Origin of the sequence: Streptomyces sp. NPDC048584 (genome assembly GCF_043199595.1) — a bacterium.
GTDB lineage: Bacteria > Actinomycetota > Actinomycetes > Streptomycetales > Streptomycetaceae > Streptomyces > Streptomyces edwardsiae.
Window position 1 is genome coordinate 1 of sequence record NZ_JBICWF010000012.1, and the last position, 57671, is coordinate 57671.

42 protein-coding genes and 4 pseudogenes (1 of these 46 running past the window's edge) are annotated in these 57671 nt (G+C 71.7%); 15 read left to right on the plus strand and 31 right to left on the minus strand.

All coding sequences use genetic code 11. The features are described from left to right. Window positions 1-259: 259 nt before the first annotated feature. Both ACGFR9_RS24950 and dapA read right to left on the minus strand, forming a co-directional pair. On the minus strand, window positions 260-1945 hold the full coding sequence (locus tag ACGFR9_RS24950) for a ribonuclease J (RefSeq protein WP_030216934.1): 1686 nt from the start codon (window positions 1943-1945) through the stop codon (window positions 260-262). Between the two features lie 150 nt (window positions 1946-2095). Continuing rightward, the gene (dapA, locus tag ACGFR9_RS24955; RefSeq protein ID WP_393212323.1) at window positions 2096-2998 is read right to left on the minus strand and encodes a 4-hydroxy-tetrahydrodipicolinate synthase; all 903 of its coding nucleotides are present in this window, start codon (window positions 2996-2998) and stop codon (window positions 2096-2098) included. Between the two features lie 371 nt (window positions 2999-3369). Here dapA and ACGFR9_RS24960 point away from each other — a divergent pair, with 371 nt between their 5' ends. Both ACGFR9_RS24960 and ACGFR9_RS24965 read left to right on the plus strand, forming a co-directional pair. Beyond that, on the plus strand, window positions 3370-3609 hold the full coding sequence (locus ACGFR9_RS24960) for a hypothetical protein (RefSeq protein WP_393212325.1): 240 nt from the start codon (window positions 3370-3372) through the stop codon (window positions 3607-3609). A gap of 115 nt (window positions 3610-3724) precedes the next feature. Beyond that, a complete protein-coding gene (locus ACGFR9_RS24965; protein ID WP_393212327.1) occupies window positions 3725-4282 on the plus strand; it encodes a hypothetical protein in 558 nt (185 codons plus the stop codon). A gap of 18 nt (window positions 4283-4300) precedes the next feature. On the opposite strand, the gene ACGFR9_RS24970 is transcribed toward ACGFR9_RS24965, so the two are convergent. The 6 genes and pseudogenes from ACGFR9_RS24970 to ACGFR9_RS24995 all read right to left on the minus strand — a co-directional run. Beyond that, on the minus strand, window positions 4301-4744 hold the full coding sequence (locus tag ACGFR9_RS24970; protein ID WP_393212329.1) for a hypothetical protein: 444 nt from the start codon (window positions 4742-4744) through the stop codon (window positions 4301-4303). A 16-nt stretch (window positions 4745-4760) separates the two neighbouring features. Continuing rightward, window positions 4761-5513, minus strand: coding sequence for a 4-hydroxy-tetrahydrodipicolinate reductase (gene dapB / locus ACGFR9_RS24975; RefSeq protein ID WP_393212331.1), 753 nt, complete (start codon window positions 5511-5513; stop codon window positions 4761-4763). A 26-nt stretch (window positions 5514-5539) separates the two neighbouring features. Further along, window positions 5540-6919, minus strand: a complete 1380-nt coding sequence (locus ACGFR9_RS24980) for a M16 family metallopeptidase (RefSeq protein ID WP_393212333.1) — start codon at window positions 6917-6919, stop codon at window positions 5540-5542. Continuing rightward, window positions 6916-9132: a polyribonucleotide nucleotidyltransferase gene (locus ACGFR9_RS24985; protein ID WP_311709848.1), complete on the minus strand. Its 2217-nt coding sequence runs from the start codon at window positions 9130-9132 to the stop codon at window positions 6916-6918. The genes ACGFR9_RS24980 and ACGFR9_RS24985 overlap by 4 nt, the downstream gene beginning before the upstream one ends. Before the next feature lie 290 nt (window positions 9133-9422). Further along, window positions 9423-9710, minus strand: coding sequence for a 30S ribosomal protein S15 (rpsO, locus tag ACGFR9_RS24990; RefSeq protein ID WP_030216899.1), 288 nt, complete (start codon window positions 9708-9710; stop codon window positions 9423-9425). A gap of 181 nt (window positions 9711-9891) precedes the next feature. After that, a pseudogene (locus ACGFR9_RS24995) lies at window positions 9892-10166 on the minus strand (type VII secretion integral membrane protein EccD); the annotation flags it as partial. A gap of 840 nt (window positions 10167-11006) precedes the next feature. On the opposite strand from ACGFR9_RS24995, the gene ACGFR9_RS25000 reads away from it, so the two are divergent. The 4 genes and pseudogenes from ACGFR9_RS25000 to ACGFR9_RS25015 all read left to right on the plus strand — a co-directional run. Further along, window positions 11007-11318: a DUF397 domain-containing protein gene (locus tag ACGFR9_RS25000; RefSeq protein WP_393212335.1), complete on the plus strand. Its 312-nt coding sequence runs from the start codon at window positions 11007-11009 to the stop codon at window positions 11316-11318. A 25-nt stretch (window positions 11319-11343) separates the two neighbouring features. After that, the gene (locus ACGFR9_RS25005) at window positions 11344-11499 is read left to right on the plus strand and encodes a hypothetical protein (protein ID WP_393212337.1); all 156 of its coding nucleotides are present in this window, start codon (window positions 11344-11346) and stop codon (window positions 11497-11499) included. A gap of 60 nt (window positions 11500-11559) precedes the next feature. Further along, window positions 11560-12100, plus strand: a pseudogene (locus ACGFR9_RS25010) (hypothetical protein). 336 nt (window positions 12101-12436) lie between these two features. Further along, window positions 12437-12547 (plus strand): annotated as a pseudogene (locus tag ACGFR9_RS25015) (hypothetical protein); the annotation flags it as partial. A gap of 23 nt (window positions 12548-12570) precedes the next feature. Here the strand turns inward: ACGFR9_RS25015 and ACGFR9_RS25020 are convergent. After that, on the minus strand, window positions 12571-12861 hold the full coding sequence (locus ACGFR9_RS25020) for a hypothetical protein (RefSeq protein WP_393212687.1): 291 nt from the start codon (window positions 12859-12861) through the stop codon (window positions 12571-12573). A gap of 64 nt (window positions 12862-12925) precedes the next feature. Here ACGFR9_RS25020 and ACGFR9_RS25025 point away from each other — a divergent pair, with 64 nt between their 5' ends. From ACGFR9_RS25025 to ACGFR9_RS25040, 4 genes and pseudogenes are all read left to right on the plus strand, one after another. Continuing rightward, window positions 12926-15808 carry an AAA family ATPase gene (locus tag ACGFR9_RS25025; protein WP_393212667.1) on the plus strand — a complete coding sequence of 961 codons (2883 nt, stop codon included), beginning with the start codon at window positions 12926-12928 and terminating at the stop codon, window positions 15806-15808. A gap of 262 nt (window positions 15809-16070) precedes the next feature. Next, a complete protein-coding gene (locus tag ACGFR9_RS25030; RefSeq protein ID WP_393212339.1) occupies window positions 16071-17918 on the plus strand; it encodes an ABC transporter substrate-binding protein in 1848 nt (615 codons plus the stop codon). Window positions 17919-17932: 14 nt separating this feature from the next. Continuing rightward, window positions 17933-19078, plus strand: a pseudogene (locus tag ACGFR9_RS25035) (oligopeptide/dipeptide ABC transporter ATP-binding protein); the annotation flags it as partial. Window positions 19079-19432: 354 nt separating this feature from the next. Continuing rightward, on the plus strand, window positions 19433-20422 hold the full coding sequence (locus tag ACGFR9_RS25040) for an ABC transporter ATP-binding protein (RefSeq protein WP_393212669.1): 990 nt from the start codon (window positions 19433-19435) through the stop codon (window positions 20420-20422). Between the two features lie 4 nt (window positions 20423-20426). Here ACGFR9_RS25040 and ACGFR9_RS25045 read toward each other — a convergent pair whose 3' ends face one another. The 9 genes from ACGFR9_RS25045 to rimP form a co-directional block, all read right to left on the minus strand. Further along, window positions 20427-21380, minus strand: coding sequence for a bifunctional riboflavin kinase/FAD synthetase (locus tag ACGFR9_RS25045; protein WP_393212341.1), 954 nt, complete (start codon window positions 21378-21380; stop codon window positions 20427-20429). A gap of 143 nt (window positions 21381-21523) precedes the next feature. Further along, window positions 21524-25429 carry a trypsin-like peptidase domain-containing protein gene (locus ACGFR9_RS25050; protein WP_393212343.1) on the minus strand — a complete coding sequence of 1302 codons (3906 nt, stop codon included), beginning with the start codon at window positions 25427-25429 and terminating at the stop codon, window positions 21524-21526. A 249-nt stretch (window positions 25430-25678) separates the two neighbouring features. Next, complete coding sequence (gene truB / locus ACGFR9_RS25055) at window positions 25679-26584, minus strand: tRNA pseudouridine(55) synthase TruB (protein WP_393212345.1); 906 nt, start codon at window positions 26582-26584, stop codon at window positions 25679-25681. Next, on the minus strand, window positions 26581-27030 hold the full coding sequence (rbfA, locus tag ACGFR9_RS25060) for a 30S ribosome-binding factor RbfA (protein WP_393212347.1): 450 nt from the start codon (window positions 27028-27030) through the stop codon (window positions 26581-26583). The genes truB and rbfA overlap by 4 nt, the downstream gene beginning before the upstream one ends. 49 nt (window positions 27031-27079) lie before the next feature. Then, window positions 27080-27373 (minus strand): DUF503 domain-containing protein, encoded by a 294-nt coding sequence (locus ACGFR9_RS25065; protein WP_030216812.1) that lies wholly within the window; start codon window positions 27371-27373, stop codon window positions 27080-27082. A 213-nt stretch (window positions 27374-27586) separates the two neighbouring features. Then, the gene (gene infB / locus ACGFR9_RS25070; RefSeq protein ID WP_393212349.1) at window positions 27587-30670 is read right to left on the minus strand and encodes a translation initiation factor IF-2; all 3084 of its coding nucleotides are present in this window, start codon (window positions 30668-30670) and stop codon (window positions 27587-27589) included. A gap of 185 nt (window positions 30671-30855) precedes the next feature. Beyond that, a complete protein-coding gene (locus tag ACGFR9_RS25075) occupies window positions 30856-31137 on the minus strand; it encodes a YlxR family protein (protein ID WP_393212351.1) in 282 nt (93 codons plus the stop codon). Between the two features lie 102 nt (window positions 31138-31239). Next, window positions 31240-32226: a transcription termination factor NusA gene (gene nusA, locus ACGFR9_RS25080; protein WP_311644275.1), complete on the minus strand. Its 987-nt coding sequence runs from the start codon at window positions 32224-32226 to the stop codon at window positions 31240-31242. A 2-nt stretch (window positions 32227-32228) separates the two neighbouring features. Beyond that, window positions 32229-32729, minus strand: a complete 501-nt coding sequence (gene rimP / locus ACGFR9_RS25085; RefSeq protein ID WP_393212352.1) for a ribosome maturation factor RimP — start codon at window positions 32727-32729, stop codon at window positions 32229-32231. A 204-nt stretch (window positions 32730-32933) separates the two neighbouring features. On the opposite strand from rimP, the gene ACGFR9_RS25090 reads away from it, so the two are divergent. The 3 genes from ACGFR9_RS25090 to ACGFR9_RS25100 are packed head-to-tail and all read left to right on the plus strand — an operon-like array spanning window position 32934 to window position 34885. Further along, on the plus strand, window positions 32934-33461 hold the full coding sequence (locus ACGFR9_RS25090) for a hypothetical protein (RefSeq protein ID WP_393212354.1): 528 nt from the start codon (window positions 32934-32936) through the stop codon (window positions 33459-33461). Beyond that, on the plus strand, window positions 33458-33937 hold the full coding sequence (locus ACGFR9_RS25095) for a ferritin-like domain-containing protein (RefSeq protein ID WP_393212356.1): 480 nt from the start codon (window positions 33458-33460) through the stop codon (window positions 33935-33937). Before ACGFR9_RS25090 ends, ACGFR9_RS25095 begins: the two co-directional genes overlap by 4 nt. A 45-nt stretch (window positions 33938-33982) precedes the next feature. Beyond that, window positions 33983-34885 (plus strand): aminoglycoside phosphotransferase family protein, encoded by a 903-nt coding sequence (locus ACGFR9_RS25100; protein WP_393212358.1) that lies wholly within the window; start codon window positions 33983-33985, stop codon window positions 34883-34885. Between the two features lie 308 nt (window positions 34886-35193). On the opposite strand, the gene ACGFR9_RS25105 is transcribed toward ACGFR9_RS25100, so the two are convergent. The 7 genes from ACGFR9_RS25105 to ACGFR9_RS25135 all read right to left on the minus strand — a co-directional run bounded on the left by ACGFR9_RS25105 (window position 35194) and on the right by ACGFR9_RS25135 (window position 44629). Beyond that, entirely contained in the window at window positions 35194-36894 is a 1701-nt protein-coding gene (locus ACGFR9_RS25105) for a proline--tRNA ligase (RefSeq protein WP_393212360.1), read from the minus strand. A gap of 73 nt (window positions 36895-36967) precedes the next feature. Then, a complete protein-coding gene (locus ACGFR9_RS25110) occupies window positions 36968-37555 on the minus strand; it encodes a GNAT family N-acetyltransferase (protein WP_393212362.1) in 588 nt (195 codons plus the stop codon). A 27-nt stretch (window positions 37556-37582) separates the two neighbouring features. After that, complete coding sequence (locus tag ACGFR9_RS25115; RefSeq protein WP_030216777.1) at window positions 37583-38431, minus strand: GNAT family N-acetyltransferase; 849 nt, start codon at window positions 38429-38431, stop codon at window positions 37583-37585. Window positions 38432-38536: 105 nt separating this feature from the next. Beyond that, window positions 38537-39694, minus strand: coding sequence for a flavodoxin-dependent (E)-4-hydroxy-3-methylbut-2-enyl-diphosphate synthase (gene ispG, locus ACGFR9_RS25120; RefSeq protein WP_311644281.1), 1158 nt, complete (start codon window positions 39692-39694; stop codon window positions 38537-38539). Window positions 39695-39880: 186 nt separating this feature from the next. After that, window positions 39881-41173, minus strand: coding sequence for a M50 family metallopeptidase (locus tag ACGFR9_RS25125; RefSeq protein ID WP_393212671.1), 1293 nt, complete (start codon window positions 41171-41173; stop codon window positions 39881-39883). 8 nt (window positions 41174-41181) lie between these two features. Beyond that, the gene (gene dxr / locus ACGFR9_RS25130) at window positions 41182-42444 is read right to left on the minus strand and encodes a 1-deoxy-D-xylulose-5-phosphate reductoisomerase (protein WP_311644282.1); all 1263 of its coding nucleotides are present in this window, start codon (window positions 42442-42444) and stop codon (window positions 41182-41184) included. Window positions 42445-42679: 235 nt separating this feature from the next. Next, a complete protein-coding gene (locus ACGFR9_RS25135; protein WP_393212365.1) occupies window positions 42680-44629 on the minus strand; it encodes an acyl-CoA dehydrogenase family protein in 1950 nt (649 codons plus the stop codon). Between the two features lie 329 nt (window positions 44630-44958). Between ACGFR9_RS25135 and ACGFR9_RS25140 the strand changes: the two genes are divergently transcribed. Next, window positions 44959-45969: a LacI family DNA-binding transcriptional regulator gene (locus ACGFR9_RS25140; RefSeq protein ID WP_393212367.1), complete on the plus strand. Its 1011-nt coding sequence runs from the start codon at window positions 44959-44961 to the stop codon at window positions 45967-45969. 52 nt (window positions 45970-46021) lie between these two features. On the opposite strand, the gene ACGFR9_RS25145 is transcribed toward ACGFR9_RS25140, so the two are convergent. The 6 genes from ACGFR9_RS25145 to ACGFR9_RS25170 form a co-directional block, all read right to left on the minus strand. Further along, window positions 46022-46735: a hypothetical protein gene (locus ACGFR9_RS25145; RefSeq protein ID WP_393212369.1), complete on the minus strand. Its 714-nt coding sequence runs from the start codon at window positions 46733-46735 to the stop codon at window positions 46022-46024. A gap of 35 nt (window positions 46736-46770) precedes the next feature. Then, window positions 46771-48987: a glycoside hydrolase N-terminal domain-containing protein gene (locus tag ACGFR9_RS25150; RefSeq protein ID WP_393212371.1), complete on the minus strand. Its 2217-nt coding sequence runs from the start codon at window positions 48985-48987 to the stop codon at window positions 46771-46773. After that, window positions 48984-50954 carry a beta-galactosidase gene (locus ACGFR9_RS25155; RefSeq protein WP_393212373.1) on the minus strand — a complete coding sequence of 657 codons (1971 nt, stop codon included), beginning with the start codon at window positions 50952-50954 and terminating at the stop codon, window positions 48984-48986. Before ACGFR9_RS25155 ends, ACGFR9_RS25150 begins: the two co-directional genes overlap by 4 nt. 142 nt (window positions 50955-51096) lie before the next feature. Next, a complete protein-coding gene (locus ACGFR9_RS25160; RefSeq protein ID WP_393212375.1) occupies window positions 51097-52032 on the minus strand; it encodes a carbohydrate ABC transporter permease in 936 nt (311 codons plus the stop codon). Further along, window positions 52029-53063 carry an ABC transporter permease gene (locus ACGFR9_RS25165; RefSeq protein ID WP_393212377.1) on the minus strand — a complete coding sequence of 345 codons (1035 nt, stop codon included), beginning with the start codon at window positions 53061-53063 and terminating at the stop codon, window positions 52029-52031. The genes ACGFR9_RS25160 and ACGFR9_RS25165 overlap by 4 nt, the downstream gene beginning before the upstream one ends. A gap of 27 nt (window positions 53064-53090) precedes the next feature. Next, window positions 53091-54785: an extracellular solute-binding protein gene (locus tag ACGFR9_RS25170; protein ID WP_393212379.1), complete on the minus strand. Its 1695-nt coding sequence runs from the start codon at window positions 54783-54785 to the stop codon at window positions 53091-53093. 358 nt (window positions 54786-55143) lie between these two features. Here ACGFR9_RS25170 and ACGFR9_RS25175 point away from each other — a divergent pair, with 358 nt between their 5' ends. Then, window positions 55144-57671 carry the 5' portion of a glycoside hydrolase family 3 C-terminal domain-containing protein gene (locus ACGFR9_RS25175; RefSeq protein ID WP_393212381.1) on the plus strand. It continues 313 nt past the right edge of the window, so only the first 2528 of its 2841 coding nucleotides appear in the window; the start codon lies at window positions 55144-55146; its stop codon lies off the right edge, out of view.

Sequence of the window (57671 nt, forward strand, 5' to 3'; positions counted from 1 at the left end):
TCCGACTCTATCAGATCTTTCCGATCCGATTTCCTCGGTGCTTTCCAGGTTCTCGCTTTCGCGTTTCCCTTTCCGGCGGTTCCGACTTTATCAGAGATTCTGAGCCGGTTTTCCCTCCCCCTTCCGGGCGATGGCTCCGACGCACGAAGTGGTCGGGTGCCCGTTCCGGAGGAGCTGTAAACGTACTGGAGCGGGGCGCCCCGATGCAAATCGAGGCGCCCCGCTCCTGGTTCGCGCGTACGTGCGGGCCGACGGGCCGTCAGACCTCGACCACGACGGGCAGGATCATCGGCCGGCGCCGGTAGGTGTCGGAGACCCACTTGCCCAGCGTGCGGCGGACGAGCTGCTGCATCTGGTGGGGTTCGACAACGCCGTCCTGGGCCGAGCGCTCCAGGGTCTCCGTGATCTTCGGGAGGACCTCCGCGAAGGCGGAGTCCTCGATGCCGGAGCCGCGGGCCTGTACATGCGGGCCACCCGTGATCTTGCCGGTGGACGAGTCGATGACCACGAAGACCGAGATGATGCCCTCGTCGCCGAGGATCTTGCGGTCCTTCAGCGCCGGCTCGCCGACGTCACCGACGGAGAGGCCGTCGACGTACACGTATCCCGCCTGGACCTTGCCGGAGATCTTGGCCTTGCCCTCGACGAGGTCGACGGCAACGCCGTCCTCGGCGATGACGATCCGGTCGTGCGGGACGCCGGTCAGGGCGCCCAGCTCGGCGTTGGCCCTCAGGTGACGCCATTCACCGTGGACCGGCATCAGGTTCTTGGGGCGGCAGATGTTGTAGAAGTACAGCAGCTCGCCGGCCGAGGCGTGACCCGAGACGTGGACCTTGGCGTTGCCCTTGTGGACGACGTCGGCGCCCCAGCGGGTCAGGCCGTTGATCACGCGGTAGACCGCGTTCTCGTTGCCCGGGATGAGGGACGACGCCAGGATCACCGTGTCGCCGTCGACGATGCGGATCTGGTGGTCGCGATTGGCCATGCGGGACAGGGCGGCCATCGGCTCGCCCTGGGAGCCCGTACAGACCAGGACCACTTCGCTGTCCGGCAGATCGTCGAGGGTCTTGACGTCCACGACGAGACCCGGCGGAACCTTGAGGTATCCGAGGTCTCGGGCGATGCCCATGTTGCGGACCATGGAACGGCCGACGAAGGCGACCCTGCGGCCGTACTCGTGCGCCGCGTCCAGGATCTGCTGGATGCGGTGCACATGGCTGGCGAAGCTGGCCACGATGATCCGCTTGCGGGCGCCGCCGAAGACCTGGCGCAGCACATTGGAGATGTCGCGCTCGGGCGGGACGAAGCCCGGGACCTCGGCGTTCGTGGAGTCGGCGAGCAGAAGGTCGATGCCTTCCTCGCTGAGCCTGGCGAACGCGTGCAGATCCGTGAGGCGGTTGTCCAGCGGGAGCTGGTCCATCTTGAAGTCGCCCGTGTGGACGGCCATGCCGGCGGGGGTGCGGATGGCCACGGCGAGCGCGTCGGGGATCGAGTGGTTGACCGCGATGAACTCGCAGTCGAACGGGCCGATGCGCTCACGCTGTCCTTCCGCCACCTGGAGGGTGTACGGGCGGATGCGGTGCTCCTGGAGCTTCGCCTCGATGAGGGCGAGGGTGAGCTTGGAGCCGATCAGCGGGATGTCCGGCTTCTCGCGCAGGAGGAAGGGGACGCCGCCGATGTGGTCCTCGTGGCCGTGGGTGAGGACGATGCCCTCGATGTCGTCGAGGCGGTCCCGGATGGACGAGAAGTCCGGCAGGATCAAGTCGATCCCGGGCTGTTCCTCCTCGGGGAAGAGCACGCCGCAGTCGACGATCAGCAGTCGGCCTCCGTACTCGAAGACCGTCATGTTGCGGCCGATCTCGCCGAGACCGCCGAGCGGGGTGACGCGCAGGCCGCCCGCGGGAAGGGGCGGGGGCGGTCCGAGTTCAGGGTGCGGATGACTCAAAAGACTCTCCTCAAACACGCGCGCCACGTACCGGTGGGCACGTGGCGCGCGTGACGTTCGTGCAGAAGCAGTTGTCTTGGGATACGGGCACCGGTGGCCCGTCTATTCGGTTGTGAAGTCCGTCTGCGCGAGCCGTCGCGCGAAGTCTGGTTACTGGAGTTGTACCCCGCCGGCGGCAAGATCGATCTTGAGCTGCTCGATCTCTTCCGGGGTGCACTCGGCCATGGGGGCGCGCAGCGGCCCGGCGGGCAGGCCCTTGAGGGCGAGCGCGGCCTTGGTGGTCATCACGCCCTGGGTGCGGAACATGCCCGTGTAGACGGGGAGCAGCTTCTGGTGGATCTCGGTGGCCTTCTGGACGTCTCCGGAGGTGTACGCCTCGACCAGGGCGCGCAGCTCGGGGGTGACGAGGTGGCCGACGACCGACACGAAGCCGACCGCTCCGATGGAGAGCAGGGGCAGGTTCAGCATGTCGTCGCCGGAGTACCAGGCGAGGCCCGAGCGGGCGATGGCCCAGCCGGCCCGGCCGAGGTCGCCCTTGGCGTCCTTGTTGGCGACGATGCGCGGGTGCTCGGCGAGGCGGACGATCGTCTCCGTGCTGATCGGGACGCCGCTGCGGCCGGGGATGTCGTACAGCATCACCGGCAGTTCGGCGGCGTCGGCGACGGCCGTGAAGTGCCGGTAGAGGCCCTCCTGCGGGGGCTTGTTGTAGTACGGCGTGACGACCAGGAGGCCGTGTGCGCCGGCGCGCTCCGCCGCGCGGGCCAGCTCGATGCTGTGGCGGGTGTCGTTGGTGCCGACTCCGGCGACGATGTGGGCGCGGTCGCCGACCGCCGCCACGATCGCCCGTACGAGGTCCGCTTTCTCCGCGTCGCTGGTGGTGGGGGACTCACCGGTGGTTCCGTTGAGGATCAGGCCGTCGTTGCCTGCGTCCACCAGGTGGGTGGCGAGCCGCTGTGCGCCGTCGAGGTCGAGTGCGCCGTCCGCCGTGAAGGGCGTGACCATGGCGGTGAGGACCCGCCCGAAGGGGGTCTGCGGAGTGGAGGTCGGAGCCATGGGTTACACGCTACTCGTTGCTCAGGGCGGGGTCTTCCCTCGGGGGAGGCGACAAGGTGGGGCAAAGGGGGGACCCGGCACTGCCTGCTCGGGGGTTCAGGCAGTACCGGGCCCGTTCGATCAGGCTAGATGAACTTCTGGAAATGCCGCAATACGGACACTTCCGTCGGCTGATCCGTACATCTGTACTCGCCGGGGGGAGCCGCGCTTCCGTGGGGCCGTGCGGGCGGGCGTTCCATGCCGTGGGACGACATACGGCGGCGAACATCGGCGAACTTCTGCGAACTCGGTGAAAGCGGGCACTTTCCGTGGCTGTCGCTCGTCTGTGTTGGTGACAGTGATTCGTTCGATCTTGAAGGAGACGTGCCCTGATGTCCGGTCGGCGCGAACCCGTTCCGTTCGCTTTTGTCGCCGAGGCCGACAGGTTCCGCAGCAATGTCACCCCGCCGCCCCGTGAGCGGCCCTCCGCCGGCCAGCTGGCCGGGCGCTGGCTGCTGGGGCTCACCCTGGTCGCCGGGCTGGTGGGCTCGCTGGTGATAGGAATGCCGGCGCTGTCCTCGGACCCCTCGGGGCCGGGGACACAGCAGTCACAGGCGACCGAGGGGCGTTAGCGCCTGTCCGGGGCGCGGCCCCGGCTCCATCCGGACCCCCGAGGGTGGTGACCAGGGGCACGGATCGATAGCCTCACCGGGCACTGCTGACGCATGGATCGAGTGAGGACCCGTCGTGCCCCTGCCCTTCCTGACGGCCGACCGCGCTTTCGACACGGCGGACGATGTCGCCCTGCCGTACGACGACCGGGACCGCTGGCGCCGCCCGTACCGTCCCGGGCCGTGGCGGGTGGGGGCGGCGGCGCTCCTGCTGCTGCTCGCGTCGTTCGTGCTGTTCGCCGCGGTGATCATCGCGGCGACGGCGGCGGTCGCGTCGGCCGGGACGGTTTTCGCCATCGCGCTGCTCGTCGTCGCCGGCGCGCTGCGACTGCTCCGTATGGGGGTGTGGGTGAGCGCCCGGGGGCTGCGTCAGGTGGCCTTCGTGAGCACGCGTACGGCGTCCTGGGACCAGGTGGTCAACGTGCGCACGGTGCAGCAGCCGGTGCGCTGGCTGGGGCTGCCCCGCACGGTGCAGGGGCAGGCGCTGCTGCTCTCCCGGCGGGGGCGTGCCGCGGAGTCGGTGCCGCCGCTGCTGACCTCGCACAACGCGGACTTCCTGGGGCGGGACCAGCTGGCCTTCGACCGGGCGGCCGACACCGTGGAGGCGTGGGCCGCCGAGTACGGGCGCAGCTGAGCGAGTCCCGTCAGGCGCTCAGAGCGAGGTCCTGTGCAGGGTGATCGCCCGCTGCATCGCCTTGCGGGCGCGGGGGGTGTCGCGGGCGTCGTGGTAGGCGACGGCCAGCCGGAACCAGTTGCGCCAGTCGTCGGGGGCGTCCTCCGTCTCGGCCTTGCGGCGGGCGAAGACCGCGTCGGCGGAGTCGCGGTCGACCCGCCCGCTGGGCAGCCGCTCCAGCTCGTCGACGGGCAGGCCGCCCTCGGCGTCGAGCAGGGCGGCGAGCCGGTTCGCGTCGCGGACGAACGCGGTGTTCTTCCACAGGAACCAGATACCGATGACCGGCAGGATCAGCACCGCCACGCCGAAGGTGACGGTGAGGGGCGTACCGGCCTTGATGAGGAGCACGCCGCGGCTGCCGGCCAGGACGAAGTAGACGACCAGGACGGCTGCCGTGACGGCGTAGGAGATCTTCGCGCGCATGAGGGTCGGCTCGGGCTCAGTTCAGGTCGAGGAAGTGTTCCAGGCCGAACGTGAGGCCGGGAGTGGTCACCACGCGGCGGGCGCCGAGCAGGATGCCCGGCATGAAGCTGCTGTGGTGCAGGGAGTCGTGGCGGACGGTGAGCGTCTCGCCCTCGGCGCCGAGCAGGACCTCCTGGTGGGCGAGGAGTCCGCGCAGCCGGACCGCGTGCACGGGAACCCCGTCCACGTCGGCGCCGCGGGCACCGTCCAGGGCGGTGGCCGTCGCGTCCGGGGCGGGAGCGGTACCGGCCTGACGGCGGGCCTCCGCGATGAGCTGGGCGGTGCGCGTGGCGGTGCCGCTGGGGGCGTCCACCTTGTTGGGGTGGTGTAGCTCGACGACCTCGACGGACTCGAAGTAGGGGGCGGCGATCTGCGCGAACTTCATGGTGAGCACGGCGCCGATGGAGAAGTTCGGGGCGATGAGCACGCCCGTCTCCGGGGACTGGCCGAGCCAGCCCCCCAGCTGCGCGAGACGGTCCTCGGTCCAGCCCGTGGTGCCGACGACGGCGTGGATGCCGTGGCGTACACAGAAATCGAGGTTGCCCATGACCGAGGCGGGGGTGGTCAGCTCCACGGCGACCTGGGCGCCGGTCTCGGCGAGGGTCTCCAGCTTGTCGCCCCGGCCGAGGGCGGCCACCAGTTCCATGTCGTCGGCGGCCTCGACGGCCCGTACCGCCTCGGAACCGATCCGTCCCCTGGCTCCGAGGACCGCCACGCGCAGCTTGCTCATGTTCGTTGCTTCCTTACCGGTGTGGGTCAGGCGACGGCGTCGTGCAGCCGGGACGCCTGCTTGTCCTTGAGGGGGCCGATGACCGACAGGGAGGGCCGCCGTGCCAGGACGTCACGGGCGACCGAGCGGACGTCGTCCGGGGTGACCGAGGCTATCCGGGTCAGCATGTCGTCGACCGACATCTGCTCGCCCCAGCACAGTTCGCTCTTGCCGATACGGTTCATCAGCGCGCCGGTGTCCTCGAGGCCGAGGACGGTGGAGCCCTGGAGTTGCCCGATGGCGCGCTCGATCTCGTCGTCGGGGAGTCCGTGCTCGGCGACCCGGTCGAGTTCGTCGCGGCAGATCTTCAGCACGTCGTGCACCTGGGCGGGCCTGCAGCCCGCGTACACGCCGAAGAGTCCGCAGTCGGCGAAGCCGGACGTGTACGAGTACACGCTGTAGGCCAGTCCGCGCTTCTCCCTGACCTCCTGGAAGAGGCGGGAGGACATGCCGCCGCCGAGGGCCGTGTTGAGCACGCCGAGGGCCCAGCGCCGCTCGTCGGTGCGGGCCAGGCCCGGCATGCCGAGGACGATGTGCGCCTGTTCCGTCCTGCGGCCGATGAGCTCGACCCGGCCGGCGGTGCGCAGGGTGCGCAGGCCGCCGCGCGGGGCGATGGGGTCGGCGTCGGTGTTCCCGAGGGCGCCGGCCTTCTCGAAGGCGGCGCGGACCTGGCGTACGACCTTGTTGTGGTCGATGTTGCCGGCGCAGGCGACCACGAGGTGGGTCGGGTCGTAGTGCTTCTTGTAGAAGCGGCGGATGCGGTCGGCGGTGAGGGCGTTGACCGTGTCCACCGTGCCGAGGACCGGGCGGCCGAGGGGGTTGTCGCCGAACATGGTGTGCGCGAACAGGTCGTGCACGCAGTCGCCGGGGTCGTCCTCGGTCATCGCGATCTCTTCGAGGATGGCGCCGCGCTCGACGTCGACGTCCTCCTGCCGGATCAGCGAGCCGGTGAGCATGTCGCAGACCACGTCGATGGCGAGCGGCAGGTCGGTGTCGAGCACACGCGCGTAGTAGCACGTGTACTCCTTCGCCGTGAACGCGTTCATCTCGCCGCCGACGGCGTCGACGGCCGAGGAGATGTCCAGGGCGGAGCGGCGGGAGGTGCCCTTGAAGAGCAGGTGCTCCAGGTAGTGGGTGGCGCCGTTCAGCGCCGGGGTCTCGTCGCGCGAGCCGACGTGGGCCCAGATGCCGAAGGTCGCGGAGCGGACCGAGGGCAGGGTCTCGGTGACGATGCGCAGGCCGCCGGGGAGCGTGGTCCTGCGGACCGTACCGATGCCGTTCTCGCCCTTGATCAGGGTTTGGGTACGGGCGACGGCCCGCGCCTCCGAGGAGGTGCGGGCCGTCGCCTTGGCGCTACGGGACGTCACTTGTCGGCGTCGTCCTTCTTGTCGTCGCCCTCTTCGCCCTCGATCACGGGGATCAGGGAGAGCTTGCCGCGGGAGTCGATCTCGGCGATCTCGACCTGGACCTTCTGGCCCACGCCGAGCACGTCCTCGACGTTCTCCACGCGCTTGCCGCCGGCCAGCTTGCGGATCTGCGAGATGTGCAGCAGACCGTCCTTGCCGGGCATCAGGGAGACGAACGCGCCGAAGGTGGTCGTCTTCACGACCGTACCCAGGTAGCGCTCGCCGACCTCGGGCATGGTCGGGTTGGCGATGCTGTTGATCGTGGCGCGGGCGGCCTCGGCCTGCGAGCCCTGGGCGGCACCGATGTAGATGGTGCCGTCGTCCTCGATCGTGATGTCGGCGCCGGTGTCCTCCTGGATCTGGTTGATCATCTTGCCCTTGGGGCCGATGACCTCACCGATCTTGTCCACGGGGATCTTGACGGTGATGATCCGCGGGGCGTTCGGGGACATCTCGTCCGGCGTGTCGATCGCTTCCATCATCACGTCGAGGATGTGGAGGCGGGCGTCGCGGGCCTGCTTGAGGGCCGCGGCCAGGACGGAGGCCGGGATGCCGTCCAGCTTGGTGTCGAGCTGGAGGGCGGTCACGAACTCCTTGGTGCCGGCGACCTTGAAGTCCATGTCGCCGAAGGCGTCCTCCGCACCGAGGATGTCGGTGAGGGTGACGTAGTGCGTCTCGCCTTCGATGTCCTGGGAGATCAGGCCCATGGCGATACCGGCGACGGGGGCCTTCAGCGGCACACCGGCGTTCAGCAGCGACATGGTGGAGGCGCAGACCGAGCCCATCGACGTCGAGCCGTTGGAGCTCAGCGCCTCGGAGACCTGGCGGATCGCGTAGGGGAACTCCTCGCGCGTCGGCAGGACCGGGACCAGGGCGCGCTCGGCGAGGGCGCCGTGGCCGATCTCGCGGCGCTTCGGGGAGCCGACGCGGCCGGTCTCACCGGTGGAGTACGGCGGGAAGTTGTAGTTGTGCATGTAGCGCTTGCGGGTCACCGGGGAGAGGGTGTCCAGCTGCTGCTCCATACGGAGCATGTTGAGGGTGGTGACGCCCAGGATCTGGGTCTCGCCACGCTCGAACACCGCGGAGCCGTGCACGCGCGGGATGGCCTCGACCTCGGCGGCCAGGGTGCGGATATCGGTGACACCGCGGCCGTCGATGCGCTTCTTCTCCTTGATGACACGCTCACGGACCAGGGACTTGGTCAGCGAGCGGTACGCGGCGGAGATCTCCTTCTCGCGGCCCTCGAACTCCGGCAGGAGCTTCTCGGCGGCGAGCGCCTTGACGCGGTCCAGCTCGGCCTCGCGCTCCTGCTTGCCGGCGATGGTCAGCGCGGAGGCGAGCTCCGGCTTGACGGCGCCGGTGAGGGCCTCGAGGACGTCGTCCTGGTAGTCCAGGAAGATCGGGAACTCGCCGGTGGGCTTGGCGGCCTTCGCGGCGAGGTCGGCCTGGGCGCGGCAGAGCACCTTGATGAAGGGCTTGGCGGCCTCCAGACCGGCGGCGACGACCTCCTCGGTCGGCGCCTCGGCGCCGCCCTTGACCAGCTGGATGGTCTTGTCGGTGGCCTCGGCCTCGACCATCATGATCGCGACGTCGCCGTCCTCCAGGGTGCGGCCCGCGACGACCATGTCGAAGACGGCGTCCTCGAGCTCGGAGTGCGTCGGGAAGGCCACCCACTGGCCGTTGATCAGCGCGACGCGGACGCCGCCGATCGGGCCGGAGAAGGGCAGACCGGCCAGCTGCGTGGACGCGGAGGCGGCGTTGATCGCCACGACGTCGTACAGGTGGTCGGGGTTGAGCGCCATGATCGTGGCGACGACCTGGATCTCGTTGCGCAGGCCCTTCTTGAAGGACGGGCGCAGCGGGCGGTCGATGAGGCGGCAGGTGAGGATCGCGTCCTCGGAGGGACGGCCCTCCCGGCGGAAGAAGGAGCCGGGGATCTTGCCGGCCGCGTACATCCGCTCCTCGACGTCCACCGTGAGCGGGAAGAAGTCGAGCTGGTCCTTGGGGTTCTTGGACGCGGTGGTGGCCGACAGCACCATGGTGTCGTCGTCCAGGTAGGCCACGGCGGAACCGGCGGCCTGACGGGCCAGGCGGCCCGTCTCGAAGCGGATGGTGCGGGTGCCGAAGGAGCCGTTGTCGATGACGGCCTCGGCGTAGTGGGTCTCGTTCTCCACTAGCGTTTTCTCCATTACTTGTCGTCTTTCGTCCCGCCTCGCCCGTGTGGCGGGGGGACGGGGGCGGAGAAGCGCTCCACTGGTGCGGGCCGGTCTTCGATCGAAGCTCCCGGGGCTGACTCTCCCGGGGGCCACTACCGAGGACCGGCGGCGGCGAGGTGCGCTTCTCCTCGTGCGTCGTTCGTACCTATTGCGTTGTGCTACCACACTACAAAGGTGCGGTGACAGTCCGCACGTACAGCAAAGGGAGCGGTCCCCAATCTGCAGGGAACCGCTCCCTTCACGGCGTCTTACTTGGCGCCCGCCGCACCGCGGCGGATGCCCAGACGGTCGACCAGCGCACGGAAGCGCTGGATGTCCTTCTTGGCGAGGTACTGCAGCAGCCGACGGCGCTGACCGACCAGGATGAGCAGACCACGGCGGGAGTGGTGGTCGTGCTTGTGGCTCTTGAGGTGCTCGGTCAGGTCGGAGATCCGACGCGACAGCAGAGCGACCTGGACCTCGGGGGAGCCGGTGTCACCCTCCTTGGTACCGAACTCGGAGATGATCTGCTTCTTCACAGCGGCGTCGAGCGACACGCGTACTCCTCATAGTCTGTGAGCGGCCACCGAGCGCCCCCGGTCTGCTTCTCGGGGGGACTTCCATGACTCGGAAGGCGGGGATCCGCTGGGCGCTGCCTCCGGATCTCCGGGGGTGCGTACACATACGGCCGTCAGCCAGGGTACCAGGGCAGCGACCGCCGTCCGGCCACCGCCCGTCTCACCCGGTCATGGCCCGTACGGCGGTGAGGACGCCCAGCGCCGCCAGGCACAGCGGCACCAGGGTGAGCAGGACGGCCGACTCGGCGAGGTCGAGGAAGCGGCCCCGGAACGGCGAGAGCCCCCTGCGGGGGACGAGCAGGCCGACGGCGGTGCTCAGCACGGTCCCGGCGACAGCAGGGCCGCGACGGCGCCGAGGCCGGCGGTCAGGGCGCAGGCCACCTGCGAGGTGTAGCGGAACAGACGGGCACGGATCAGCAGGGCCAGTGGGGAAGCGTAGGGGGTGCAGGTCGTGCTGGACGTGGGCCAGGTTGTCGTGCCCTGAGGGTGGTGCGGGTGCGCCACGCCATGTCGCCCTGTTCGTCGACGAGTTCGGTGGGGGTGGCGACCAGGTCGGTGACGAGGGCGAAGGCGAGGCAACCTTTGCCAACCGGCATGTGGTGAGCCACCCATGCGGGGAGGCGGTCCGCCATCGGGCCGCCTCCGTACTCGGCTCTGTCTGTCTGTCTGTCTGTCTGTCTGTCTCAGCCCATCAGCATGCGGAAGCGGGCCGCGTCGCCGTGGTCGGTGTCCTTGAAGCCGATGACCGACCCGTCGAGGAGCTGGGCGATACGGGCCGGCTTCTGGCACATCCGGCCCCTCTCCGCGTTGCTGCCGCGCTGGATCTCGGAGTACGCGGGCCTTGACCTTGCGCATGAGGATCTCGAGCTGCTCGCTCATCTCCCTGTGCCGTCTTGCGCACGTCCTGCGCGGCCTGGGTGACGGTGTCGAAGTAGACCGCCGTGCGGTCGTGGTCGACGCTCATGGTCTCGTGCCCTCCTCATGAAGTGCTGGACAGATGTCCAGGCGTCCTGGCGGGCAAGAACCGCTGCCTCCCTGCGCGACGCGTGGTCGCGGCGCCGCGCCGCCCCCGTGCGGTAGCACATGCATGGCACCCGGAGCCACTTCGGTCACTTGGTGTGGGTGTTCCAACTGCGAAGCGGATACGAGCCAGTTCAGGGCGGGTACTCTCCGGCAGAACCGCGAGATCCGGTCACCGCACGGCCCCCTCCGCGGGAGGTGGCCAATACTGTGACCGAGGATCGTTCGTACGTCGTGAAAGGACATCGCTGCGCCATGGCTGAACTGCCGGACCGGGAGCGCGAGACGCCCGAGGAGATCAAGGCGCGCAAGGAGCGTGAGCGGGACGAGCTGTACGCGCTCGACATCTCGGGGGTCGAGTGGCACTCCGCTCCGGGCACCGAGGAGCACGAGGAGCGGGTCGAGATCGCCTATCTGCCCGACGGTGCGGTGGCCATGCGGTCCTCGCTCGACCCGAAGACCGTGCTGCGCTATACGGAGGCGGAGTGGCATGCCTTCGTACTCGGCGCGAGGGACGGGGAGTTCGACCTCGAGCCGTCGTCGGGGAACGGCACGACGACCGAGTGACGCCGGGGGACGCCACGGCTGCCCGGTGACGCGAGGGGGCGGGATCCGGCTGGAGTCGGCGCAGATCGTGCCGCACACCCAGCCCGCTCCGGCGCTGCATCTGCCCTCGCGGTCCGTGGCGGTCGCCGACTACGCGCCGCTGCAGAAGCGGACGGAGGCCCCGGCGGTGCGCATCACATGAATCGCGCTGAAGCTGGACCCCGAGCTCTGTCCCGAGGCCGTGGCCGCGCGCGGCGGCGGCCTGGTCGGGGCGCAGAAGCGTGTCACCCGCGCGGCTCATCATCTCGCCAGCCGGTTGACGGGCCGGCCCGCGGTGCTCGGGCTCAGCCGGCCCACGCCGTACGGCGTCGTCCTGATCGGCGGGCTGTGGACGGCGCAGGTGCTCGCGCTGCGGGCGGCCGCGACCGGTGCGCGGGTCGCGGTGGAGACGGGGCGCCCGCAGGCCTGGCAGCGGATGCTGCACGCCAGGGGAGGCGGGCAGAACGGGCTGACGGTGTACGACGTGGGGCGCGTGCCGCCGCAGGGCGCGTCCGCGGGGACGCCTGTGCTGGTGGTGCGGGACTGCGGCATGCGGCCGCCCCGGGGGCGGGTCGTCTCGGGGCTCGGCAGTCGCTGCTGACGCTGCTGACGTACCTCGCCTTCCCCGGGCCGAGGTGGAGTCACTGCCCGCCCTCGCCGACGGGGTGACGCTCTGGTGCGCCGACGGCGACCGGCAGTATGCGACGACCCGTCCCACGGACGCGGAGACCGGTCTGCTGGGCATGCCTCGCCGGATGGACTGAGCGGGCGGGGGCGACGGAGGTGCCGTTTCGTCACCCGGCTTTCACTTCCTGCCCATATGGCTGCCGTTGATGCCCGGTTTGCGGGTGGATGTCGGTCGACTGCCCGCCGGTTGTGCCCTGTTGCGCCCTGTGGAGGGGGGCGGGCGGGCCTGCCGTAGGGGGGCGGGTGGTGATTAGGCTGGGTGTGGGCGTGACGTCGGAACCCGTGAACCGGGCGGCGGCGTCCCGGGTGAGAGCGGGGGAGACCGATGGCATCGGAGGACCTCGCACGATCTCGAGCGGCTTCGGACCACTGCGAAGCACTACGGACGACAAACACGGTCGCCCCAGCGTGGCATGAGGGTGCACGACCAATCAGGAGGAACTGTGAGCAGCGATCGGGACGGGACACGCGGGGGCTGGGCGACACCCGGCGATGACCAGCCCGACGCGGAGTCCGCCATCGAGACGACGGGCGAGTTCACCATCGACTACGCGCCGCCGGCCTGGTACACGCAGAACGCTTCGGGGAGTCCGGAGCCGGGGGGTCCGTCCGCTTCCTCCGGTTCCTCGGACACGCCGCCGTCCTCGCCTTCCGCTCCGGCGCCGGCGCCTTCGTCCGGCGGGCCGATTCCGCCGTTGCCGGGGCTGACTCCGCCACCGCACGCCGTGGGAGCCGGTGGGCCGTCGGCGATTCCGGTACCACCGCCCGTGCCCTCGCCCGCGCCGGGGGCGCCTTTCACTCCGCCCGCGCCCGGGTCCGCGCCGAGCGCCCCGTTCACGCCTCCGGCGCCTCCGGTGCCTGCCGCGCCGTTCACGCCGCCCGCGCCGCCGTCGGGGGCTCCCGTGGCCGTTCCGAGGCTTCCGGCGGGGAGTGGGTTCGAGCCGCAGCGGCCGGAGGCGGCGGCCGAGCCCGCGGACACCGGTGCGGCTTCGCCCTCGGCTGTGCCGGACGTCGCGGCCGGTGGGTTCGAGAACGACAACGGTGATCTGGAGAGCGGTGCGACGATCCGCTTCTCCGCCGCCGCGCTGAAGCGGGAGATCGCGGAGCGTGAGGCGGAGGACGAGCCCGAGGCCGAGCCCGAGACGAACGCGGAGGCGGAGGCGGAGGCGGAGGACGACGTACGGCCCGAGCCGGCCGCCCAGGAGGAGCGCGGGAGCGACTCCGACTCCGACTCCGACTCCGACTCCGACTCCGACTCCGAGGAGCCTTCCCCGGAGTCCGACGAGGTCGACGTCACTGACGCCGAGGACGTGGAAGGCAAGGACGTGGAAGGCGAGGACGCCGAGTCCCCGGTGACCGACGGGTCGGACGACGCGGCGCCGGTGGAACCGGAGGATGAGCCGGAGGCCGAGCCGCAGGACGCTCCGGTGGCGGACGTACCCCCCGCCGGTGAGCCCGAGGACGCCGTGCCGGTGAACGACGCGGTGCCCGCCGACGAGGTGCCCGCCGAGGCCCCCGAGGACAGCGCGCCACAGGACGCTGTCCCTGCCGCGCCCGATGCCGCGCCCGCGTACCCCGCCGCCCCGGCGCCGGCCGGTCAGTGGCCGCCGCAGCCGCCGCAGGTCCCCGCCCAGCCGGCGGACGCGCGGCCCCAGCCGCCGTTCCAGCCTCAGGCCCCGCAGCCCGCGCCCGCCGCCTGGAACCCGCCCCCGGCCCCGCAGTCCGGCTACGGCTTCCCGCCCGGCGCCCCGGCGCCGCAGCCCGAGACCCCGCCCGCGCCGGCCGCCGGCGCCGAGACCAGCTTCTACCTGCCGCAGCCGGGCTCCGCCCCGACTCCCCCGGCCGGGTACGGCTTCCCGCCCACCGGCGCCCCCGACCCCGCGAACCCCCAGCCCCAGCCGACCAGTCCGCCCACCCCCGACCCGCAGACCGGCGCAGGCTTCCCCCAGCAACCCGCCACGGCTCCCCAGACCCCGCCACAGCCCACCCCCGGCAAGCCCGCCGGCTACGGCTTCCCGCAGACACCCGCCACTCCGGCCGCCCAGGCCCCGGCACAACCCCGGCCCGAAACGCCGCCCACCCCCAGCCAGCCCGCCGGCTACGGCTTCCCGCCCACCGGCGCCCCCGACCCCGCGAACCCCCAGCCCCAGCCGGCCACTCCGCCCACCCCCAACCCGCAGACCGGCGCAGGCTTCCCCCAGCAACCCGCCACGGCTCCCCAGACCCCGCCACAGCCCACCCCCGGCCGGCCCGCCGGATACGGCTTCCCGCAGCAGGGTGCCCCGCAGCCGCCGGCGCCCGCGGCGGGCTACGGCTTCCCGCAGCAGCAGCCGCCGCAGCCCCAGCCCGCGGCCCCGCCCGCGCCCAGCCCGCAGGCCGGGTACGGCTTCCCGCCCGGTGCCGCCCCGGCTCCCCCGGCCCAGCCCGCCGGGTACGGCTTCCCGCAGCAGCCCGGCGCGCCGGCGCAGCCGCAGCAGCCCGCCTCCCCCGGGCAGCAGCCGCACGCCGGTGTGCCGCCGCAGGTGCAGCCCCCTCAGCAGCCCGTCGATCCCCGCGCCGGCGCCGCCTGGCCGCAGCCCATCCAGCACGATCACCGACAGCCCACCAACCCCGGTGCCGCGCCCCTGGGTTACACCGCCGCCGTGGAGCTGTCCTCGGACCGGCTGCTCAACAGCAAGAAGCAGAAGGCGAAGAGCAGCCGTCCCGCGTCCGGCGGTTCGCGGTTCAAGCTGGGCGGGAAGAAGGAGGAGGCCGAGCGGCAGCGGAAGCTGGAGCTGATCCGTACGCCGGTGCTGTCCTGCTACCGCATCGCCGTCATCAGTCTCAAGGGTGGTGTCGGCAAGACGACGACCACCACCGCGCTCGGCTCCACCCTCGCCACCGAGCGGCAGGACAAGATCCTCGCGATCGACGCCAACCCGGACGCCGGTACGCTCGGCCGCCGGGTGCGGCGTGAGACGGGGGCCACCATCCGTGACCTCGTCCAGGCGATCCCGTACCTCAACTCGTACATGGACATCCGGCGGTTCACCTCGCAGGCGTCCTCCGGACTGGAGATCATCGCCAACGACGTCGACCCCGCCGTGTCCACGGCGTTCAACGACGAGGACTACCGGCGCGCGATCGACGTGCTCGGCAAGCAGTACCCGATCATCCTCACCGACTCGGGTACGGGTCTGCTCTACAGCGCCATGCGCGGGGTGCTGGACCTCGCCGACCAGTTGATCATCATCTCCACACCGTCCGTGGACGGTGCGAGCAGCGCCAGTACGACGCTGGACTGGCTGTCCGCGCACGGGTACGCGGACCTGGTGTCACGGTCGCTCACCGTGATCTCCGGAGTGCGCGAGACCGGCAAGATGATCAAGGTCGACGACATCGTGGCACACTTCCGGACCCGGTGCCGGGGCGTGCTCGTCGTCCCGTTCGACGAGCATCTGGCCGCCGGTGCGGAGGTCGACCTCGACATGATGCGGCCCAAGGTGCGGGAGGCGTACTTCAACCTCGCGGCACTGGTCGCCGAGGACTTCGTACGTCATCAGCAGTCGCACGGGCTGTGGACCTCCGACGGCAATCCGCCGCCGGTCGCCGCGCCGCCGATGCCGGGGCAGCACGTCCCGGGCCAGCCCGCTCCGGGCCAGGCGGGCCCGTACCCGCAGCAGCCCGCGCCCGGGCAGCCCTACGCCCAGCCGGGACAGCCCCCGGCCCAGCCCGGCCACCCGTACCCGCAGATGCCGGGCCAGGTGCCGGGGCAGCCGTACCCGCCCCACCCCGGTCAGCAGTAGGTCACCGCACCACCCACCGAAGCGGCCCCTCCCGAGGGGCCGCTTCGCGTCTGCCGGGTCCGGGGGCCCGTCAGGCCCTGGCCAGGAACGCGTCACCGGTCTCGACCAATGGGCGGGCCGCGCGCCCTCAACTCCGCGTTGTCGCAGGCCACATGGGGTCATATGCGCCGTTGACGGTCTCAGCCGCCGCTGATAGACACACTCATCACTCATCTGATCGACCCGCCCTTCCCGTGCGAGCGATGACGCGAGGTCAGCGACCATGGAAACGAACGATCAGTACAGCGTCCGTCACCGCGTCCGGCTCGTCATGGCGGGCGGTGCCGCCGCGCTCACGCTCGGCGCGGGGCTCGCCACGCTCAGCCCGGCGCCGCAGCAGGCCCACGCGGCCGGCGACGGGAACAAGGTGCTCACCGTCGCGGTGGCGCAGAGCGTCGACTCGCTCAGCCCGTTCCTGGCGGTACGGCTGCTCAGTACGAGCATCCACCGCCTCACCTACGAGTACCTGACGAACTACGACGCCGAGGACAACCACGTCATCCCGGGTCTCGCCACCCGGTGGGAGTCGTCGCCGGACAAGCTGACCTGGACGTACACCATCCGCTCGGACTCGAAGTGGTCGGACGGCGAGCAGGCCACCGCGAACGACGCGGCCTGGACGTTCAACACGATGATGAGCGACCCGGGCGCGGCGACCGCGAACGGCAGCTTCGTCGCCAACTTCGAGAAGGTCACCGCGCCGAGTCCCACCCGACTGGTCATCCGGCTGAAGAAGCCACAGGCCACGATGACGGCGCTGGACGTGCCGATCGTGCCCCGGCACGTGTGGGAGAAGGTCGACGACTTCTCGAAGTCCAACAACGACAAGGACTTCCCCCTCGTCGGCAACGGGCCGTTCATCCTCACCGGCTACAAGGCGGACAGCTATGTGCGGCTGAAGTCGAACAAGGAGTTCTGGCGCGGGGCACCGAAGTTCGACGAACTGGTCTTCCGCTACTACAAGGACCAGGACGCGGCGGTGTCGGCGCTGCGCAAGGGCGAGGTGTCGTTCGTCGCGGGGTCTCCGTCCCTGACGCCCGCGCAGTCCGCCTCGCTGAAGCGTGACGGGAACATCCGCGTCAACGACGCCCCGGGCCGCCGCTTCTACGCCCTGGCCACCAACCCGGGCGCGAAGGCGAGGAACGGCGAGAAGATGGGTGACGGGCATCCGTCACTGCTCGACCAGCGGGTGCGGAACGCGCTGTTCATGGCGGTGGACCGGAAGACCGTCATCGACAGGGTGTTCCAGGGGCACGCCGTGGAGGGCGCCGGCTACATCCCGCCGCGCTACGCGCAGTACTTCTGGGAGCCGTCGCCCGAGCAGGAACTGGCGTACGACCCTGCGGAGGCGGCCCGGCTGCTCGACCGGGCCGGCTACCGGAAGAACGGCGACGGCGACCGCGTCGGCAAGGACGGCGAGCCGCTCACCTACCGGGTGCTGTGCCACGCCACGGACCCGAACGACAAGGCGGTCGGCCAGTACCTCGAGGAGTGGTGGGGCGACCTCGGCATCGGCGTCGAACTCAACTGCCTGGACAATGTGACCGATCCCTGGCTGGCCGGCGAGTACGACCTCGCCTTCGACGGCTGGTCGGTCAACCCCGACCCCGACTTCGTCCTCTCCATCCACACCTGTGCGGCGCTCCCGGCGACCCCGGAGGAGACCGGCGCGACCGACAACTTCATCTGCGACAAGACGTACGACGAGCTCTACGCGCGACAGCTCGCCGAGTACGACGCCGGTGAGCGGGCGCGGATCGTACGGCAGCTGGAGTCGCGGCTGTACGACCTCGGGTACATGAACGTCATGGCCTATCCGAACGCGGTCGAGGCGTACCGTACGGACCAGATCGAGTCGATCACCACCATGCCGGCGAAGGCGGGCAACATCTACGGCCAGGACGGTTACTGGAGCTGGTGGTCGGCGGTGCCGGCGGACTCCGGTGACGCGGGCGGCGGTTCGTCGTCGACGGGTGTGGTCATCGGCATCGTGGCGGGAGTCGTCGTCCTCGCGGGGCTGGGGGCGTTCGTGGCGCTGCGGCGTCGCGCCACGGCCGAGGACCGTGAGTAGGCGGGGCGAGCGGGGTGGCGACGACCGCGAACGCGACAACCGCACCGGCAGGGGGCACGGGGGCCGTCCGCAGGGCAGGCACCGGGTATCCGCGGTATGTCGCGGGCAAGTTGGCCGGTGCGGCCGTGTCCCTTCTCGCCGTCCTCGTCACCGGCTTCTTCCTCTTCCGGCTGATCCCGGGCGACCCGGTGAAGTTCATGACCGGCGGACGCCAGGTGTCGGCGGAACAACTGGCGGCCTATCGGCGGCAATTCGGGCTCGATCTGCCGTTGTGGCAGCAGTTCACCGACTACTGCGGCAAGGCGCTCACCGGTGATCTGGGGACGTCGTACCAGTTCAGCGCGCCGGTGGTCGACAAGATCTCGGAGGCGTTGCCGAACACGCTGCTGCTCACGGGGACCGCGTTCGTCCTCTACACGGCGCTCGGCATCGCCCTCGGCACCCGGTCGGCGTGGCGGCACGGGCGGATCGGGGACCGGCTCAACACGGGGCTGGCGCTGACGCTCTCGATGCACTCCCTCAACCCGGTGCGGCGCGTCGGTGACCAGATCGCCGAGCCGGTCCTGCTGCACCGGAAGGCCACCCCGGCGGGGGCGCGGAAGAGGGCCGGGGAGCTGCTGGAGCGCGTCAGCCTGCCCGCCGGGCGGGCGTCGGCCTATCCGCACGAGTTGTCGGGCGGTCAGCGGCAGCGCGTCATGATCGCCATGGCGCTGGCCTGCGACCCCCGGCTGATCATCGCGGACGAGCCGACGACCGCGCTCGATGTGATGGTCCAGGCGCAGATCCTGCGGCTGATCGAGCAGCTCGTCGCGGAGCAGGACGTGGGGCTCGTCATGATCAGCCACGATCTGGCGGTCCTCGCCGGCTCGTGCGACCGGCTCGCGGTGATGTACGCGGGCCGGGTGGTCGAGGAGGGACCGGCGGCCCGGGTCTACGAGGCCGCCCGCCACCCGTACGCGCAGGCCCTGTCGGCGGCGTTCCCACGCATCGGCGACCCGGCGTCCCGCTTCGCCCCCCGCGGCCTGCCGGGCGATCCCCCGGACCCGTCGACGCTGCCGCCGGGCTGCGCGTTCCAGCCACGGTGCCCGGTGGCGCTGACCTCCTGCGCGACCGAGGACCAGCCGCTGCGCGCCGCGGGCCCGCACCGGCGGGCGGCGTGTGTACGGGTCACCCCGGCGACCGACGGCCCAACTCCCCCAGGAGACACCCCGGCCGGGAACTCGGGCGACCCCTCCGATACGGGACAGGACCCGACCGACCACAGCCCAACTCCCCCACGACACACCCCCGCCGGGAACAAGGGCGACCCCTCCGATACGGGACAGGACCCGACCGACCACAGCCCAACTCCCCCACGACACACCCCCGCCGGGAACAAGGGCGACCCCTCCGATACGGGGCACGACCCGGCGAACGGCGGCCGCGGCCCGTGCCGGGACGCCGGGCGACAGCCCGGCCTCCCGGCCGGATTCAGCGGGTGCCGGGGAACCGGAGGAAGCGAGGCCAGGTCATCCATGAACCCTGCCGGCGTTCCCCTGCTCAGCGCCCGAGGCGTCCGTGTCGTGTTCCCCGGGCGGCGCGGGGCACCCGACGCCCGGGCCGTGGACGGTGTCGATCTGGACATCCGGCCCGGTGAGATCGTCGCGCTGGTAGGTGAGTCGGGGTGTGGCAAGACGACGCTGGCCCGTGCCCTGCTGGGGCTGGTCGAGCCGGCCGCCGGCCAGGTCTCCTTCGACGGACGGCCGCTGGAGTACTCCGGCCGCGCCCTGAAGGCGTACCGCAGGCGCGTACAGCTGGTGCTGCAGGATCCGAGCGGTTCGCTCAACCCCCGGCACACGGTGTACGACGCCGTGGCGGAGGGGCTGCGCATCCACCGGCTCGGCGGTGACGAACGCGCCACCGTCGCAGACGCGTTGTCCCGCGCCGGACTGCGGCCGCCCGAGCGCTTCTTCCTGCGCCATCCGCACGAACTGTCCGGCGGTCAGCGCCAACGCGTCGTCATCGCGGGCGCGTTGGCCTTGGAGCCCGAACTCCTCGTCGCCGACGAGCCGGTGGCCTCGCTGGACGCGTCCGTACGCGGGGAGATACTGGCCCTGCTGCTGCGGCTGCGCGACCGGCTGGGCCTGTCCGCACTGGTCGTCACGCACGACCTCGGGCTGGCCTGGAACATCGCCGACCGGGTCGCGGTGATGTATCTGGGCCGGATCGTGGAGACCGGGCCGGTGGAGCGGGTCCTGACGGCACCCCGGCACCCGTACACACGGGCGCTGCTGTCGGTCCTGCCCGAGGCCACCGGCGATCCGGTGATCCTCACCGGCGAGCCCCCGGACCCGTCCCGGGTGCCCTCCGGCTGCCGGTTCCACGCGCGCTGCCCGGTCCTGGCGGGCGGTGCGGCGGACCGGGCGGGGGTGGCACGGGCGTGCCGGGAGCGGGATCCGGGGATGCCCGACGGGAGCGGTGCGGCGCAGGTGGCGTGCCACTGGGCGCACGCCCGCGAAGGCTGATCCGCTACGGCTTCTCCGCCGCGGCGACCAGTTCCCGGCAGCGCTGTACGTCGTCGGCCATCTGCACCAGCAGCGCGTCCAGCGTGTCGAACGTGGCCTGGCCGCGTACGAAGGCGAGGAAGTCGACGGCGACGTGCAGACCGTACAGATCGAGGCCGACGCGGTCGATGGCGTACGCCTCGACGGTGCGCTCCGTGCCGTCGAACTGCGGGTTGGTACCGACGGAGATGGCGGCCGGCATGACCTCGCCCTGCGCGTGCAGCCAGCCGGCGTAGACGCCGTCGGCGGGGATCGCGGTGTGCGGGAGCGTCTCGACGTTGGCCGTGGGGAAGCCCAGGTCACGGCCGCGCTGCGCGCCCCGGACGACGACGCCCTCGACACGGTGCGGGCGGCCCAGGATCTCGGCGGCGCCCTCGACCCCGCCCTCGGCGACCAGGCGGCGGGTGAGCGTGGAGGAGAACGGCTCGCCGCCGCCCGCCTCACCGGTCACGAACAGGTCGACGACCTCGACGTCGAAGTCGTAGACCTCGCCCTGCTCGGCGAGGAACCGCACATTGCCCGCGGCCTTGTGGCCGAAGCGGAAGTTGGGTCCTTCGACGACCGCTTTGGCGTGCAGCTTGTCGACGAGGACCTTGACCACGAAGTCGGCGGCGGACAGCTTCGAGAACTCGGTGGTGAACGGCAGGATCAGCAGGGCGTCGACGCCCAGCTCGGCCATGAGCTCGGCGCGCCGGTGGTGCGGGGCGAGCAGCGGGGGGTGGGTGCCGGGGCGGACGACCTCGCTGGGGTGCGGGTCGAAGGTGACGACGACGGCGGGGACACCCAGGGCGCGGGCGCGGTCCACGGCATGCCGGATGATCAGCTGGTGTCCGCGGTGGACTCCGTCGTAGGAGCCGATGGTGACGACGCTGCGCCCCCAGTCCTGGGGGATGTCCTCCAAGCCACGCCAGCGTTGCACTGTGCCTGCTCCTTGTCGAAACCTTGTCGGACGAACCCGGTCCGTGGGTCTTCTCTGCGCAGCTCTAAGGGTGCCATGCCGGGTGCCGGGGGTCCGCATCGGCATGGGGGCTGTGTGACGGGGTGCACGTGCCGGAGGGCGGGTCAGGCGGTGACGGCCGCGTTCTCGACGACGTCGCGGGTGGCGGGTCCGATGAGCGCGGCCCACTCGCGCGGGGCGTCCGCCAGCCAGCCGGCCACGGCGGTGGCGAAGCCGGGGACGTGATCCGCCAGATCGGCCAGGCAGCGGTCGAAGCGGGCGGCGCCCTCCGTGGTACGGACGAGGAGCAGCCCGGCGCGGTGGACGAGGACGCGCGGCTCGGGGCCGGTGGTACGGGCCGCGGCGCGCAGGACCGCCTCCAGGACGGCGGGGTCGGACTCCCGGGCGAGCAGAACGTCCAGGAGCTCGCGGCGCAGTGGGCGGGAGGCCGGGGTCCCGGGCGCGGCGAGGACTCCGGAGAGGGCCAGCCGGAGGGGCTGCGGGCCGCCGTCGAGCAGGGCGGTGAGCAGTGCTCTCAGTGGGGCCCGGGCCGCCGGGCCCGCCTCCAGCCGCCCGTCGGCGTACACGGCCACATGGCCCGTCAGCTCCGGCCGCCGCGCCACCGCCTCCCGTACGAGCGTGGCGACCGTACGGGCCGGGGCGGGCGGGGTGGCGTCGGCGAGGGCGTCGAACGCCTCACCGGAGTCCGCCGTGCCCAGCCTGACCCGGAAGGCGTCGAGGACGGGCTCCGGGTGGGTGTCGAGGGCGGGGATCAGCGCGCTCGGCGGGAGGTGGGGATCGCCGGCCGCGAAACGCTCCAGGGCGCGTGGCAGATGGCGGTCCCTGCTGTTCGGGTCGCGCACGAGGAGGGCGAGGGCGCCGCCGTGCAGTTCGCGGTCGGCGGCGCGGACGAGGAGGGTGAGGGCCGCGTACCGCAGCAGGGTGCGGTCGGTGTCGTCGCGGGCGTACGGCGCGACCCGCAGGCCGTGGGTGATCGCCAGGGCGCGGCGGGCGGGCCGGTCGTCCTTCGCCCAGCGGTCGACGGCCCGGCACATCATCGCGGGCTCCTCCTCCGCCAGTGCCGTCAGCAGTTGGCCGGCCAGCCGGTGCGCGCTGTCGGCGAGCGCCTCGGTCAGCGCGTCCGGGGCCGCGCGCCGGTGGGTGTGCAGCAGCGCCTGCGCGGCCGTCGCCACGGTCGCGTGCGGGGTGGAGGGCAGCGGCCGGTCGTCCTCGAACCAGCGGATGAGATACGGGAGTACGGCGACGGGGTCGCCGGTGAGCAGCCGGGCGGCGGCGTCGAGGAACCGGGGGCCGCTCTCGCACGGGGGGCCGTCGGCGTGGACGAGCCGCCGCAGCAGCGCGCACCGTGTCTCGAGTGGCAGCCGGAGTCCGTCCCAGAAGGCGGGCCCCAGCTCGGGCGGCACGCCCCGCGGCTGCTCCCGCCAGGCCACGAGACGGTCGGCCAGCAGACGCAGTACGTCCGTGTACGGCGCCGCGTCGGGCACCCGCGCGAGGGTTCTGCCGAGCAGCCGGGCGGCCCACCAGGAGCCCGGATCGGCGTCGAGGGCGTGCACCAGATCCGTGAGCCGGGAGGACAGGCGCGGACTCCCGTGCCGCCGCGCGAGATACAGCAGTGCCTCGATGACCACGCCGATGCGGTGACGCGGGACGGGGTCGAGAGGTGGAGGGACGGCGACGGCGGGCGGTGCCGGGGTTCCGGCGCCGCCCCCTCCCGGCAGCACACGGCCGGCGGCGAGGGCCGCCGGGCCACCACCACCGCTCCCGACGGGCGGCTCCGCCATGAGGAGGTCCGGCCCGGCGGGCCGGTACTCGGCGTCGGCGACGGCCCATGGGTCGGGCCCGGCAATGGTCCACGGATCGAAGACCGCGGCGGTCGGAATGACCACACCGGGCCGGCGACCCGCCGACGGGAGAGGACCGCCGCCCCCGCCCGCCCCGGCCTCGGGCGGCGGACCGTCCCCCGACGCCGTCCCCTCGGCCACATCCTCGTACCCGGGTGCCCGTGCGGGCCGTGCGTACGGGTTCTGGTGGACCAGGGCGTGCAACGCCGCGTCCACGTCGAGGTGGGTGCCCTGGAGCCAGTCGGCCAGTTCCTCGTCGGCGAACCGGTAGCCGGTCGTCCCGGACGGAACGAGGAGCCCCTCGGCGAGTACGGCGGACGCCCAGCCGGACCCGTACGGGAACACCGCGTCGAACGTGCCCGGGTCCAGCTCCCCGTGCCCGGCGCCGAGGCTGCGGCGGCCCGCCTCGTGCACCCGCCCCGCGACCTTGGCGGCCAGTCGGCGTACGGCGGTCCCTCGGGCCCCGCTCCCGTCGGCGAGGCGGACGGCGATCCGCAGGCACATCAGGTCCAGGTGGGCGGAGAAGACCTCGTCACGGCCGACGGGAGCGTCGAAGGCGGCGGCGTCCCGCAGCTCGGCGATCATCCGGAGGGTCAGCGGGTGCCGGGCCACGGCGTCGGCCACCGCGCCCTCCGGGACGCCGTACCGGGCACGCATCTCCCGGGCCTCCTCCGGAGTGAGGTCACCGACGGTCACACACTCGGGGAGGGCACCGGCGCCCGGCGGCTCCGCCGGGAACCCCCGCCCGTGGACGCGCGACGGCTCCGCGGGGGACCTCTGCGCCTCCGGGCGCACCCCACCGGCCCCCGACGGCCCCGCGGCAGACCACCGCCCCTCGGCGCGCACCCCACCGGCCCCCGACGGCCCCGCCGGAAGGCCCTGCCCGGCGGGGCGTGCCCCGCCGTCGTACAGCAGCTCCGCCGGGAACCCCGCCCCCTCCCAGTACTCCTCCCGGCACGCCACCACCAGCCGTGCCCCGGTCGCCCGCAGCCAGCGCGCGGTGGCCGCGGTCCACGCGGTCGGCCGGTGGAGCGTGACCTCCTCGGGCCCGTCGAGGAGCAGCAGCAGCGGGCGGCCCATCGTGCGGGCGAGCCCGGCCAGATGCTCCGGGCTCAGGTCCCCGAGCGCCTCCGGGGCCACCGGGAAGGGAATCCTGGACGCGGCGACAAGGGCGGCGGCCCGGTTCAGGGCCCGCCGTGCGGCGTCCGCGACCGAGCCGTCGTCGGCGTACAGGTCGGCACCGCGCAGCCGGAGCGTGGGCGCCCCCGCGCGGTGCCGGCGGGCGGCGAGCGCCGCGAGCTGGGTCGTACGGCCGCTGCCGGGCGGTCCGACCAGGCCCAGCACGGCGGCCTCGCCCCGCTCGAACGCGTCGAGCTCCGCGCGTAGGGCCGGCCGGTCGACAGGCTCGGTGACGGCCGGCGTGGCCGTGAGCCCGGCCCGTGCGGCGGCCTCGCCCCGCTCGAACGCGTCGAGTTCCGCGCGTACGGCCCGCCGGTCGACAGGCTCGGTGACGGCCGGGGCGGCCGTGAGCTCGACCAGTGCGGCGAGGTTGAGGTCGGCGCCGTGGGCCGGGACCGTCGCCGCGTTCTCGGCGAGCAGTTCGGCGAGCGGGCCGTCCCCGGTGCGTCCCGGCAGCGGTACGGCGAAGCCCGCGTCGCGGTCGTCCGCGCGCAGGGCGGTGCCGAGGACTCCGAGCACGGTGCCGGTGGTGGCGTCGAGGACCGGTCCGCCGGCGGCTCCGCCGCCGAGCCGCAGCGCGTCCCGGCCCGCGGTGCCGACCGCCAACTCGAGGGCGGCGCCCAGGAGATGGGTGCGGTCGGTGGCGGTGTAGGTCACGGCGCCCGTGCCCAGCACGCGCGCCTCGCGCCAGCCTCCGGCGGGGATCCGCACATAGGTGCCGGGCGGCACGCCGCGCCGCGTGGTGACCGGCAGCGGCGGAACGCCGAGGCCCTCGCTGCGGACGAGGGCCAGGCCGAGGGCGGGCAGCGGGGTCACCGCGTCGGCGGTCACCACGCACTGACGGCCCCCCGCCGCGTGCAGCACGAGCCGGGGCAGTCCGTCGACGGCCTCGTGACCGGTGAGGACCGTGCCGCGGTGGTCGGCCACGAAACCGGTGCCGCGCGGCCGGCCGGCGAGGTCGTACAGGCGGACCAGGACGTCGTACGGCATCGTCGGACCCTCCCGTCGCTCAGCCGTGTCTGGCTGCGACAGTAGGCCCAGGATGATCAGCGGGACAGATCGTCCGGGGAACGCGCCCCCTTCCGCTCCCCCGGTTCACTCCGAGCGCCCGCACTTACGGGTGAACAGACGGGGGTGGATGGATACACCCTAGGGGTGGGGGAACCGAGGGGGACCGTGGAGCGGCGGCATGTCCATCCCCGTGGCGCCGCTCCACGGGCGGATCCCCGAAAAGAGACCTCAGCCGAAGACGGCGAGGCTCTTGGCCTTGCCCCGGTGCTCCTCCACGAGGGCCACGAACCGGTCGTCGGGGCCGAACACGGCCACGGCTCCGGAGCCGGCGTACTCCTCGGGCATCTCCAGCCGCACCCCGTTGGTGAGCAGTCCGGCCCGCCGGTCGTCGACGTCCCAGCGGGGGAAGGCGGCGGTGGCGGCCTCGGCGACCGGCATGACCGTCAGCTCCCGCTGGAGCTGGTCCAGCGTCTTCGCGGAGTCAAGCTTGTACGGGCCGACACGGGTGCGGCGCAGCGCCGTGAGGTGTCCGCCCACGCCCAGGCCGGCACCCAGGTCGCGGGCGAGGGCGCGGATGTAGGTGCCGGAGGAGCAGACGACGGAGACCACCAGGTCGAGCACCGGGGTGCCGTCGTCGGCGACCGCCTCCCGGACGTCGTACACGGAGAACGACGAGACGGTGACCGGCCGGGCCGGGATGTCGAACTCCTCGCCCTCCCGGGCCCGCTTGTAGGAGCGCACCCCGTCGATCTTGATGGCGCTGACCTTGGACGGCACCTGCATGATGTCGCCGCTCAGTTTCGCCACCCCGGCGTCGACGGCGTCGCGGGTGACCGCGGAGGCGTCGGTGGAGGAGGTGAGCTCCCCCTCGGCGTCGTCGGTGAGCGTGTTCTGCCCGAGCCGGATCGTGCCGAGGTACTCCTTCTCGGTCAGCGCGAGGTGGCCGAGGAGCTTGGTCGCACGCTCGACGCCGAGGACGAGGACACCCGTCGCCATCGGGTCGAGGGTGCCGGCGTGGCCGACCCGTCGGGTGCGGGCGATGCCTCGCATCTTGGCGACCACGTCGTGCGAAGTGAAGCCCGACGGCTTGTCGACGATGACAAGGCCGTCGGGCGTGGTGTGCTTCTCGGTCATTCGGCGGTGTCGTCCGTCTCGTCGTCTTCCGGCTTGCGGTACGGATCGGCGTCACCGGCGTACGCGGCGCCCGCGGACGCCTCGCGCACCTTCTCGTCGGACTGGCGCGCCCGGTCGAGGAGGTCCTCGATGTTGCGTGCCGTGTCCGGGAGCGCGTCCATGACGAAGGCCAGCGTCGGTGTGAACTTCACACCGGCCGCCCGGCCCACCTCGGAGCGCAGGATGCCCTTGGCGCTCTCCAGGCCCGCCGCGGCGGCCGTGCGCTCCTCGTCGTCCCCGTACACCGTGTAGAAGACGGTCGCCTCCCGGAGGTCACCCGTGACCCGGGTGTCCGTGATGGTGACGTGCGAGCCGAGCCGCGGGTCCTTGATCCCGCGCTGCAGCTTCTGGGCCACCACCTCTCGGATGAGGTCCGCCAGCCTTTTCGCCCGCGCGTTGTCGGCCACTGGTCCGTCTCCCGTTCTTTCCTGTCTGCGTATCTCTGGGCTGTGGTCGTCAGTCGTCTTCGCCGTGGAAGCGCCGCCTGACGGACAGCAGCTCCACCTCGGGACGCCCGGCGACCAGCCGCTCGCACCGGTCCAGTACGTCGGTCAGGTGCGCCGCGTCGCCGGACACCATGGCGAGGCCGATGACGGCCCTGCGATGGAGGTCCATGTGATCCACCTCGGCCGCGCTCACCGCGTACTTGCGCTGGAGCTCGGCGACGATCGGGCGGACGACGGAGCGCTTCTCCTTCAGCGAATGTACGTCGCCGAGGAGGAGGTCGAAGGACAGCGTCCCCACATACATGTACAACCGGTTCACCCGCCGGTACGGGATCGACGGCCCCGCCGTCCGTGATGGGCGGGGACATCAGAACCGTACATCGAAGGGGGTGCGCCGATCGACGGATATTGTGCCCGCCGACCGGCGCCGAAGGCCTGACCTGCCGGCCTTCACGCACAGACGCGCCGGCCGGCGGGACCCGGGTGGGTCCCGCCGGCCGGTACGCACCGTGGGGTGTTACACCCGCGGCTTCTCGCGCATCTCGTAGGTCGCGATGACGTCGTCGACCTTGATGTCGTTGAAGTTTCCGAGGTTGATACCGCCCTCGAAGCCTTCGCGGATCTCGGTGACGTCGTCCTTGAAGCGACGCAGGCCCACGATGTTGAGGTTCTCCGCGATGACCTTGCCGTCGCGGAGCAGGCGCGCCTTGGTGTTGCGCTTGACCTCGCCGGAGCGGATGAGAACACCCGCGATGTTGCCCAGCTTGGAGGAGCGGAAGACCTCGCGGATCTCCGCCGTACCGAGCTCGACTTCCTCGTACTCCGGCTTGAGCATGCCCTTGAGGGCCGCCTCGATCTCCTCGATCGCCTGGTAGATGACCGAGTAGTACCGGACGTCCACACCCTCGCGCTCGGCCATCTGCGCGGCACGCCCGGCGGCGCGCACGTTGAAGCCGATCACGATGGCGTCGGAGCCCATCGCCAGGTCGATGTCGGACTCCGTGACCGCACCGACGCCGCGGTGCAGGACGCGGATGTCGACCTCTTCGCCGACGTCCAGCTGGAGCAGCGAGGACTCGAGGGCCTCCACCGAACCGGAAGCGTCACCCTTGATGATCAGGTTCAGCTGCTGGACCTCGCCGGCCTTGAGCACCTTGTCCAGGTCCTCGAGCGACACACGGCGCGTGCGCTTGGCGAACGCGGCGTTGCGCTCACGGGCGGCGCGCTTCTCGGCGATCTGACGGGCCGTACGGTCCTCGTCCACGACGATGAAGTTGTCGCCCGCACCCGGGACGTTGGTCAGGCCCAGGACCTGGACCGGCGTCGACGGGCCCGCCTCGGCGACGTTGTTGCCGTTGTCGTCGAGCATGGCGCGCACACGGCCGTAGGCGTCGCCCACGACCATCGTGTCGCCGACCCGCAGCGTGCCTCGCTGGACGAGGACGGTCGCCACGGCACCGCGGCCGCGGTCGAGCCGGGACTCGATCGAGATGCCCTGCGCGTCCTGCGTGGGGTTGGCCCGCAGGTCGAGCGAGGCGTCCGCGGTGAGGACGACGGCCTCGAGGAGGCTGTCGATGTGCAGACCCTGCTTGGCGGAGATGTCGACGAACATGGTGTCGCCGCCGAACTCCTCGGCCACCAGGCCGTACTCGGTCAGCTGACCGCGCACCTTGGTCGGGTCGGCACCCTCGACGTCGATCTTGTTGACCGCGACGACGATCGGGACGTCGGCCGCCTTGGCGTGGTTGAGCGCCTCGACCGTCTGCGGCATGACGCCGTCGTTGGCCGCGACGACCAGGATCGCGATGTCCGTCGACCGCGCACCACGGGCACGCATGGCGGTGAACGCCTCGTGACCCGGGGTGTCGATGAAGGTGATCCTGCGCTCTTCCTCGTTGACCTCGGTCGCGACCTGGTAGGCACCGATGTGCTGGGTGATGCCGCCGGCCTCGCCCGCGATGACGTTGGTCTTGCGGATGGCGTCGAGGAGGCGGGTCTTTCCGTGGTCGACGTGACCCATGACGGTGACGACCGGCGGGCGGACCACCAGGTCCTCCTCGTCGCCCTCGTCCTCGCCGAACTCCAGGTCGAAGGACTCGAGCAGCTCGCGGTCCTCCTCCTCCGGGCTGACGATCTGAACGGTGTAGTTCATCTCGCCCGCGAGGAGCTGGAGCGTCTCGTCGGAGACGGACTGGGTCGCGGTGACCATTTCGCCGAGGTTCATCATGACCGCGACGAGCGACGCCGGGTTGGCGTTGATCTTCTCCGCGAAGTCGGTGAGCGAAGCACCGCGCGACAGGCGAATGGACTCGCCGTTGCCGCGAGGCAGCATCACGCCGCCGACCGACGGGGCCTGCATGGCCTCGTACTCCTGGCGCCTCTGCCGCTTCGACTTGCGACCGCGACGCGCGGGACCGCCGGGACGGCCGAAGGCGCCCTGCGTGCCACCGCGGCCACCGGGACCACCGGGACGGCCACCGAAGCCGGGACGGCCACCGCCGCCGGCGAAGCCACCGCCGCCACCGGGACGACCGGCGAAACCGCCGCCGCCACCCGGACGACCGGCACCGCCGCCGCCGCCACCCGGACGACCGGCGAAGCCGCCGCCGCCGGGACGACCGCCACCGCCACCGCCGGGACGACCCGCACCGCCCGGACCACGGCCACCGGGGCCGCCGCCGGGACGCGGGCCGGCAGCGGGACGCTGCGGCATCATGCCGGGGTTGGGACGCGGACCGCCGGGGCCGCCGCCGGGACGGGGACCGCCCTGCGGACGCGGCATCGAGCCCGGGGTCGGGCGCTGCCCGCCCGGAGCCTGCGGACGCGGACCGCCGCCCTGGCCACCGGGGGCCTGCGGACGGGGACCGGCTCCGCCGGGACCGCCGGGACCACCCGGACGCGCGCCCTGCGGGCGCGGAGCCTGCGGACGGGCCATACCGGTGGAGCCACCGGAGGTGAAGGGATTGTTACCGGGACGCGGACCGGCCGGGCGACCGCCCGGACGCGGAGCGCCGCCACCGGCGCGCTGACCCTGGCCGGCCGGACGGCCCTGACCGCCCTGGCCGCCGCCCTGGCCCTGTCCCTGACCGGGACCGGACGGACGACCGCCGGGCTTGGGGGCGCCGGGACGCGAGCCGGTGGGCTTCGGACCGGCCGGAGCCGGAGCCTGAGCCGCCGCAGCGGGCGGGGCCTGGAACTCCGGGGCCGCCGGGGCCGGACGCGGCGCGGGCCGCGGGCCCGGACGCGGGCCGGAGGCCGCCGGCGCGGGCGCCGACGGGGTGGACGGAGCCGCCGGCGGCTGGGCCGCGGCGGGCTTGGGTGCTGACGGCGGCTTCGGGGCAGCCGGACCCGGACGGGCCGCCTGCGCCGGGGACGGCGCGGCGGGCCTGGGGGCCGCCTTGCGGGGCGCGCCGGGCTTCGCGGCGGACTTGCCGCTGCCCCCGCCCTGCTGGAAGGCGTCGGTCAGCTTGCGTACTACGGGCGCTTCGATGGTCGAAGACGCCGAACGGACGAATTCACCGAGTTCCTGGAGCTTGGCCATGACGGCCTTGCTCTCCACACCGAACTCCTTGGCGAGTTCGTAGACCCGGACCTTAGCCACTTCGCTCCTCTGAGGTCCGGGTTGCGTCCGGACCGTCGCTAGTTCATGGGCGTACTCATCGCGTACTCATCGAGTGCTCATCGCAATCTCGACCTGCTTTCGACTCGCGAGGTACCAGACCGCACGGCTTGTTCCGTACGGCATGTTCGTGCGTGTTGCCTGCCCAGCCGGCGTGAAGCCGCTGCTCAGCAACCTTGTGCCTGCTCGACGTAGTGGCGCAACGCCTTTACGTCGAGCGGTCCCGGGACGCGGAGCGCCCGTGGGAACGCCCTGCGGCGCACCGCCTGGTCGAGACAGACCGGGACGGGGTGCACATACGCGCCCCGGCCGGGCAGCGTACCGCGAGGATCGGGGACGCACGCGTCCTCGGTCACCACGATGCGCAGTAGCTCGCTCTTGACCGCTCGCTCCCGGCACCCCACGCAGGTGCGCTCAGGGCATACGCCAGCTCGTGTCCGGCCAGACACTGCTCAGTCTACCTCCCCGGACCGACCTCACCCCTTTGGGGCAAGAATCGAACACTTGCCGCGCGCAAAGCTGTCGTGATCTCAGCGAACCGCGGCTTGGATCTATTCCCCGGTCTGTTCCGTATCCGGGCGGATGTCGATCCGCCAGCCGGTCAGACGGGCGGCGAGACGGGCGTTCTGCCCCTCCTTGCCGATCGCCAGGGACAGCTGGTAGTCCGGCACGATGACCCGGGCGGAGCGGGCGGCCATGTCGACGATGTCCACCCGGGAGACCCGGGCCGGCGACAGGGCGTTCGCCACCATCTCGGCCGGGTCGTCGGACCAGTCGACGATGTCGATCTTCTCGCCGTTCAGCTCGCCCATCACATTGCGCACCCGGCCGCCCATGGGGCCGATGCAGGCGCCCTTGGCGTTCAGGCCCGAGCGGGTGGAGCGTACGGCGATCTTGGTGCGGTGGCCGGCCTCGCGGGCGATCGCGGAGATCTCCACGGAGCCGTCGGCGATCTCCGGCACCTCCAGGGCGAAGAGCTTCTTCACCAGGTTGGGGTGCGTGCGCGAGAGGGTGACGGACGGGCCGCGCACCCCCTTGGCCACCCGGACGACATAACTGCGCAGCCGCATGCCGTGCGGGTAGGTCTCGCCGGGGACCTGCTCCTGCACCGGCAGGATGGCCTCCAGCTTGCCGATGTCGACCAGTACGTTCTTCGGGTCGCGGCCCTGCTGGACCACGCCGGTGACGATGTCGCCCTCGCGCCCCGCGTACTCGCCGAGCGTCGCGTCGTCCTCGGCGTCGCGCAGGCGCTGCAGGATGACCTGCTTGGCCGTGGTGGCGGCGATACGGCCGAAGCCGGACGGGGTGTCGTCGAACTCTCGGGCCTCCTGGCCCTCCTCGAGGTCCTCGGGGTCCTCCTTCGCCCACACGGTCACATGACCGGTCTCCCGGTCGAGCTCCACGCGCGCGCGGCGGCGGCTTCCCTCGGTGCGGTGATAGGCGATGAGGAGGGCCGACTCGATCGCTTCGACCAGCAGGGGGAGAGAGATCTCCTTCTCCCGCACCAAGAGCCGAAGTGCACTCATGTCGATGTCCACGGTTATGCCTCCTCTTCCTTCTCGTTGTCCTTGCGGTTGAACTCGACCTGTACACGCGCGCGGGTGATGTCGGCGAAGGCGAGTCTGCGGGCGGTGGGCTTGCGGCCCTTCACCCCGGGCACCTCGAGGTCGAGGCCCTCGTCGTCGGTCGTGAGGATCCTGGCGGTCAGTTCGCCGCCCTCGGCGAGCTGGAACCGGACCAGGCGGCCGGTGGCGCGCGTGTAGTGCCGGTGCTCGGTGAGCAGGCGTTCCGCGCCGGGGGTTCCGACCTCGAGGGTGTACTCCCCGCTGCCCATGGCGTCCGTCTCGTCGAGCTTCGCCGAGAGCGCGCGGCTCACATCGGCGATCCGGTCGAGGTCCGCTCCGGCGTCGGAGTCGACGACGACACGCAGCACACGCTTGCGGCCGACCGCGTCCACGGCGATCTCTTCGAGATCCAGGCCCTGGGAGCTGACGAGCGGTTCCAGAAGTTCTCGAAGCCTCTCGCTCTGGGTGGTGCTCATCCGGGTGACTCCTCGGCCGCGTGTGCTGTTGTGGGACGGTGCGCGTGTCTGGTCAAAGGGTATCCGGTCGCGGAGGGTGTTGCCGTCCACCGGTCACGGAGGGTGCCGCTGGGGGCCTGCGCGCGGGCGCACGGGTACGGTGATCACGGGCCCCGGCCTCCTTTTCGTCGCTGTGTTCGTACGAGCCCCCCGAGGACGTCTGCCGTGTCGTTCCCCTTGTCTCCGCGCGCCCGTTCGGGGCCGCGCAGAAGGAGTCTGCTCGCCGCCGCCCCGGCGGCCCTGCTGGCGGCGGGCTGTTCCGCCGGGTCCGGGGATTCCGGCGCCTCCGCCGACAGCGGTCCCTCGCCCGCCGACCGGGCACGCGCGCGTGCGGCCCGGGACAGCAGGGAACTGGCCGCGCGGTACGGCGCGGTGGTGGCCGCGCATCCGAAGCTGGCGGGGCGGCTCGATCCGCTGCGCGCGGAGGTCGTACGGCACGCGGAGGCGTTCGGGGACACGGCGCGGCCGTCGCCGTCCGCGTCCGCGTCCGCGTCCGCTTCGGCCTCCCCTTCTCCCGCCCCGACCGTGCCGGCGAAGGAGAAGGACGCCCTCGCCGGACTCGCCGCCGCCGAGCGCGAGATCGCGGGCCGGCGCGAGAAGGAGCTGCTCGACGCGCCGGGCGAACTGGCCCGGCTGCTGGCCTCGGTCGCGGCGGCCGGCGCCGCGCACGTGTATCTGCTGACGGAGGTATGACGGTGGGCGGGACACGCGAGGCGAAGGACGGGGAACTGCGGGCACTCCAGGCGGCCCTGGCGGCGGAGCACGCGGCGGTGTACGGCTACGGCGTCGTCGGCGGCCGGATCGGCGAGGGGCGGCGCACGGAGGCGCGGACGGCGTACGACGCGCACCGGGCGCGCAGGGACGCACTGGTCCGCGCCGTCGCGGACACGGGCGCCGAGCCCGTCGCCGCCGCCGCGGGCTACGCGCTGCCGTTCCAGGTGTCGGACGCGGCGTCGGCGGTCCGGCTGGCGGCGCGGCTGGAGGACCGCGTGGCGGGGGTCTACGGCGATCTGGTGCGGGCGAGCGAGGGTGAGCGGCGCCGGGGGGCCGCCGAGGCGATGCGCGAGGCGGCGGTGCGGTCCGTGCGCTGGAGCGGCGGGAGCGTACCCTTCCCTGGGCTCGCCGAGCGGAGCGGTACGGCTTCGGGGACCCCGGCGCCGTCGGCCTGACGGGGCGGCGGGCCCCGCGTACAGCAGGAAGGGAACGACTCGCGCATGGTTTTCGAACCGCCGAAGCGTCTGGTGAGGGCGCTCGGTGAGACGGCGCCGGAGGGCGACGACTGGCTGGAGAGGCTGCCGGAGACGGCGCGCGAGGCCGTGGCACAGCGCGAGTTGACCGTGGAGCGGGTGCAGGTGCCGGGCGGCCGCAGCAGCCTGGTGGTGCTGGTGCGTACGGCCGACGGCACGCCCGCCGTGCTGAAGCTGGCCCCGCGCCGGGCACGCCCGGAGGCCGAGCGGGCGGCGCTGGCCCACTGGGCGGGCCGGGGAGCGGTGCAGTTGCTGGAGCCGTCCTCGGCCGCGGAGGGTGTTCTGCTGCTCGAGCGGCTGCATCCGGATGTGTCGGTGCGCTCGTTGCCGGAGGCGAAGGCGCTGCTGGAGGCGGCCGGGACGCTGCGCCGGCTCTGGGTGGACCCGCCGAAGGAGCACGGCTTCGAGACGGTGGCCGAGCGCACGGAGCGGCAGGCACGGGCGATGCGGGCGAGCGCGGCGGCCGATCCGGAGGTGGCACCGCTGGTGGAGGCCGCGCTGGCGGCCCGGGAGGAGTTGGTGGCGGCGCCGCCCGAGCACCGGCTGCTGCACGGGACGTTCCGGCAGAGCAAGGTGCTGGGCGGGGAGCGCACACCGTGGCTGGCGGTGGGGCCGGATCCGGTGGTCGGTGAGCACGCGTTCGACCTGGCGCGGCTGGTCCGTGACCGGGTGGAGGACCTCATCGCGCAGACGTCGGGTGCGTCGACGACTCGACGCCGGGTGAAGCGCCTGGCGGAGTCCCTGGAGGTCGACCGCGAACGCCTGCGCGGCTGGACCCTGTTCCGCGCGGTGGAATCGGGCGTACGGGCCCGCCGCGTGGGCCGTGAGCAGGACGCGGAACTGTTGTTGGAGTTCGCGGCCTGGCTGTGAGCCGGACACCCGTGCCGCAATCACCGCCCGGCCGTGACGCGCGCGGACACCTCCGCGACTGCGAGCACCCGTGCCGCAGTCACCGCCCGGCCATGAGCCGCACGGACACCGCCGCAGCCCGCCAACTGCGGGCAGTCGTGCCGCTGGGGCGGCACGGGTGGGCGCAGCGGCACCCGGCAGGCGCCGGGTCGCGCGACCTGCCCCGGCCCGCACCGACACGCTGCCGTCGGACCTACCCTCGGCAGCGCGCCCCGGCGTCGACGGAGCCCGCCGGTGCGGGCCCCGTCGACGCCGGTCGGCAGGTTGCGTCAGGCCGTCAGGCGGGTGATCGCCTCGTCGACCGTGAGCTCCTCGCGCTCGCCGGTGCGGCGGTCCTTGAGCTCGACGACGCCCTCGGCTGCGCGGCGGCCCGCGACCAGGATCCGCGGGACGCCGATCAGCTCCGAGTCGGTGAACTTCACGCCCGGGGAGACGCCCGCGCGGTCGTCGACCAGGACGCGGAGACCGGCGGCGGACAGCTTCTCGGAGACGTCCAGGGCCAGTTCGGTCTGCAGGGCCTTGCCGGCGGCGACCACGTGGACATCGGCCGGGGCGACCTCGGCGGGCCAGCACAGCCCCTTGTCGTCGGCGGTCTGCTCGGCGAGGGCCGCCACCGCGCGGGAGACGCCGATGCCGTAGGAGCCCATGGTGACGCGGACCGGCTTTCCGTTCTGGCCCAGGACGTCGAGCTTGAGGGCGTCGGCGTACTTGCGGCCCAGCTGGAAGATGTGGCCGATCTCGATGGCGCGGTCCAGCCGCAGTCCCGTGCCGCACCGGGGGCAGGGGTCGCCCTCCCGCACCACGACCACGTCGACGTACTCGTCGGCCTCGAAGTCGCGGCCCGCGACCACGTTCTTCGCGTGGGTGTCGGCCCTGTTGGCGCCCGTGATCCAGGCGGTGCCCGGGGCCACGCGCGGGTCGGCGATGTACTTCACCTTGTCCAGGCCCTGCGGGCCGACGTAGCCGCGCACCAGGTCGGGGCGGGCGATGAAGTCCGCCTCGGTCACCATCTCCACGACGGCCGGGGCGAAGTGCGCCTCGACCTTGTCCATGTCGACCTCGCGGTCACCGGGCACGCCCACGGCGACGATCTCGCCGTCGACCTTGACCAGCAGGTTCTTCAGCGTGGCCGAGGCCTCGACGCCGAGGGACGCGGCGAGGCTCTCGATGGTGGGGGTGTCGGGCGTGGGGATGTCCTCCGCGGCCGGGACCCCGGCGGCGTCGACGGGCTTCAGCTCGTGGGCGACCGCCTCGGTGTTGGCGGCGAAGTCGCAGTTCGGGCAGTCGGCGAAGGTGTCCTCGCCGGCCTCGGCGGGCGCGAGGAACTCCTCGGACTTGGAGCCGCCCATGGCACCGGCGGTGGCCGCGCAGATGCGGTAGTCGAGGCCCAGGCGCTCGAAGACCCGCTGGTACGCCTGGCGGTGCAGGGCGTACGACTTCGCCAGGCCCTCGTCCTCGATGTCGAAGGAGTAGGAGTCCTTCATCAGGAACTCGCGGCCGCGCAGGATGCCGGCGCGGGGCCGGGCCTCGTCGCGGAACTTGGACTGGATCTGGTAGAGGATGACCGGCAGGTCCTTGTAGGAGGACGCCTGGTCCTTCACCATCAGGGTGAAGATCTCCTCGTGGGTGGGGCCGAGGAGGTAGTCGCCGCCCTTGCGGTCCTGGAGGCGGAACAGCTCGGGGCCGTACTCGTCCCAGCGGCCGGTGGCGTCGTAGGGCTCACGCGGCAGCAGGGCGGGGAGCAGCACCTCCTGGGCGCCGATGGCGTCCATCTCCTCGCGCACGACGCGCTCGACGTTGGCGAGGACCTTCTTGCCGAGGGGCAGCCAGCTCCACAGGCCGGCGGCGGTGCGGCGCACATAGCCGGCGCGGACCAGCAGCTTGTGGCTGAGGACCTCGGCGTCCGCCGGGTCGTCGCGCAGCGTCTTCGCCATCAACTGGGACATGCGCTGGACCGGTGCTTTCGCCATGGCTCTCGTACTCCTGCTGCGTCTAGGTGATGGCAAGGAGGTTAGCCGGGCGGGACGGGACGGCGGAAATCGGTTATCGGCTGTCCGCCGCCGGCCGGCCGCGCAGCAGGGGCAGCGGGGCGCCCATGACGGCGTAGGGCCGGGGGGCGCTGGGGAAGTGCACCTGGCGGGCGAGGTCCCGGTAGCCGAGTGAGCGGTACAGATGCCGGGCGGGGCTTTCGATGTCGATGGCGGAGAGGATCGAGCGGGGCTCGGCGGCGCCGTCGGTGATGGTGGTGATCAGGGCGCGGCCGATGCCGCGCTTCTGGTGCCGGGGGTGGACGTGCAGCTCGGTGATGACGAAGGAGTCGTCGAGCCAGTCGTCGTGGCCCTGGGCCCGCAGATACGGCTCGACGACGGTGGACCACCAGTGGGCGCGGTCGTTGGGCATTCCGTAGACGAAGCCGGCCAGCCGGCCCCGGACGGTGGCGCCGTAGGCGCGGGCGCCCGGGAGGGTCATGTGGCGCAGCACGATCTGGCGGCGTACGGCGACCTCGTCGGGGCCGAGTCCGAACGCCAGCGCCTGCACCGCCAGCGCCTCGTCGACATGGCCGGGGAGGTCGAGGGGGCCGATCACGATGTCGTCGGGCCCTGGGCGTCCGTGACCGGGAAAGCGCAGCATGCCGGGGAGACTACAGGCCGGGCCCGCTCAGAACAGCACGCTCATGAAGGCGCCCGACTCCTGGAAGCCCACCCTGCGGTAGGTCCGGCGGGCGGGGGTGTTGAAGTCGTTGACGTAGAGGCTCGCCACGGGGGCGACGTCGGTGAGGGCGTAGCGCAGGACGGCGGCCATGCCGGGGGCGGCGACGCCCCTGCCGCGGTGTTCGGGGGCGACCCAGACGCCCTGGATCTGGCAGGCGCGGTCGGTGGCGGCACCGATCTCGGCCTTGAAGACGACCCGGCCGTCGGCGTCGAAGCGGGCGAAGGAGCGGCCGGCGCCGACGAGTTCGGCGACCCGGGCCTGGTAGAGGAGGCCGCCGTCGCCGGCCAGCGGGGAGATGCCGACCTCCTCGGTGAACATGGCCACGCACGCCGGCATGATCGCCTCCAGCTCGTCCTTGCGGACGCGGCGGACGTACGGGTCCGGGGCTATGTGCTCGGACAGGCGGTCGGTGACCATGAGGGGCTGGTGGGTGCGGACCTCGCGGGCCGGGCCCCACTGGGGTTCGAGCAGCCGCCAGAGGGCGGCGGTGGCCTCGGCGGGGCCGACGATGGAGGAGCAGCGGCGGCCGGCCCGGCGGGCGCGGTCGGCGAAGGCGCGGACGGCCCGGGGGGTGGCGCAGATGGGCACCAGGTTGGCGCCCGCGTAGCACAGCGACGTCAGTACGCCGCCTTCGTACCAGCCCCACATCTCGCCGCCGAGCCGCCAGGGATCGAGGCCCGCGATCCGGACGCGGGCCGTGACGAAGGCGTTCACGACCGGCTCACGGTCGAGGACGGCGAGGGCGGCGTCCAGGTCGCTCGGTTCGAGGACCCGGGATGTGGTCTGCGTCAACAAGTGCGGGGCCTCATACACGGGAGTGTCTGCTGATTTCTCCGCACTGTACCCGTGGAGTCCGGGGGCCGCCGCCCCCGGACGACCGGCCGATTCCGGCGTACGGGGTCAGCCGGCCACCGAGATCTGGGGCTCGCCGGACATCACGCCGTCCTTCTCCATCTGCTCGGCGATCTTCATCGCCTCCTCGATGAGCGTCTCGACGATCTTCGACTCGGGAACGGTCTTGATGACCTCGCCCTTGACGAAGATCTGGCCCTTGCCGTTGCCGGAGGCGACGCCGAGGTCGGCCTCGCGGGCCTCGCCCGGGCCGTTGACGACGCAGCCCATGACGGCGACGCGCAGCGGGACCTCCATGCCGGTGAGGCCGGCGGTGACCTCTTCGGCGAGCTTGTACACATCGACCTGGGCGCGGCCGCAGGACGGGCAGGAGACGATCTCGAGGCCGCGCTGGCGCAGGTTGAGCGACTCCAGGATCTGGTTGCCGACCTTGATCTCCTCCACCGGCGGGGCGCTCAGCGACACCCGGATCGTGTCGCCGATGCCCTGGGAGAGCAGCGCGCCGAAGGCGACGGCCGACTTGATGGTGCCCTGGAAGGCGGGGCCGGCCTCGGTGACGCCGAGGTGGAGGGGGTAGTCGCACTGGGCGGCGAGCTGGCGGTAGGCCTCGACCATGATGACCGGGTCGTTGTGCTTGACGGAGATCTTGATGTCGCGGAAGTCGTGCTCCTCGAAGAGGGACGCCTCCCACAGGGCGGACTCGGCCAGCGCCTCGGGGGTCGCCTTGCCGTACTTCTGGAGCAGGCGCCGGTCCAGCGAGCCGGCGTTCACGCCGATGCGGATCGGGGTGCCATGGTCCTTGGCCGCCTTGGCGATCTCCTTGACCTTGTCGTCGAACTGCTTGATGTTGCCCGGGTTCACCCGGACCGCGGCGCAGCCGGCCTCGATCGCGGCGAAGACGTACTTGGGCTGGAAGTGGATGTCGGCGATCACCGGGATCTGCGACTTGCGGGCGATGACCGCCAGCGCGTCCGCGTCGTCCTGGGTCGGACAGGCCACTCGCACGATCTGGCACCCGGACGCGGTGAGCTCGGCGATCTGCTGGAGGGTGGCGCCGATGTCGGACGTACGCGTCGTCGTCATCGACTGCACGGACACCGGGGCGTCCCCGCCCACCGCCACGGAGCCGACCTGGATCTGCCGGCTCTTCCGGCGCTCGGCGAGCTTGGTCGGAACGGACGGCATGCCGAGAGAAATCGCAGTCATCTGCTGTGCAACCCCAAGTCGTGGATCAAGGTCCGGCTCCCCGTGAGCAGCGGGCTCCGGGCTCCGAGATTACGGCACTGGCCAACGCTCCAGCACATCGCGCCCGTAAACCCACCCAAAGGGCGACGGCCCGCAACCCCAAGGGTTCCGGGCCGTCGTGAACGGCTGGTGTCGCTGCGCGGGCGTCTAGGAGATCCGCACCGGGTTCACCACGTCCGCGATCAGGACGAGGATCGTGAAGCAGACGAAGATCCCGGCCACCACGTAGGCCACCGGCATCAGTTTCGCCACGTCGAAGGGGCCAGGGTCGGGGCGGCGCAGCACCCTGGCGAGGTTGCGGCGCAGCGACTCCCAGAGCGCGCCCGCGATGTGTCCGCCGTCGAGCGGCAGCAGCGGGAGCATGTTGAACAGGAACAGGGAGAGGTTGAAGCCGGCGAGCAGCATCACGAACATGGCGAGCTGCTGCGTGGCGGGGATGTCGAGGGTGGCGATCTCGCCGCCGACCCGGGCCGCGCCGACGACGCCCATCGGGGAGTCGGGTTCGCGGGGGCCGTCGCCGAAGGCCGCGTCCCACAGGGCGGGGATCTTCGACGGCAGGGCGGCGAGGGAGTCGATGGCGTCGCCGACCCGGTCGGTCATCCAGGTCACCGAGTCGCCGAAGTCCTGTCGTACGACTCCGGTGGCCGCGCTGAAGCCGAGGAAGCCGGCCTTGACGTACTCGCCCTCGACATAGGTGCCGTTGCCGTCCTTCTTGGCGACCATGTTGGTGGCGATCTTCGCCTGGAGGGTCAGCTCCCGCCCGTCGCGTTCGACGACGATGGGCACGGACTTGCCGGCGCTGTCGCGGATGAGGTCGGAGAGGGTGGCCCAGTCGTCGGTGCGGACGCCGGCGAAGGCGACGATCCGGTCGTCGGCCTTCATCCCGGCGGCGGCGGCCGGGGACTGGGGGTCGGACTTCTTGCAGTCGTCGCGGGTCTCGGTCTGCGAGATGACGCACTGCGAGACGGAGCTGACGGTGGTGGTCTGCTGCTGGATGCCGAAGCCCATCAGCACGGTCAGGAACAGGACGGCCGCGAGGATCAGGTTCATGAACGGGCCGGCGAACATCACGACGACCCGTTTCCACGGCTTGCGCGTGTAGAACAGGCGTTTCTCGTCGCCGGGCCTCAGTTCCTCGAAGGCGGCGGAGCGGGCGTCCTCGATCATGCCGCGCCACGGTGAGGTGGAGCGGGCCTCGAGACGGCCGTCGGGGCCGGGCGGGAACATGCCGATCATGCGGATGTAGCCGCCGAACGGGATCGCCTTGACGCCGTACTCGGTCTCGCCCTTGTTCCGCGACCAGATGGTGGGGCCGAAGCCGACCATGTACTGGGGTACGCGGATGCCGAACATCTTGGCCGTGGAGAGGTGGCCCAGTTCGTGCCAGGCGATCGAGAACAGCAGGCCGGCCGCGAAGACGACTATGCCGAGGATGAACATCAGGGTCGTCATGCACGCGCCTCCGCGCTAGCCGTCCGGTGGGTCAGTTCCCGGGCCCTCGTCCGGGCCCAGGTCTCCGCTTCGAGGACGTCCGACACGGTCAGTGGGGTTCCCGTCGCCGGGGTGCCGTGTTCCTCGACCACCCGGGTGACGGTCTCCATGATCCCGTTGAAGGGCAGCGTGCCGGCGCGGAACGCCTCCACGCACTCCTCGTTCGCGGCATTGAACACCGCCGGGGCGGTTCCCGCGAGCTCGCCGACGTGCCGGGCGAGGTTCACCGAGGGGAAGGCCTCGTTGTCGAGGGGGAAGAACTCCCAGGTGGACGCCTTGCTCCAGTCGAAGACCGGGGCGGCGTCCGGCACCCGTTCGGGCCAGCCGAGACCGATGGCGATGGGCCCCCGCATGTCGGGGGGCGTCGCCTGGGCCAGTGTCGATCCGTCCGTGAACTCAACCATCGAGTGGACATACGACTGCGGGTGCACGACGACCTCAATGCGATCGAAGGGAATGTCGTACAGCAGGTGTGCCTCGATGACCTCCAGGCCCTTGTTGACGAGGGTCGCGGAGTTGATCGTGATGACCGGGCCCATGGCCCAGGTGGGGTGGGCGAGGGCGTCCTCGACGGTGACGTCCGCCAGTTGCTCCCTGGTGCGGCCGCGGAAGGGGCCGCCGGAGGCGGTGACGACCAGCTTGCGCACGTCGGCGCGGGTGCCGGCGGCGAGCGCCTGGAAGAGCGCGGCGTGCTCGGAGTCGACCGGGATGATCTGACCGGGTTCGGCGAGCGCCTTGACCAGCGGGCCGCCGACGATGAGCGACTCCTTGTTGGCGAGCGCGAGGGTGCGGCCCGCCTCCAGGGCGGCGAGGGTCGGGGCGAGTCCGATGGAGCCGGTGATGCCGTTGAGGACGGTGTGGCAGTCGGCGGCGGCGAGCTGTGCGGCCGCGTCCGGTCCGGCGAGGATCTCGGGCTGCGGCTCCCCCGTCCCGTACTGTGCGGCGAGCGCCTCGCGCAGCGCCGGTACGACGTCCTCGCGCGCGACGGCCACCGTACGCACCCGCAGCCGGCGGGCCTGCTCGGCGAGGAGCGCGACCCGGCCGCCGTTGGCGGACAGGGCGGTGACCCGGAAGCGGCCGGGATGGCGCAGTACGAGATCGATGGCCTGGGTGCCGATCGACCCGGTGGACCCGAGAATCACCACGTCCTTCGGCCCGTCTCCCACCACGGGGTCGTAGACGAGGTGGGGGTCGGCGAGGGGGGCTGGAGCGTCGGTCATGGGCCCCATTGTGTCGCCTCGCGCGCACGGCCGGGGCCCCGCCCCGGCGGGCGGGCCGGCGCCGTGCGCACAGCCGGATCCACGGGTGACGTGTCGAGGGCGTGTGCGATCGGCGGCTCCGGCACCTCGCGCAGACGGTGGGCGGCCCGGCCGGGCAGGGGAGCGGATCGTGCGACCGCCCTCCTGCCCGGTGAACACCCCTGGGGTGGTGTGCGGACCGTGGGTCGCTCCCGGGTCAGCGGATCGGGCGGTGGGCGTTCTGGTGTTCGGAGGGGCCCGGGGTGGCGTCCGCGATCCAGGGGCCGTCGTCCGAGGGGTCGATGATGCCCTGTTCCAGCCATGCGTAGGTGCCGGAGAGCACGTTCTTGACGACCTTGCGGTCCTGGTCGTCCGTGTTGCTCCACAGACGGGTGAAGAGTTCTTCGACGCGGATGCGGGCCTGGCGGCAGAAGGCGTCGGCGAGCTGGTACGCCTCGCGGCCGTTCTCGCCCCGGCCGCGCAGGAGTTCCGCGCGGACGCACGCGGCGCTCATCGCGAACAGTTCGGCCCCGATGTCGACGATCCGGCCCAGGAAGCCCTGCTTGGTCTCCATCCTCCCCTGCCAGCGGGACATGGCGTAGAAGGTGGAGCGGGCGAGCTTGCGTGAGGTGCGTTCGACGTAGCGCAGGTGCGGGGAGAGGTCGATTCCGTGCCTGAACTCGCCGTACGTGCCGGGGAGCTGACCTCGTCCGGCGACGAGTCTCGGCAGCCACTTGGCGTAGAAGACACCGGCGCCGGCGCCCGCCTTCGCCTTGTCGCCGAGGGACTTCTCGGGGTCGATGAGGTCGCCGGCGACCGAGAGGTGGGCGTCGACGGCCTCGCGGGCGATCAGCAGGTGCATGATCTCCGTGGAGCCCTCGAAGATGCGGTTGATGCGCAGGTCGCGCAGCATCTGCTCGGCCGGTACCGCCCGTTCGCCGCGTGCCCGCAGGGAGTCGGCGGTCTCGAAGCCGCGTCCGCCGCGGATCTGGACCAGTTCGTCGGCCATCAGCCAGGCCATCTCGGAGCCGTAGAGCTTGGCGAGGGCGGCCTCGATGCGGATGTCGTTGCGGTCCTCGTCGGCCATCTGCGAGGAGAGGTCGACCACGGCCTCCAGGGCGAAGGTGGTGGCCGCGATGAACGCGATCTTCGAGCCGACGGCCTCGTGCAGCGCCACCGGCCTGCCCCACTGCTCCCGGGCCCCCGACCACTCGCGGGCGATCTTCAGACACCATTTGCCGGAGCCGACGCACATCGCGGGCAGGGACAGCCGGCCGGTGTTGAGCGTGGTCAGGGCGATCTTCAGACCCTGGCCCTCCTCACCGATGCGGTGCGCGGCGGGGACCCGGACGCGGTGGAAGCGGGTGACGCCGTTCTCCAGTCCGCGCAGCCCCATGAAGGCGTTGCGGTTCTCCACGGTGACGCCCTCGGAGGCCGCCTCGACCACGAACGCGGTGATGCCGCCCCGGTGTCCCTCGGACTTCGGTACGCGCGCCATGACCACGAGGAGGTCGGCGACCACCCCGTTGGTGGTCCACAGCTTCACCCCGTCGAGGACGTACCCGTCGCCCTCCGGTACGGCGGTGGTGGCCAGCCGTGCCGGGTCCGAGCCGACGTCCGGTTCGGTGAGCAGGAACGCCGAGATGTCGGTACGGGCGCAGCGCGGCAGGAACGTCTCCTTCTGCTCGCGCGTGCCGAAGATCTTCAGCGGCTGCGGTACGCCGATCGACTGGTGCGCGGAGAGCAGCGCGCCGATCGCCGGGCTGGCGGAGCCGACCAGGGCGAGGGCCTTGTTGTAGTAGACCTGGGTGAGGCCGAGGCCGCCGTACTTGGTGTCGATCTTCATACCGAGGGCGCCGAGCTCCTTGAGCCCGGTGATCACCTCGTCGGGGATGAGCGCGTCGCGCTCGATCCGGGCGGCGTCGATCTTCGTCTCGCAGAAGTCGCGGAGTTTGGCGAGGAACTCCTCACCGCGCTGGACGTGCTCGTCGGCGGGCAGGGGGTGGGGGTGGATCAGGTCGAGCCGGAAGCGGCCGAGGAACAGTTCCTTGGCGAAGCTGGGCTTGCGCCAGCCCTGTTCCCGGGCGGCTTCCGCCACTTGGCGGGCCTCACGTTCGGTGACGGTGGGTCGGGACGGAGACCGGGATGTCTCGGGTGCTGCGGACATGAGGCTCACCTCGCCGCGAAGGGGATGGTGTCATGGCATTACCGACTGGTGCTACCCGTTCGTATGTACCCGATCCGTAGCCGCCCCGCCACCCTTCGTGCGGCCGTTCGGCCGAGCCTCCCGCCCGCGGCGGCCACTCGACGGTGAGGGACAATTCCTCCGGTGTCCCCCGGCCTCTCCCGAACCGGATCCGGCCCTGAAGGAGGCTGTCGAAGCGCTTCGACAGCCCTCTGGACACGCGCATCCTGTGAGACTACTGTCGGGACACCCTCACCCACCTCTGTTCATCGCATGCGCTGTCGAAGCGCTTCACACGTCATGGAGACTGGATGGTCACCCTCGCCGAGGTCGCCCAGCACGCCGGAGTCTCCGCGAGCACGGTGAGCTATGTCCTCAGCGGCAAGCGCTCCATCTCCGTGAACACCCGGCAGCGGGTGGAGCGGAGCATCCGCGAGCTCGGGTACCACCCGAACGCCGGGGCGCGCGCCCTGGCCAGCAGCAGGTCGAACATCATCGCGCTGATGGTCCCGCTGCGTACGGACATGTATGTGCCGGTGATGATGGAGATCGCCATCGCGGTCGCCACCACGGCCCGCACCCACGGGTACGACGTCCTGCTGCTCACCGGTGAGGAGGGCCCGGACGCGGTGCGCCGGGTCGCGGGCAGCGGACTCGCCGACGGCATGATCCTCATGGACGTCGAACTCGACGACGAGCGGCTGCCGCTGCTGCGGGAGACCGACCGGCCGGCCGTGCTGATCGGACTGCCCGCCGACACCGCTGGGCTGACCTGCGTCGACCTCGACTTCAAGGCCACCGGCGCATTGTGCGTGGAACATCTGGCGCAGCGCGGGCACCGGGACCTCGCCGTCATCGGCGAGGCCCCCGCGGTCTACGAACGGCACACCGGATTCGCCGAGCGCACCCTCGACGGACTGCGCGGCCGTGCCCGGGAGCTGGGTCTCGGTCTGCTGCACCGGCCGTGCGAGGGCGGCTACGACGCGATGGCCGTGACCCTGGCCCGCGTCCTCGACGAGCGCCCCGGCACCACGGGCTTCGTGGTGCAGAACGAGTCGGCGGTGGAGCCGCTGCTCGCCCTGCTGCGACAGCAGGGGCGGGCCGTCCCGGAGGACATGTCGGTGGTCGCGATCTGTCCGGAGCAGGTCGCCGTGCAGGCGTCGGTGCGGCTGACGTCGGTCGCCATCCCGGCGCAGGAGATGGGCCGGCTCGCCGTGGAGCAGCTGGTCGCCAAGCTCCACGGCCGGGGCGGCGACGAGGTCGTGCTGATCGCGCCCGAGCTGACGCTCCGGGCCAGTTCGGGCCCGGCGCCCGCCCGATAGGCACCCGTGAAGGGGCCGGTGCGGGACCGGCCCCTCCCCGTACGTGCTCAGGTCAGCCGCCGCTGACCGTCAGGTTGTTGGTACGGAAGTCCAGCCCGCCCGCCGAAGAGGTGATCTCGTAGCCGAACTGCACGTCACCGATGGTCTCGTTGCCCATCCAGCCCTTGGTGTCCTTGATCCACTTGAGGATCGGGAGGATGTTGACGGTGCCGGAGTTCGAGTCCGAGGTGCGCAGGAACGAGAAGACCTCGTTGGCCCCGTTGTTGCCCTTGTACACGTTCCAGGTGTGGCCGCCGAGGCTCACGGTGCCCTGCGAGGAGCCGAGCGGGCCCACGGCTCCGTTGTAGTTGACCCAGAGCATGATCTCGTAGTCGTAGTCCGTGTCCCAGATGTCGTACGAGGTGTTGTACGCGCCGGAGGACGGGACGGTGACGTTGTAGCTGCTGGTGAGCGAACCGAGGGAGGTGATCGACTTGTTGATCACCTTCTTGGCGTTCGGGTAGGACTTGATGCCGCCGGTGCCCGGGTGGTCGGCCCACGCGCCCCAGTTGGTGCCGGAGTTGGCCCAGACGCACTGGGCGCCGGCGCCGGAGCCCCAGATGTTGTTGTAGAGGGTGTAGCCGTTCAGGTTCGTGTTGCCCCACTGGTCGCAGGTGCTCCATATGGCGGCGTGCGCGGGGGCGGAGGCGAGTCCGACCGTCGCTCCGAGCGCGAGGGCGGGCGCCAGCAGGACCCTGGCGGTCCTGCTCAGGGTGCTTCTTGCCATGGTGTTCCTTCCATGGGTGGGGGGAATTGCGGGGGTCACCGTGTCTTCACCGTGAGGACGCGGTCTTCGCCGGCGACGAGGTCGAGCGGTTCGGCACCGACGGAAGTCCACAGGTCGATGCGGTGGGTGCGGGTGGGCCGCAGGACGGCGGTGGCGCCGTCCGGGGTCCAGGTGAGGTCGAGCGAGGCGCCGAACCGGGTGCGGATTCCGCGCAGTTCACCGCTCGGGTACTCCGCGAGGGGCGCCGGCAGCAGCACCAGCCGGCCGGGGGTGGACTGGACGAGCGACTCGATCAGCACGGCCGGGAGCGTGTGGGCGGCGTCGGCGTTGTAGACATGCCGGTGGGGGTAGTGCGCGCTCATCAGGGAGGCGTGGAAGAAGTCGCCGTCGAGGACCTGGCCGAGGGCGTGGGCGACCCGCTCGCCGTCCCGGAGGCGGGCCGCGATCAGCGCGTGGTGCAGATGGCCGTGGGCGGAGTCGTTCTCGGCGCCGCGCAGTTCGAGGGCGCGGTGGGCGGCGGCGGCCAGTTCGGGAGTGTCGTAAGGGGTGATCTCGTCCAGGGGCCAGACGCCGTAGAGGTGGCTGAGGTGGCGGTGGTCGTAGGAGTCGTCCAGGCCGGGCCACGCCCATTCGGCGAGCGCGCCGTCGGCGTTGATCCGGTGCGGGGGCAGCCGGTCGGCGAGCGCCCGCCGGCGCTCGGCGTGCTCGGGGTGGTACGCGGCGGCGGTGCGCAGGGCGTGCCGGGCGGCGGACAGGTCCATGGCCGCGTTCACCGCGCCCCAACTCGCGTTGGCGGGACGGTTCTCGGGCGAGTACGAGGGGACGACGACCAGTTGTCCCCCGCTGTCGGTGCGGGTGAGGAAGTCCTCGTAGAACAGCGCGACTTCGGCGAGCGCGGCGGTGGTGTCCGGGTCGCGCCCACCATGGGTCTCGTCGTGGTCGACGAGCGGTTTGAGCAGCCAGTCGGCGCCGGCCGTCCAGAGGTGCAGCGGGTACTCGCGGCTGAAGTGGTACGAGTGCCCCGACTCACCGTCGCTGTGGGCGGGCGCGACGGCGCCCCGGGTGCCGAAGACGGCACGGGCGTTGTCCCGCCAGTCCGGCAACTGGCGTCGGACCAGGGCGGCCAGCGCCTCGGTGACCTCGGGGAGGGCGGCCGCGGCGGCGGACGCGGTCTGGAGGTTGAGGTTGGCGTCATGGGTGAAGGCGCCGGACCAGGCGGTGTCCCAGTCGCCGGTCCAGAGTCCGGTGAGCCGGGGCGGGAACAGGCCGCTGGAGGAGAGCAGATGGTAGCGGCCGGCGGCGAAGAGCCGTTCGAGCAGGGCGGCGGAGTGCGGCCGGGTGAGCAACTCGGAGCCGGGCAGCGCGCGTTCGTCCGGGTCCGCGGCGAGATCGAGGGCGACGCGTTCGTAGGCGGTGCGGTGCGCGGCGGCATGGCGGGCGAGGAGGTCGTCGTACGAGGCCTTGGGCGTCGCGTCGAGCAGATCGCGCAGGGCGCGGCTCTCGGCAACCACGTCGGCCTCACCGGTGTGCCGTCGCACCCGGGTGAGCAGCAGCACGGACCGGGCGCCCTCGATGCGCGCGCCGGGCGGGGCGAGCGCCGTCCGGCCGCCGCCGACGGCGACCAGGGTGACGCCGGTGACGGCGAGGTCGCTGCCGGGGTAGCGGGCGCGCAGGCTCAGCAGGGCGCCCTCGGGGGTGAGGACGGCTCCGTGGCCGACGCTCAGCCCGGTGGGGGCGTTCGGGAGGCGGTGGTCGAGGGAGATGTCGAGGCTGAGGCCGGGTCCGGTGAGGAGCTGGACGATCACGTCGTCGGCACGGGAGACGAAGACCCGGCTGGTCCAGCCGCCGTGGGCGGCCTCCGCGACGCCGGTGGCGAAGTCGAGCGTACGGCGGTATCCGCCCAGGGCCGGATCGTCGCCGTCCGGACGGCGCACACGGAGTTGGAAGGCGGGGTGGAAGGGCCGTACCCATGTGAGCGGGCGGCCGTCGGTGAAGTCCTCGGCGGCGGTGAGGTCGCCGGACAGCAGCCGGTCCTGGAGGCCGGGCAGCTGGTCGGCCAGCAGAGGCGGCCGCCGGCCCCCGTCGTCGCCTTCGCCCGGGCGGACGAGGGTGTGATGGGTGACGACGGTCCGGTCGTCGTTCGGATCGCCGAACACAAGGACGCCGTGCCGGCCGTTGCCGCTCAGGAAGGCGTCCTCCCAGCGGGCGGCAGGGCGGGGCTCCCAGGTTCCGTGGACGGGTCCGGTATTCATGGCCTGAGCACCGCCGCTCCGTAGCGGCCGAGGGTGACGCGGTCGGTCACGGTCGCCTCCGTGAGCAGGTCGTGGTGGGTGCCGGGGAGGTCGACGGTGACCGGCTCGCGGCGGTGGTTGAGCAGGAACAGCAGACCGCCGCGGCGGACCGCCTCCACCGTGTCGGGGAGTCCGTCGAGCACCGGCCGCACACCGGCACCGGTGGCGACGCGGGTCAGCAGCGCGCGCAGGTCCTCGGGTTCGGGGAGTGTGGAGACGTACCAGGCGCGGCCCTTGCGCAGCACGGCGGGCAGGCCGTCCAGTTCCCCGCCCTTGTAGGGGACGGTCTCGTCGGCGGTGCCGTCGGGTTCCAGTTCCTCGGACCACAGGGTGCCGCGCAGCCCGCCCTCGCACTCGGCGGTCTCCCCCGGCTCAAGGGGCCACCACTCGTGCAGGGTGCGGATGCCGAACAGTTCGCGCAGCCGTGCGTCCATGCCGCCGGGCCGCACCCGGTCGTCCTGGTCGGCGACACCGGTCAGGAAGCCGCAGACGAGGGTGCCGCCGCCGCGTACGTAGGCGAGGAGGTTGTCGACGGCCGCGTCGGTGAGGAGGTAGAGCTGCGGGACGACGACCAGCCGGTAGCCGGTGAGGTCGTGTCCGGGGTGGGCGAAGTCGGTGGTGAGGTGGGCCTGCCAGAGAGCGCGGTGCCACGCGGTCAGGACCCGCGGGTGGTCGACCTCGCGGGAGGGTCGGGCCTCCTGGTCGCCGGCCCACCAGGAGTGCCAGTCGTGCAGCACGGCGACGTCGGCGGTGATCCCGCCGCCGGTGACATGGGGGCCTATCCGGGCGAGGTCCGCGCCGAGTTCCCTGACCTCCTGGTACGTACGTCCCCGCGCACCCGCGTGGCTCACCATTCCGGAGTGGAACTTCTCGGCGCCCTGCCGGGACTGGCGCCACTGGAAGTAGCAGACGGCGTCCGCGCCTCGGGCCACGGCCTGGAGGGACCACAGCCGGTTGAGTCCGCGCGGCTTGGGGTGGTTCACACCGCGCCAGTTGACCGGTCCGGCGGCCTGTTCCATGAGCATCCACGGGCCGCGGGCCTGGGAGCGGGTCATGTCCTGCACCAGGGCGCCGCTCTGCGCGCCGTGCGGGTCGCGGGGGTCGGGGTAGAGGTCGACGGAGACGACGTCCTCCTCCTCGGCCCAGCGCCAGGCGTCCTGACCGGCCCACAGCGGCATGAAGTTGGTGGTGACCGGGAGGTGGGGGGTGTGCCGGCGGACGATGTCGCGTTCGGCGGTGTAACACTCCAGAAGCATGTCGGACGTGAAGCGCTTGAAGTCCAGTACCTGGGTGGGGTTCTTCAGGTAGTGCGCGTGCCGGGGCGGCCGCACCTCGGCCCAGTCGCCGTAGCCCTGGCTCCAGAAGGCGGTGCCCCAGGCGGTGTTGAGGGCGTCGAGGTCGCCGTAGGTCCGGCGCAGCCAGTCGCGGAAGCGGGCGGCGGCCTCGTCGCCCCAGTCGTAGGTGCAGTACTCGTTGTTGATGTGCCACAGGGTGAGGGCCGGGTGGGTGGCGTAACGGGCGGCCAGGTCCTCGGTGACGGCGGCGGCGTACCGGCGGTAGGTGGCGCTGGAGTGGGAGAAGTGCTGCCGCCCTCCCCAGGATTCGGTCCGCCCGTCGGCGTCCCGGGGCAGGGTGTCGGGGTGCAGGTGCCCCATCCAGGGCGGCGGAGAGGCGGTAGGGGTGGCGAGAACGACTCCGATGCCATGGTCGTGCATCAGATCCATCACCCGGTCGAGCCACCCGAAGTCCCGCTCGCCGGGGCGTGGTTCGAGCTTCGCCCAGGAGAAGACGCCGAGGGTGACCGAGTTGACCCCGGCCTCCTTCATCAGCCGGACGTCCTCCGCCCACACCTCCTCGGACCACTGCTCGGGGTTGTAGTCACCGCCATAGAGAAGACGACCACGACAAACGTCACTCAAACTGGGCAAGGAAACCTCTCATCGAGGGGCAAGGGGAGAAACCCGAAGGGGCGCGGGGCTGTGTTCGGCATGCGGTTCCGCCGCGGGGGCGCGACCAGCCACAACGAGCCCGCGGCCACAACACAGCGCCGCCCCCGAAGGGGCAAGGGCGTCAGCCCTTGACCGCCCCCGTGAGCATCCCCTTCTTGAAGTGCTTCTGGACGAACGGCGACAGCACGGCCACCGGCAGCAACGCCATCACCATCACAGCCATCTGCACGGCCAGCCCGGACAACTCCCCCGTCTTGATCGCCTGCCCCAGCCCCACCGGCGCCTCCTGCTTCTGCACCAGCTGGATCATGACGTTCTGCAGCGGCAGCATGTCCTGGTCGTTGAGATACAGCGACGCGTTGAACCACGCGCTCCAGTACCCGACCGCGTAGAACAGCGTGATCACCGCGACGACCGCGCGGGAAAGCGGCAGCACGATCTGCCGCAGGATGCGGACATCCCCCGCCCCGTCGATCCGTGCGCTGTCGATCAGTTCCTGCGAGATGCCCATGAAGAAGCCGCGCAGCACCAGGATGTTGAAGACGCTGATCGCGCTGGGCAGGATCAGCGCGAGGTAGCTGTCGGTCAGGCCGAGGGACTGGACCAGCAGGTAGGTGGGGATGAGGCCGGCGCTGAAGAACATCGTGGCCAGCAGCACCATGAGGATCCAGCGGTGGCCCAGCGAGCCGCTGCGGGAGAGTCCGTAGGCGCACAGCACCGACACCGTCATCGAGAAGAGCGTGCCGACGAGGGTGACGCCGATGCTGACGAGCGCGGCCCGGGTGACCTGGCCGCCGCTGAGCAGTTCCTGGTAGGCGACGAAGGTGATGTCCGTCGGGATCATCACCAGTCCGCCGGCCTCGTCGATGGCCTTGCGGGTGGACAGGCTGGTGACGACGACGATCCACAGCGGGAACAGGATGGCGAGGCAGGCGAGGAACAGCACCAGCGCCTTGCCGGCGAGTCCGGTCCTGCTGGGTGCCTCCTCCCACACGGGCCGGGGCGGGGCCGCCCAGCGGCCCGGTGGGCGTGCGGGCTTGTCGATGACGGCGGTCACTTCTTGTACACCCCCTGCTCGCCCATGAGATGGGCCACCTTGTTCGCTATCAGGACCAGGCCGAGACTGATGACGCCCTTGACGAGTCCCGCGGCGGCCGCGTAGCCGAAGTCCTGGTTGCGTACGCCGTTCCACCACACGAAGGTGTCGAGGACCTCCGAGGCGCCCGGTCCGACGGCGTCGCGTTGCAGCAGGATCTGCTCGAAGCCGACCGTCAGGGCGTCGCCGACGCGCAGTACCAGCAGCAGGGCGATGACCGGGCGCAGCGCGGGCAGGGTGACGTGCCACATACGGCGCCAGCGGTTGGCGCCGTCCATGGCGGCGGCCTCGTACAGGTCGGGGCTGACCGAGGCGAGTGCGGCGAGGAAGACGATGATCCCCCAGCCGGCGTCCTTCCACACGCTCTGCGCGGTGATCAGGAACTTGAAGGTCTCCGGGTCGGTCATCAGGCTGAGCCCGTCGTACCCGTGGTCGCGCAGGATCTGGGAGAGCAGTCCGGCGCCGCCGAACAGTTGCTGGAAGACGGCGATGACCAGCACCCACGAGAAGAAGTGCGGCAGGTAGAGGATGGCCTGCGAGATCGCCCGTACCCGGGGCCTGACCACGCTGTTGATGAGCAGCGCGAGCAGGATGGGGACGGGGAAGTAGAGGATCAGCTGGAGGAAGAACAGGACCAGTGTGTTCTGGACCGCGTTCCAGAAGGCGGAGTCCTCGAAGATCCGCTGGAAGTTCTCCAGTCCGACCCAGGGGCTGTGCAGGATGGAGACGACCCCGTTGTCGCTGATGTAGGGGTCGTACTCCTGGAACGCGACGACGTTGCCGAGGATCGGCACGTAGTTGAAGAGCAGGACCAGCACGACGGCCGGCAGTGTCATCAGCAGCAGTACGCGGTCGCGCCGGAACCGCACGCGCAGGGCGAGCTTTCCGGCGGGTGTCCTCCCCGTGGCCCCGGCGGCGCCGCCGTGCGCCGCCGGGGGGTTCTCCTTCGTTTCGGCCTCGGTGTCGGTCCGAGGCACCGTGCTGTGGGACACGGCGGTTCTCCTTGCCTCGGTACCTGGTCAGCCGGCCGCCGAGCCGTTCTCGTCGAGGATCTTCCGGTACCAGTCGCGGAGTTTGTCGCCGCCCTTGCTCTTCCAGTCGGAGACGGCCTGCTGCACATCGCCGACCTTCTTACGGCCGCGGACGACGTCGTCCTCCAACTGCTCGAAGTCGTTGGAGAGGTTGGTCCAGCGGGCGGGTTCGGTGATCTGCATGCCGTAGAAGGACGGCTTCTTGGTGAAGGCGCCCATCCGCTGCTGCCACTCCACCTGGCCCTTGGCGACGTCGGGGAAGTCGGGGTGGGCGATGGTGGCGGCGGGGCTCGCCACCATCACATAGGCGTTCATCACGTCGATGTTGCCCTGGTCGGTCTTGGTGGGCACGCCGTCCTTGACGGTGTAATGGGTGCCCTCCACGCCGTAGTTGGTGGCCATGTACTCCTTGGTGCCGTACGGCGCCGCGGTGACGTTGGCGACGGCCAGCACGTCGCGGATCACGGCCTCGGGGGCCTTCTTGTTGATGAAGGCGAAGATGCTGGCCGGGTTCTGCGCCCACAGGGCGGGGTCGCCGCCGTCGTGGCCGAAGATGTCCATGCCCCAGATCCTGAACTCGGGGTTCTGGGTGGCCTGTTCAGCGGTGCGGCTCCACCACTGGGAGGAGTCCTGGTTGTAGATGAGGAACTCACCGGCGGCGAACTTGGGTCCGGGGTCGGCGGCGTTGCTCTTGCCGAGCCTGGCGTCGGGGTGCACCACGCCGGCGGCGAACAGCTTGCGCGTCCACTCCAGGGCCTCGAGGTACTCCTCGGTCTCGATGCGGTAGACGAGTTTGCCGTCGACCTCGTTCCAGCCGAGGGACTTCTCGTTGCCGGAGAGCACGCCGAAGGCGTTGAAGGCGGTCCACTTCATGTCCAGGCAGGCCCAGCGCTTGGCCTTGGCGTTGGTGGCGTCCTTGGCCAGCGCCAGGAACTCGTCGCAGGAGCGGGGGACTTCGTAGCCCTCCTTCTCGAAGACGTCCTGGCGGTAGAGCGGCACGATGCCGGTGACGTACGAGGACGGCATGGGCAGGCCGCGCAGTTTGCCGCCGAAGATGGAGCGCTGCCAGGCGTCGGTGGGGATGGCCGCGAGGTTCGGGTACTCCTTGACGGCGTCACCGGACAGATACGGGCCGAGGTCGGCGAACTTGCCGATGATGGCGCTGGGTATCTTGCCCGTCATGTTCCAGCCGGGCACGACCACCACGTCGGGCACCTCGCTGGAGGCGAGGACCGCGCCGAGTTTCTGGTCGTAGGTGTTGCCGTCCTGGTTCTGCCAGACCACGTCGACGCCGATGAGGTCATTCATCGAGGTGTAGTAGGCGTTGTCGTCCTTGGGCGGGGAGCCCCAGAACGGCGACATGATCGTGACCTCGCCGCCCTTGCCGAGCTTCTTCGGCACCGACGTCTTCAGGTCCGCCAGAGCGAGCCTGCCGGTGAAACCGACCGCCGAACCGTTCTTGCTCGGGATGTCGGGCGTGACCACATTGCTCGCCACATACGCGGGGAGGATCTTCTTGGCGTCCTTGCCCGACGTGGTGCCGTCCCGCGAGCCTCCGTCGGACCCGCCGCACGCGGCAAGCAGCGGCATTCCCCCCGCCACCGCTGCGGTGGCGACCGCCGAGGAGGCGAGGAAGCTTCTCCGGCTCGGCCCGGAGGACGTGGAGGCGGCGTTCGGCGTCATTGCGTCAACCCTTCATGGCGCACCAGGACACCCGGCGGTGGCCGTCGGCTGCGGTGTCTTCAGTGGAACTGGCTGAGCCGAAGCGGTCGTTCGGCGGAAGGTGCGCCGGAAAGGCGGGTCCTCGCAGTCGAAGCGCTTCGATGTGGTGCGAGGTTAAGTGAACACCCAGGGGCACACAAGGGTCGGATCCAAGATTCCTCGGATGTATGCGTGATCGCGATGCGGATATACCACAGGGAGATCGCAAGCGAGGCGTCCGATCTGTTGCACTCGAATCCCTTGACACCCGCCCCCGCCCCGAATGAGCATCGAAGCGCTTCGAAAGCGCCTCGTCGCTCCATCCCAAGGGGACCACCACGTGACCGCAACAACGCCGCCCACGCCGGCTTTCCGCGATACGGGCCTGCCGTTCGCGAAGCGCATCGACGACCTTCTGTCGCGGCTCACCCTCGACGAGAAGATCGGATTTCTGCACCAGTTCGGGCCGGCCGTCGAGCGGCTGGGCGTCGCCGCGTTCCGCACCGGCCAGGAGGCCCTGCACGGGGTCGCCTGGATGGGTCCGGCGACCGTGTTCCCGCAGGCCGTCGGTCTGGGCGCCACCTGGAACGAGGAGCTGGTGCGCCGGGTGGGCGAGGCGGTGTCCCGCGAGGCCCGTGCGATGCGGGTCCGGGACGAGCGCGTCGGCCTCAACGTCTGGGCGCCGGTGGTCAATCTGCTGCGCCACCCGCTGTGGGGCCGCAACGAGGAGGGCTACTCGGAGGATCCGAGGCTGACTTCGGCGATCGCCACCGCCTACACCCACGGCCTGCGCGGTGACCACCCGCTCTACTGGCGCACGGCCCCTGTGCTGAAGCACTGGCTGGCGCACAACAACGAGACGGAGCGCGACACCGCGTCCAGCTCCGTCCGTCCGCGCGTGCTGCACGAATACGACCTGCGTGCCTTCCGCGACACCGTGGAGGCGGGCACGGTGGCCGGGGTGATGCCGGCGTACAACCTGGTCAACGGCCGACCCAACCACGTGTCCCCGTATCTGCGGGAACAGTTGCGCACCTGGACCGAAGAGGACCTGCTGGTCTGCTCGGACGCCGGGGCGCCGTCCAACCTGGTCGACTCCGAGCACTACTTCGACACCCACGAGGAGGCCACCGCGGCGGCCCTGCGGGCCGGCGTCGACAGCTTCACCGATCACGGCACCGACAGCTCGACTGTCATCGGACGTGTGCGGGGCGCGCTGGAGCGGGGACTGCTGACGGAGGCCGACCTCGACACGGCCGTACGCCGTCAGCTCTCCGTGCGGTTCCGGCTCGGCGAGTTCGACCCGGACGCCGACCCGTACGCGGGGAAGCAGCCCTTCGACACCCCGGAGCACCGGGCGCTCGCCCAGGAGGCCGCCGAGCAGGCGATCGTCCTGCTGCGCAACGAGAACCTGCTGCCGCTCGCCCCGGACACCCGGATCGCGGTCGTGGGACTGCTGGCCGACGAGTGCAAGCTCGACTGGTACAGCGGCAGCCTCATCCACCGCTCCACCCCGCTGGAGGGGCTCTACGAGCGTTTCGGCGCCGACCGTGTGGAGTTCGCCGAGGGCGTGGACCGGGTGCTCCTGAAGACCTCCGCGGGCACGTTCCTGCATGTCCCGCCGGCACCCGAGGCCGCCGAGCCGGCCCGCGGCGCCGAGGGCGCGCTCGACCCGGCGCTGCTCGCGGGCCGCACCGACCTGCCGCCGCTGACCGCCGAGCCGGCCGGCAGCGAACTCGCGCTGGCCGACTGGGGCGAGGGCGTGCTCACCCTGCGCGCGCCCGACGGCCGCTATCTCTCGGTCGCCGAGGACGGATACCTCCGCGCCTCCGCCGACCAGCCGGGCGGCTGGATCGTTCAGGAGACGTTCCGGCTGGAACCGCACGGGGACGGTCACCTCCTCAGGCATGTGGGGACAGGACGCCATGTGCAGGTCGCCGCCGACGGCGTGAAGGTTGCCGACGACGACCCGGAGGTCTTCGAGCTGATCGTCGCCGAGCGCGGGGAGGACGCCGTCACCCGCGCGGCGGCCCGCGCCGACGTGGTCGTGGTGGTCGCCGGCAACGACCCGCACATCAACGGCCGCGAGACCGAGGACCGGACGACACTGCGGCTGCCCGCCCAGCAGGAGCGGCTGCTGCGTGCGGCCCGCGCCGCCAACCCGCGCACGGTGCTGGTGCTGACCTCCGCCTACCCGTACGCGGTCGACCCGGCGGACCTCCCCGCGACGCTGTGGACCGCGCACGGCGGCCAGGCGGCCGGCACCGCGCTGGCCCGGATCCTCGCCGGTGACGTCTCCCCCGCCGGGCGGCTGCCGCAGACCTGGTACGCCGACGACGCGGATCTGCCGGACCTGCTGGACTACGACGTGATCGGCGGCCGGCAGACCTATCTGTACTTCGAGGGGACACCGCTGTTCCCCTTCGGGCACGGACTGTCGTACGGGGCTTTCTCCTACGGGGAGTTGACGGCCGATGTCGTCGACTCCTCGGTGCGGGTCTCGTTCCCCGTCACCAACTCGGGGGACGTGACCGCCGACGAGGTGGCCCAGCTGTACGTCCGTGCCGTGGACCCGTCGGTCCCGCGTCCGCGCCGTGAGCTGCTGGCGCACCGGAGGGTGGGGCCGGCGCCCGGGGAGACGGTGGAACTGTCCTTCGTACTGCCGCTGTCCGCGTTCGCGTTCTGGGATGTGGCGGTGGGCCGGTGGCGGGTGGAGCCGGGGGCGTATGAGCTGCTGGCCGGTGCGTCCAGCGAGGACATACGGTCGCGGGTCACTCTCACGCTGGACGGTGAGCCCGCCGCCGCGCGTGCGGTGGTCGAACGCGGACTGGACGGGGCGGACTTCGACGAGCAGAGCGGTGTCGAGAT

Excerpts from the sequence above, each read along its gene's own strand:
- ACGFR9_RS25105 (WP_393212360.1), bottom strand. The coding sequence starts at position 36,894 with ATGGCGAAAGCACCGGTCCAGCGCATGTCCCAGTTGATGGCGAAGACG.
- ACGFR9_RS25030 (WP_393212339.1), top strand. The coding sequence starts at position 16,071 with ATGGAAACGAACGATCAGTACAGCGTCCGTCACCGCGTCCGGCTCGTC.
- ACGFR9_RS25150 (WP_393212371.1), bottom strand. The coding sequence starts at position 48,987 with ATGAATACCGGACCCGTCCACGGAACCTGGGAGCCCCGCCCTGCCGCC.
- ACGFR9_RS25145 (WP_393212369.1), bottom strand. The coding sequence starts at position 46,735 with ATGGCAAGAAGCACCCTGAGCAGGACCGCCAGGGTCCTGCTGGCGCCC.
- ACGFR9_RS25110 (WP_393212362.1), bottom strand. The coding sequence starts at position 37,555 with ATGCTGCGCTTTCCCGGTCACGGACGCCCAGGGCCCGACGACATCGTG.
- ACGFR9_RS25095 (WP_393212356.1), top strand. The coding sequence starts at position 33,458 with ATGACGGTGGGCGGGACACGCGAGGCGAAGGACGGGGAACTGCGGGCA.
- ACGFR9_RS25125 (WP_393212671.1), bottom strand. The coding sequence starts at position 41,173 with ATGTTCATCCTCGGCATAGTCGTCTTCGCGGCCGGCCTGCTGTTCTCG.
- ispG (WP_311644281.1), bottom strand. The coding sequence starts at position 39,694 with ATGACTGCGATTTCTCTCGGCATGCCGTCCGTTCCGACCAAGCTCGCC.
- ACGFR9_RS25065 (WP_030216812.1), bottom strand. The coding sequence starts at position 27,373 with ATGTATGTGGGGACGCTGTCCTTCGACCTCCTCCTCGGCGACGTACAT.
- ACGFR9_RS24960 (WP_393212325.1), top strand. The coding sequence starts at position 3,370 with ATGTCCGGTCGGCGCGAACCCGTTCCGTTCGCTTTTGTCGCCGAGGCC.
- ACGFR9_RS25050 (WP_393212343.1), bottom strand. The coding sequence starts at position 25,429 with ATGCCGTACGACGTCCTGGTCCGCCTGTACGACCTCGCCGGCCGGCCG.
- dapB (WP_393212331.1), bottom strand. The coding sequence starts at position 5,513 with ATGAGCAAGCTGCGCGTGGCGGTCCTCGGAGCCAGGGGACGGATCGGT.
- ACGFR9_RS25135 (WP_393212365.1), bottom strand. The coding sequence starts at position 44,629 with ATGTCCGCAGCACCCGAGACATCCCGGTCTCCGTCCCGACCCACCGTC.
- ACGFR9_RS25140 (WP_393212367.1), top strand. The coding sequence starts at position 44,959 with ATGGTCACCCTCGCCGAGGTCGCCCAGCACGCCGGAGTCTCCGCGAGC.
- dxr (WP_311644282.1), bottom strand. The coding sequence starts at position 42,444 with ATGACCGACGCTCCAGCCCCCCTCGCCGACCCCCACCTCGTCTACGAC.
- ACGFR9_RS25100 (WP_393212358.1), top strand. The coding sequence starts at position 33,983 with ATGGTTTTCGAACCGCCGAAGCGTCTGGTGAGGGCGCTCGGTGAGACG.
- ACGFR9_RS24970 (WP_393212329.1), bottom strand. The coding sequence starts at position 4,744 with ATGCGCGCGAAGATCTCCTACGCCGTCACGGCAGCCGTCCTGGTCGTC.
- ACGFR9_RS25000 (WP_393212335.1), top strand. The coding sequence starts at position 11,007 with ATGGCTGAACTGCCGGACCGGGAGCGCGAGACGCCCGAGGAGATCAAG.
- ACGFR9_RS25170 (WP_393212379.1), bottom strand. The coding sequence starts at position 54,785 with ATGACGCCGAACGCCGCCTCCACGTCCTCCGGGCCGAGCCGGAGAAGC.
- rimP (WP_393212352.1), bottom strand. The coding sequence starts at position 32,729 with ATGAGCACCACCCAGAGCGAGAGGCTTCGAGAACTTCTGGAACCGCTC.
- ACGFR9_RS25040 (WP_393212669.1), top strand. The coding sequence starts at position 19,433 with ATGAACCCTGCCGGCGTTCCCCTGCTCAGCGCCCGAGGCGTCCGTGTC.
- dapA (WP_393212323.1), bottom strand. The coding sequence starts at position 2,998 with ATGGCTCCGACCTCCACTCCGCAGACCCCCTTCGGGCGGGTCCTCACC.
- truB (WP_393212345.1), bottom strand. The coding sequence starts at position 26,584 with ATGACCGAGAAGCACACCACGCCCGACGGCCTTGTCATCGTCGACAAG.